Source organism: Mycobacterium sp. IEC1808, from assembly GCF_002101935.1.
In the GTDB taxonomy this organism is placed as follows: domain Bacteria; phylum Actinomycetota; class Actinomycetes; order Mycobacteriales; family Mycobacteriaceae; genus Mycobacterium.
The window spans coordinates 57257-113074 of the sequence record NZ_LQPV01000039.1; the positions used below are offsets into that span (position 1 = coordinate 57257).

A 55818-nucleotide genomic window follows, 5' to 3' on the forward strand; every position below is an offset into this window, starting at 1 on the left:
CGACGTGGAATTTGCCGTGCTCCCTTCGGAATTCGGCGTGCCGGCGGCTGACGGTGATGTCGTCGAGGAAGATGTCGCTGGCGGGATGCCGGCCGGCGGACATCACCGGCCGATCCAGCTGGTACTGCGAGCCGGCGTTGGGACCCCGCTTCACGATGAGCATGCCGACGCCGCTCTGCAGCGTTTGCATGTCCTCCACCACCGCCTCGGCGACCGCGTCAAAATCGTCGGTGCGCAGCGGCGAGGCGAGGTGCCCCGTCGTTTCGTCGGGCGCGGGCTCGGTCACGCGGCGCGCCGAAGATCGGGGTTCGTCGTGGCCCCCTGGAGCTTTGACTTGTCGGCGACCGGGGTCCAGCCGGCGTAGGTCAGATACAGTCCGACCAGTGCTAAGGCCACGCAGGCCGCCACCCACCAGCCTTGCTCGCCGATCATCCGGTTGGCCGCCGCCACGAAAGCCTGGGGAAAGGCGAACAGGAGCAGCCCGCGCAGGGTGATCAGCCATCCCAGCAGGGAGACGGTGATCGCCGCGGCGCCGTGCCAGTAGGGATGCGCGGCGACGACGAAGAGACCGAACAGCAGGATGAACGCGCCGGTCACCCACGTCCACAGCGAATTCGCCTCGAACTGCGACAGCAGGGTCTGCATGTCGGAGGCCCGGGCGACGGCCGTGGCGTCGACGATGACCAGGAACGGACCCAACGCGCGGGCGAACAGCCGCGTCCGAGCCTGCGTTGAAGCATCCATGATCGTGCCTCCGTTCCAGACTCCTGTATCGGACCATCCGGCCGAACGCCGAGATAGGGACCGAAGTCCCGTCCGTCCGGGGCGTTCGTCCCCGCTGCCCCTTCCCCGAAAGCCGGGCGCGGCGCATGATCGGCTCAGAAGCTGACGATCGAGGGGAGTCGATGATGAAAGCCCACGTAGGTGATTGGCTCGTGATGAAGGGCACGACGACTGAGTTGGCAGATCAGTGGGGCGAGATCACGGAGGTGCGCGGGCCCGACGGCGCGCCGCCGTACGTGGTGCGTTGGAAGGCCAATGGCCACGTGGCCACCGTGTTCCCCGGCTCCGACGCGCTGGTCGTCGGCGCGGCCGACCTGAGCCCGGCCGAAAAGGCTTATACCGGCACGAGGAATTCGGACGTATAGAACTCGGCCGGGTTTTGGGAGTTCGGGTTTGCCCGCTCGACAATCACCCACACGCCCGCCGTGCCCGGCCGAATGCTGTCCGCAACCGTCACGGTCGCGTTGCCGGCCGCATCGGTGTCCATTCCGCTAAAGGCGGTGCCCGGGTCGCCGGGACCACAGGTCGCCGACGACGGGCGGGGCTCCCCAATCAGGCCGACGTCGAAATGGGTGCCCGGCTCGTTGGGAATTGTCACGTGCACCTGAGCGACGGCCCTCGACCCCGAGGTGCTTATGACGGCCGAACCGTCACCAAGTATCGCCCGCGGCACCGTCGGCGCCGTGGTCACCAGGCTGAAATCGCAACGCCGCTCGGAGCTGTCCAGCGCGACCCGGGTGCCGCTTTCGGCAGTCGCGGCGGCGATTTCGAATGTCGCCGCCGGGAAGATCGCCACGGTCATAGCCGCGGCACAAGTCCCTAAGCGTGTCAGCGTGTGCATCGGGTCACCTTTTTAACGGTTGTGTTAGTTACCTCACAGGGGAAGTGGTTATTGACCAGCGGCGCGCGAAATTAAACATTTGCTGCGGAATTACTCCAACGTAAATTCTGCGCGGGCTATTTGACTAATGGCGAATTAATGGCGGGCGAGCGTAAAACCGTTTAATTACGGCTTGATTCGGATCGGTCCCGGCGACCACAACCCGCTGCGGGTCGCGGTGCCCAGGTCCAGTTGCGCGGGATGCGCGTCGGCGATGGTGTCGAACTTGCGCAGCGAGCCCCAGTCGCGGCCCCAGTCCCGGGACAGGTAGGTGGACATCACGTGGGCCCGCAGCAGCAGGTCCGTGATGCCCAGCAGGCCGCCGTTCACCCCGTCCTCCCAGGTGTCGGTGTCCTGCTTCTTGGCGTTGTAGTCCGGCGTGATGCGGAACTTCGGGATCTCAGTGACTCCGTAAGCGTGCAGCATCGGATGCTGGCACGGGAACGCCAGGCCCACCGCCCAGTCCATCAGCACCGGCTGCGACGAGCCGACATACTCCTGCAGGGACCGCAGTTCCGGCACCCGCGGCGGGGTGACCGCGATCCAGTCGTCCGGCGTCAGCGAGAGGTCCTCGGCGACCACACGCACCGCGACCGCGTCGGCGGCCATCTTGTCCCGGGCGAAGCGCAGGTTGCGCCACGCCTTAGGCTGCTCGCCGTTCAGGTCGTAGGGCACCAGCCGCCCGGACGGCACGATCTCACCGCCGGGCCCGGGCCGGCCGTATTCGAGCACCACGGTCTGCCCGCTGGTGTGCCCGTGCAACACGCTGTTGCCGGCGATGGTCCCGGCGGCGGTCACCACCAGCAGGGGATGCCCGTCGTCGGGCTTGGGCAGCTGATACCACGCCGAGGTCAGCCTGCTCTGCTGCTGGGCGCCGGTGGTGTAACTGCCGGCCAGCGGAACCTGGTCGGGGTTGAGGCCGTACGGCAGGGGAACCAGGGACCCGTTGATTCCCGGCGCCTTCAGCTTGGTCGGCGCGCGCCAGTCGTAGGCATACCAGTCGTAATCGGTGCCGGGCTGCGGCACCGCCGTCTCCTGAACCGCCTCGGCCACGGTGTGATCGGGCACGCCGTTGGGGGTGAACCCCGTTGGGTTGACGCCGCCGAGCGGGCCGAGCGGACCGTAATCGCCCGGAAGCGGCGCCATGAAGCCGGCGTTGCTGTCCGGCTCGACGAGCACGTCGTCGGCCAGCGCGCAGCCGCCGGCGAATTCACGCAAGTTGTCCCAGCCGTTGGAGTAGGTGGGGTACTGACGCACGATCCCGGCAACCATCGAGGCGATGAACACCACCACCATGAACCCGGCCGCGATCGGCACCGGCGCGGCCGTCACCGCCCGCGCCAGACGACCCTCGCCGTGTTCGCGCGACGCAAAATGCAGCCAGAAAGCCCAGATCGCCGTGATTGCGAACAGGACGAAAAAGACCGTGCTGACGCTGATTCCGGCGAACCTCGGCATGACGTTGTTGAACGGGACGCCGTAACTGGAGACGTACCACCAGCCGTTGGTGGTGGCGAAGCACAGCGCCAGCAGGAACAGCACGGCGGCAGTGAACGCCATCCGGTTGCGCGACCAGCGCAGCACCTTCGGCGAAACCAGCACCGTCGTCAGCGCAGCCACCGCGGCGCCCACCGCGGCGAACAGCCCGAAGTGGTGCACCCACTTGGTGGGCGTGAACATCAGGAAGAACATGGTGGCGAAGATGACGCCCATCAGCCGCCACGCCGGGCCGCGGGCCACCCCCGGGATTCGCTTGCGCCGCAACATGATGAACACGGCGGTGAACAGGCACAGCGCGCTGATCAGGAAGCCGAACCGGCGCGACAGCGAGCCGTCGACGGTCGGCAGGATGAGGTAGTAGTAGCGCAGGTTCTCGGTGTACCAGGCCTGGCTGGGCCCGATCGCCGTGCGAATCCTGGTGGCCTCCAACACCGTTGACAGCGTCTGGTCGGCGAACACCACGGTGAGGATGACTGTGCCGGCCGCCAGCATCGGGGCCACCAGCGGCCAGGTGCCGACCAGGCGGTGCCTGCGCACCAGAATCCGCAGGATCGGCCGGCCGCCGGCGACCAGGGCGGCCACCGCGATCAGGCCGGTGGGCTGCACGCCGAGCGTGAAGGCCGCGGTGATGACCGCCAACGCCGCCGGCGTCAGCCGCGAGGCGCACATCGAGCGCTCGATCAGCACGTAGGTGATCAGCGAACCCAGCGCGATGATCGGCTCGGGACGCAGCCCGTTGTTGAACGGCATCCACCCGGTCAGCAGGACCATGCCGGCCGCCCAGTTGGCGGCGGTGCTCGACGTCACCGCCGGCCCCAGCCGCGGCAGCACCTCACGCGACAGCAGCAGCCAGCACACCAATCCCGCGACCAGGTCGGGCAGCCGCATCCACAGGCTGCCGTCGCTTACGTGGGTCATCAGCGCCAGCAGGTTGTAGTACCAGCCGAACGGGTCCTCCGGGCTGCCGAACCAGCGGAAGTAGTTGGACATGTAGCCGGCGTGGTCGGCGACCCGGGCCATGCCGAGGATGTAGCCGTCGTCGGAGGAATTGGCGCCGATCAGATGCCACAGCAGGAAGACGAAGATCACCGTGGCGTCGACGAGGGTGAACTTGCGCCAGCGCGTCGGGATCAACCGATGCATGCGCCGGCCGTCGAGCTGGTCGAGGCGCCACAGCGCGATCAGCGCCACGATCGTGGACACGATCGCCAGCACCATCGCGGTCAGCTTCAAAGTCGTTGGCGTGGTGGAGAACCGGGTGTCGATGGTCGCCGAGAACCGCAGGCCCGGCGGCGCCGGACCGGTCAGGTCCGTGAACACGCCCACGATCTGCGGGCGCAGGTTGGGATCGGGGAACCCACCGCGCACCGGCTTGCCCGCCGGATCGGTCAACCCGACGAAGGTGGCGAACGTGCCGGCGAGCGTCGACGTGATCTCAATGCGCTGGCACTGCGGCGACGCAGCCTGATCACGGGGCACGCTGGCAATGACCACATTGCGGTCGGTCACGTCGACGCGCTGGCTGCTGACGACCACGAACAGCGCGTTGAGCGCGGCATCCTTACCCTTCTTGGGCGCGGTGCTCAGCACCACCCCACCCTCGGGCGGCAAGCTACGCACCACCGAGCACGGCACGGTCACCGACACGTCGACCGGCGTCAGCGAAATCAGCGGCGCCGTAACGTTGTTCAACTGGCCGTTTTGCGGCCAGTTCAGCATCGCGGTGGTCTGCACGACGGGCAGCAGCGGCGTGGCGACCGAGAGCACGAAACCGATCAGGCCCGCGATCGTCGCGACCCAGCGCGTCACCCGCACGTCCCGAACGGCGTCCGACGCCGGGGTGGCCACCGGGCGTTCGTGGTCGGTCACGCTCATGGCAGCGCCCTGACGGGTCCCGGGCGGCTCCAGCCGCCAACGGTGGTCACGCCCTGGTCAACGACGGCTACCGGCGCCTGATCGGCCGGCACCAGCGCGTGATACTGCTCGACCGATCCCCAGTCGCGATACCAGTCGCCGCGCAGGTAGGTCGAGATCGTCGAGGTGCGCAGCATCGCCTGGGTGATCAAGAACGGACCGCCCGTCTCGCTGGCCTCCCAGCCGTTGGACGACGACGCCGTCTGTTTGTGATCGGGCAGGATGCGGTACTGCGGAAGTTCGGCCACGCCAAGGTGTTCGGAGAACGGCCGCTGGCAGGGGAAGTTGGCGGCGGTCGCGATGTCCATCAGGAGCGGGGCCTGCGACCCGATCAGCTGCTGCAGCGTCTGCAGCACCGGCACGCGCGGGGGCGTGAACGAGAACCACTGCTCGGAACTCAGATTGGGGTCGTAGGCGACGATGCGTGCCACGTTAGCCTCCGGCGGCGCCCAGGCCAGCGGGAACCTCAGGTTGCGCCACGCCGGCTCCGGACCGATGTCGATCGGCTGCACCTCACCGAGCGGCTGGGTGCTGCCGTCGGGGCGACTAACCCCCCATTGCAGTTTGAGCGACTGCCCGTAGGTGAAGGTGCCGTCCTCCTTGTAGGACCAGATGGCGCCGGCGGCCGAGACCACCACCAGCGGCCGGTCGCCCGTTCGCGGCGGCAGTTGGTACCAGGACGACGTGGCGGTGGCGGCCAGCGAGTTCTCGCCGTAGCTGCCCATCACCGGGGTGCGGGCCGGATCCAGGCCGAACGGCAGCGCCGCGTGTGACCCGTTGATTCCGGCCGGGCCCTTCCCGCCGGCGGTGCCGGCGGAGTCACTCATGGCGGCGTTGGGCTTATTCGGCGAGGCGTCGGAATTCACCACCCCCGGCTTGGTGACCACGGGGTTCGACCTCAGGTCCTCGCCCACCCCCTCGGGTTTGAAGCCGACCGGGTTCAGGCCGCCGAGCGGTCCGTCGGGCCCGAACGTCTGCCCCGGAACCGGTTGCAGCAAACCGGCATTGGGATCGGGCTCGGTCAACACGTCGTCGGCCATGGCGCAGCTGGTTTTCGACAGGCCCGAGGTGATCGCGGCGAGGTTGGCCTTGCCGGTGGTGTAGAGCGGGTAGCGGACCACTGCCCCCTTGGCCAGCGAGCCGACCTCGCCCAGCACCATGATTGTGGCCACCACCAGCAGCGGCGTGGAGGCCAGCACGCGGTTGCGCCGGCTGTCCTTGACCTCGGTGTGCCCGGCGTAGTCCATCCGGAAGTGCTGCCAGGCGCCCAGCAGCCCGGTCAGGATCGACAGCGTCAGGAACATCGACGTCACCGGGTGGCTGGCGATGACGGGCTGGATGTCCCACCACGGCACCCCGTAGTTGCCGACGTAGAACCAGCCGTTGACCCCGGATGTCGCGACCGCCAGCACGAACAGCAGCGCCGTCACGTACAGCGTCAGGTTGCGGCGGTTGTGCAGCCCGATGCGGGCGAACGCGAACGCGGTGAGCGCACCGAGCGGGGCGGCCAGCCCGGCGAACGCGCCGAACTGCACGGCCCACTTCGTCGGGGTGAACGTCAGCAGCAGCAGGCCGACCGCGGTGGTGCCGATCAACCGCCATGCCGGTCCGCTGGCCACACCCTGGACCCGCCCGCGGCGCAGCAGCACCACCAGCATGACGAACAGGCAAAGCAGCAGCACCAGCACGGCGAAGCGCCGCGCCATCGACCCGTCGGGGTTGGACTCCACCGTGAGGAAGTAGTAGCGCAGCCAGTCTTGGTACCAGGCGATCGTCGGGCCGACCTTGTACTTGATGCGGGCCGACTCGGCGACCGTGGCCAGCGTCTGGCTGCGGAACACCACGACGGTGATCAGCGACAGCGACGCCGCCAACACCATCAGCGGGGCCAGCAGCCCGTCGGTCGCCCGGCGGCGCCGGATGGTCTGGGCGATGGCCCGGGCCCCGGTCAGCAGCGCGGCGACGGCGATCAGGCCCTGCGGAGCCAGCGTCGCGGTCAGCATCGCGACGATGATCGCGACCGCCGCCGGAGCCAGCCGGCCCAGCGCGATGGCGCGTTCCACCAGCACCCAAGTCACGATCACGCCCAGCGCGATGATCGGCTCCGGTCGCAGGCCGTTGTTGAACGGCAGCCAGGCGGCCAGGAAGACCGCACCGGCGGTCAATACCGCCACCCGGTTGCCCGCCAGGCCGCCGCGGCCTGGCCCCAGCCGCCGCAGCACCCAGTGTCCGATGATCAGCCAGCAGGCGATTCCGGCGAGGGTGGCCGGGAGCCGCATCCACACACCGGCCGTGCTGACCGCGGCCAGCTTGGCCAGCACCGCGAGATACCAGTCGAACGGCGCGTCCGTCGTCCCGAAGTACCGGTAGTAGTCGACGACGTACCCGGCCTGCGGGGCGACCCGCGCGATGGTCAGGTTGTAGCCGTCGTCCGACGACGTCGCGCCGATGACGTGCCAGACCAGCAGCGTTCCGATCACGCCGACGTCGGCGAGCCAGGTCGCGGCCCCGACGCGGGCCCAATGGAACCGCGGGCGATACCGGGATTGCCGGCCGCGCCGATCCAGCACCGCCATCGCGGCGATGGCGGTCAGGACCGCCAGGGTCCCCACGGCCATCACCAGGGTCTTGAGCGTCGTGGGCGCGGTGATGAACCGGGTGTCGACGTCGACGCGGGCCGACAGTCCCGGCTGCGGCTGCACCTTCAGGTCGGTGAAGATGCCGCCGACCTGAGGCTTCTTCTCCGAGGGCAGCGTCCCCGTCGCGCCGGGGATCCCGATGAAGTCGGCTCCGACCGCGCCCGCGTCGGCCCACATGTGCAGGACGCTGCAGGCGCCGGCGGCGACGGCCGCGCGCTTGGCCACCGCGGCCACGGTGTCGCGGAACGCGACGACGACGATGTCCTTGCCGGCACGCACGAAAAGCCCGTTCTTGCCGGTGTCCACGCCACCGACCGGCAGCGTCGACACGACCAGTCCGCCGCTGGGCGGCAGCGTGGCGATCGCCGCACACGGGATCGAGATGTCCAGCGCCCGCGGCGCCCCCGACACCAGCGGGGCGGTGATCTGCGTGACGTGCCCGTCGGCAACGCCCTGAGGCCACAGCACCGTCGCCGTCGTCTGCCTCACCGGAAGCAACGGGACGACGAGGCACAGCAGCAGACCCGCGAGACCCGCGACCACGGCGATCAGCCGCGGGACGCGCAGCGATCGCTCATTCCGGTCGGGGGGCACGAGGCTCGATCGTAAGGGACGCCGCTTAGTGCGATTCGGACGCAGGGCCGCCTTGACGGCGCGCTAATTTGCCGCGCCCGGGCTGCGAAATAGACTCTCGTTTCAAGAACGGCCCCGATAACCCAGGAGGCTGGCAGCGCGATGACGAACACAGGTCTCGGGTTTGGCGTCTTGGGACCGTTGCTGATGACCAGCCACGGGGTGCGGGTGCCGGTGGGGGCGCCCAAGCAACGGGCGGTCCTCGCCATGCTTCTGATCAACCGCAACCGGCCGGTTTCCGTCGATTCCTTGATCAACGCGGTGTGGGACGAGGATCCGGTGCCGGCCGCGCGCACCAGCATCCAGGCCCACATCTCGAACCTGCGCCGGTTGCTGCGCGACGCCGGGGCCGACCCGTACCAGGTGCTGGCGAGCGCCCCGCCGGGATACCAGCTCAGCGTCGCCGACGCCGACTGCGACCTAGGGCGCTTCATGGCCGCGAAGCTCGCGGGAAGTCAGGCCGCCGCGGCGGGACGCTTCGAGGACGCCAGCCGGCAGTTCTCGCTGGCGCTGGGCGAATGGCGCGGGCCGGTGCTCGACGACCTGCGCGACTACGCCTTCGTCGACGCCTTCGCCACCGCCCTGATGGAAGAAAACGTGGCCACCCACACCGCCCGCGCGGAGGCCGAGATCGCCTGCGGACGCGCCGGCGAGGTCATCGGAGAGCTGGAGGCGCTCACCGCCGAGCATCCCTACCGCGAACCGCTGTGGGCGCAGCTGATCACCGCCTACTACGTCACCGAGCGCCAGTCCGACGCGCTCGGCGCCTACCGTCGGCTGAAGACGGCCCTGGCCGAGGGGCTCGGCATCGACCCCGGCCGCACCGTGAGCGCGCTGCACGAGCGGATCCTGCGGCAGGAGCCGTTGGGGTTGCGGCGGGCCGACCTGACCACCCACAAGCGCGGCGCCTACAAGCAGGAGTCGACGACCGCGGGGATCCAACTGGCCGAATCCGCCCTCGCCCGGCTGATCGACCAGACCGGGCGGGCTCACCCGCTGACCGGCGCGACCACCAGGATCGGACGGTTCACCGACAACGACATCGTCCTCGACGACACCGACGTCAGCCGCCACCACGCCGTCATCACCGACGTCGGAACGGGTTTCATGATGACCGACCTGCGGTCCACCAACGGGGTGGAGGTGGGAGGCCAGCGCATCCGCGGCAGCGCCCCCCTGGCCAACGGCGACCGCATCCGCATCGGCGGCCACGAGTTCACCTTCGAAGTCGGCCCGGGCTGACGGTCGGCTACCGGCGCAGCCGGTGGGCCAGCGTGTCCCGGCCGGGACCCTCGAGGTCGGCGAGCGCCGCGGGGCGCCCGGTCATCGCCATGAGCAGCGCCTCCCCGGGTCCGCTGACCTCGGGGCCGTTGCCGTGTGCCCAGTCGACGTCGGTGGCGCGCAGACGCAGCCCGCGGATCCGGCGCCCCGCCCCGAGCCGCGGGTTACCGGGCACCAGCCCGAGTACGCGCTGCAGCCGATCGGCGGGGACGGTGCGGGGCCGGCCGAGCGAGCGGCGGATGTCCTGGTGGTGGACCGTGCCGTCGACGAGCGCGATCATTCCGCCGAAACCCGCTGTCAGGCCGCGGGGTTCGAGGTGGCCGCGGAGGAATTCGAGCAGCTGCTCGGGGCTCAGCCCGGAGAACTCGTCGACGCCGACCTGGTTGGCCCGCACGACCCAGCCCTTGGCGAACCGCTTCAGCAGCCCGGCGGCACCCAGCTCCTCGTAGCTGATCACATGCGCGACAACGTCTTTCACGGTCCATTTCGTGCACAGGCTGGGCGCCTCCCAGTCCTGAGGTGCGAGGGTGGACAGGAAGTCGGCGAGGTCGGCGCGCTCCGCGTGCGCCATGGTCATCAGGGTGGTCGTCATCGATGCGCCTCGACGCTGAGCAGGCGGCCGTAGCGGTCCAGGTACAGCGGCCAGCCGGCGTCGCCGTCGACGCCGTCGGCGACGGACTCCCACCCCGGGCCGTGCCGATCGAGGTGGCGGTGTTCGAGCTCGACGCGCGTGCGGTCGTCGGACTCGGCGGTGAATCGGACCTCGACCTCGCTGGTCTCGGCCGGATCGGACTCCACCTGCCAGGTCGGGCCGATGTCCCAACTGAACGTCACCCGATGCGGCGGCTCGTAGGCCAGGATGCGCGCCCATCGGCAGACGCTGCCGTCGACGCCGCGGTCGAAAATGTGCCCACCCACGCGGGGCTCGAACACGGTCTCGGCGATTGGGACGGCGAGCAGGTTGTGCTCGCGGGGCTTGAAGTCGCCGAACCGTTCGGTGAAGACGGCGAACGCGCGCTCGATCGGCGCGTTGACGACTACCTGGTGGGCGACGTTCGGCGTTCGGGTCATGACAATTCCCCCTCGCTTTCATCGATTGTTTTCGCGTAGGCGGCGAGCGCCTGGGACCAGAACCGGTCGAGCTCGGCGCGCAGCGCCTCGAGACCGGTCGGGTCGAGCTGGTAGACGCGACGCGTCCCCGCGGCGCGGTCGCGAACCAGGCCCGCGGACTTCAGCACCTTCAGGTGCTGCGACACGGCGGGCCTGCTGACGGGCAGGTCGCGGGCCAATTCGCCGACCGCCGCCGGGCCGTGGGCAAGGCGTTCCACGATGGAGCGCCGTGTTCCGTCGGCCAGCGCCAGCCAGGCGTCACCGTCGCGGACGGCTCGGTAAGTGGCCACGAACCGTAAGTCTAGGCTTACCGATGGGCGGCTTCAAGGGTCTGCGCCCTGGCGCTAGGTCTTTCGCAAGGGCGCCGGGTTCCACAGGCCGCTGCGCGTGGCGATCCCCAGCTGCAACTGGGCGGGCTGCGCGTCGGGGTAGTACGGCGTCAACCGTTGCAGGGAGCCCCAGTCGCGCGACCAGTCATCCTTCAGATACGTCGCCATCGTGGTCGCCTTCACCAGCAACTCGGTGACGCCCAACGGACCGCCGCCGTTGTTGTCCATCACCGGTGAGTTGGCCTCGGCGCCGAAGCGGTCCGGCAGGATGCGCCACTTCGGCGTCTCGTCGACGCCGTTTTGGTGGCCGAACGGGCGCTGACACGGAAACGCCAGTCCGACAAGCCAATCCAGGAACACCGGGTCCTTGGACCCCACGACGTCCTGCAGCGTGCGCAGTTGCGGAATCCGCGGGGGCGTCAGCGCGATCCAGTGCTGCGGCGCCAGGTCTTCGTCGTCGGCGACCAGGCGGATCTGGGTGGCGGCGCTGGGGATGGCCGACAGCGGCAGCCGCAGGTTGCGCCAGGCCGGGGAGGCGCCGACGTCCGACAGCTGGAACGACCCGCCCGGGTGCCCGGCGGCCGCTTCGTCGTCGGTGGCCCACTGCACCTGAACCTCGCGCGGGTCGAAGCGGCCCGCCGCACTGACCACCAGCAGCGGGCGCGCCTGCTCGCGGGCGGGGAGCCGGTACCAGCCCGAGCGCAGGTGCGCCGGAACCTGGATGCCCGCGCGCCAACTGCCGAGCACCGGGGTGCGGGTCGGGTCGAGGCTATAGGGCAGCTGGGCGACCGAACCGTTGATCCCGGGTGCCGGGTTGGTGCCGCCCTCGGTGCCGGGCTCGGCGCCGGTGGTCGACCTGTCCTCGTTGATGAAGCTGCGGTCACCGGGACGTTCCATCACCGGGTCGGCGCGCACGTCGGCGGGAATGCCGTTGGGGGTAAAGGCCTCCGAGAGGCCCGCGCCCAGCGCGTCGGCGGCCGGCCCGGTAACCGGCGTCAGCATGCCGGCGTTGGGGTCCGGCTCAACGAGCACATCCTCGGCCAGCCCGCAGGACTTTCCGGTCAGCGCCTCGAGGTTGGAGCGACCGACCGACCACGCCGGGTACTGGTCGGTCATCGCCAGCGTCAGAGATGCGACCTCGAACACCACCAGGATCCACGCCGCAATTGCCAAGGGGGACTGGACGATTCCGGCCACCCGTGCGCCGTAGCGGGTCCTGGGTGGCCCGTTATCCGGGTTGACGAAGTGGAACCACGAGGCCAGCAGCAGCACCAACAGCGTCAGCCCGAGTAGGGCCGTGGCGAAGGCGTAGTGCCACGCGGGGAACGAATTCGACCACGGCACACCGAAGTTCGACACGTACCACCAGCCGTTGACGCTGGCGAACGACAGCGCCAGCAGGAACACCACGACGGCGGCGTATACGGTGCGGTTGCGCCGGGACCGCATGGCGACGGAGGTCACGGCGACCGCGGCCAGCGCGCCCAGCGGCCCGGCCAGCCCGGCGAACACCCCGAAGTGGTGGGTCCATTTGGTGGGGGTGAACATCATCGCGACGAACGAGATGATGGTGATCCCGACGATCCGGCGGCTCGGCCCGGCGGCCGTGCCGGGAATCCGGCCCTTGCGCAACGACATTGCGACCGTGATCGCCAGCGCCAACACCAGAGCCAGTACGGCGAATCGGCGGGCGACCGACCCGTCGGGGCTGGCCATGAACAGCCGCTCGTAGCGGAGGTGTTCGTCGAACCAGCTCAGGCTGGGTCCGAGCGCGCGCTTGAGCGCGGTCGCCTGCATTTCGCCGGCCAGGGTCTGGTCACGGAAAATCAGGATCACGGTGACGGTGGCCGCGGCCAGCAGGGGCGCCACCAGCGGCAGCACCCCGAACTGTCTGGATCGCCGGTGGATGATGGTGCGCAGCGGACCGATCGCGACCAGCAGCGCACCGATCGAGGCGATGCCGGTCGGACCGGAGAACAAGGTCAGCGCGCCGATGATGCACGCGATCGCCACCGGCAGCAACCGGTTGGTTGCCACCGCCCGCTCCACCGAGCACCAGGTGAGCAGGATGCCCAGGGCGATGATCGGTTCGGGGCGAAGCCCGTTGTCCAACGGCAACCAGGTCGCCAGGAACAGCCCCGCGGCCGTCCACGCCGCAGCCCGGTTGGTCTTCACGGCGTGGCCCAGGCGGGGCATGACCTCGCGGCTGATCACCCACCAGCACGTCAGCGCCATGGCCAGGGTGGGCAGCCGCATCCAGATGCTGGTGGTGCTGACATGGGCCCACACCGCCAGCAGGTCGTAGTACCAGCCGAACGGGGCCTCGGGCGTGCCCAACCAGCGGTAGTAGTTGGCCATGTAGCCGGCGTGCTCGGACACCCGCGCCATGGTCAGGATGTAGCCGTCGTCGGAGGTGTTGGCGCCGACGAAATGCCACCACGTCAGCACCGCGATGACCAGCGCGTCCAGGCCGCCGATCGACCACCATCGGGCCGGCAGGAAGCGCCGGTGCCGGGTGCCGTCAGCGGTGTCCAAGACATGCAGCGCCACCAGGGCGGCGGCGGTCAGTACCACCCCGAGGATCATCGCCGCCATCTTCAGCTGGGTGGGGCTGCTGCTGTAGCGGGTGTCGACCGTGGCCGAGAAGCTCAGGCCCGACGGCGCCGGCCCGGCGAGATCGGTGAACACGCCCACGATCTGCGGCCGGAAGTCGTAACCGCTTTTCTCACCGCGCAGCGGCGCGCCGGGATGCTCGGCGTTGGGTCCTTGGGTCAGGCCGACGAACTCGGCGGTGACGCGGTCGGCGTGTGCGGTGAACGTCAGCCGCTGGCAGGCCGGGCTGAGCACCTGGCTCAACGGGGCCGTGACCACCGCGACGTTGCGCACCACCAGCACCAGATAGTCGTTGGCGCGCTGGATCAGCAGCCCGCGGTCGACGGCCTTGGGCGCCTGTTTGGGCACGGTCGACAGCAGCACCGTCTTGCCGGCGTTTTGCGGGCCGGCCAGCCCGGCGGCGGCCTGACACGGCACGCTGACGTTCAAATCGGTTGCCACGTAACCGATCAGCGGCGCGTCGACGCTCTCGAACGTACCGTTCTGTGGCCAGTTCAGTTGGGCGGTGGTCTGGTTGACCGGCAGCACCGGGGTGGCGATCGCCAGCAGGGCGCCCAGCAGACCGGCGACTGTCGCAACGAGCCGGGCGATCCGGTGGTTACCTCCCGCGTCGTCCACGGGGCTTGATGGTAGTTGTGCGGCCAAGTCAGCCGTGGTTTCGGTGGCCATCAGCTGTTGCCCGCCGGCTTGCGGACGGCCAGCACGAACGGCCCGACGGTGTCGACGGCGAAACGGGGATCGGCGAACAGGGCCGCCGGCAACTCCACGGTGTAGCGGCGCACGTTGGGCTGGTTCGGGTACACGTCCTGGGCCAACCGCAACGTGTAGTTGCTGTTCGCGCCGCGGCGCATGAGGAACACGGTCGGCGGCGGCCACGGCGACGTGTCCAGCGCGTGGATGAACTCGTCGGGCGTCTTGAGCTTGGACCACTTCTCGATCTGCGCGGCCCGCAGGTCGAACTGCGCCAGCGGGTTGGCGTAATGCGACGTCAGCCCCTGGAACCCCCAGTAGGGGTAATAGGACAGGAAGCTGTAGTCGGCGGTCATGACCACGGTCTGGTCGCGCGGCTTGCCGGTGACCTTGAGGATGGCCGCGTCGATCGCCGGGTAGAACTTCTCGGAACTCGGTGGCCGGCGGTCGCCGCGCTGGCCGTAGCCGTCGGTGTCCGTGTAGGCGATGGTCAGGTCCGGCCGCAGCACGTCGGGGATGTCCTGGCTGAAAGCGATCGCGGCGGCCAGGCCGAGGGCGCCCGCGACCGGGGCGATCGCGCGGCTGCGTGGGGCGAGAGCCGCGACGGTCTCCACGAAGCCGAACGCCCCGGCCGCGACCAGCAGCACGCTCAGCGTGGGCTGCAGCCGGAACGACAGCAGCGTGGTGCGCGCCAGCGTGGTCAGCATCGACAGCAGCGACCACAGGTAGACGGCCAGCACGCCGATGGCCAGGGCGCCCGCTCGCATCGACGACCGCGCACGCACCACCAGCCACAGGGCGCCCAGCAGGCAGACCGCGCCAAGCAGCGAGAACTGCAGCATCGGGAAGGTCAGCACGGCGCCGTCGGCCGGCAGGTAGTGGAAGGCGCTGCCGCTGTTGCTGACCGGGCTGCTCGCCACGCGCACCAGAAAAGGTAGCCAGGTGATGCTGGCGATGGCCGCCGCGATGGCGGCGATCACGGCCAGCCGGCGCAGCGGGTCGAGCGCGGCGCCGAAGCCCCCGCGCCGCCAGCGCGCGCCGGCCAGCAGCATCGCCATGAAGAACACCGTGAACGCGCTGAACCCGAACAGCAGCGTGTACCAGGTGGCCGCCCAGCCGAGGAACAGCCCGGCGCCGACGACCGCGGCCCACCCGCCCCGCTCGCCGGCGCGCAACCCCGACCACGTCAGCACGAGGACGGGCGGCAACAGCACCGTGATCATCGCGGCGTAGGGCTCCGGCGAGCCGTAGGCCAGCGTCACCGCGGCGGTGGCGGTGGTGACGATCAGTGCGTACTCGAAGCGGATCATCCGCCACCACAGCACCAGCGCGACCGCGACCGCGATGGTGATCGAGGTGATGGCCCACGGCTTGTACATTTCCCAGGCCGGCGTCCCGGTGAGCGCCGCGACGCGGCCGCCGATCCAGAACCAGCCCGGCGGATAGAACGTCGGCAGCCCGACGTAGGTCATGTCGTGCAGGGCCGGGCCGTCAGCGAGCCGCGTGAGGTATTCGGTGCGGAACTGCTGGTCCACCGAGATGCCGAACAGATAAAGCTTGGTGGCACCCAGCGGCATGCCCAGTGTCACGACCGTGAAAGCGGAGACGAACACCAGCCCGCCCGCCTGTGCAAGCCGTCGGTTTCGCGGACGCGTCGAAAGGCGCCACAGCCAGCCGACGGCGACCAGGCCGGCCAGGCAGCCGACCTGCCCGACGGTGGTCAGCGCGTGCAGCTGGTTCGACGACGGATAGGCCGGCCATTGCACGCCGGCGATCGCGATCAGCGACGGCACCGCCACGGCGACGGCGACCGCCACTGCGGCGGCCATCTGGCCGAGGCTGGCCAGCGCGTTGCGCATCGTCAGATTGGCAGCTTGCGGAAGATCCTCCGCGGGACGTGTCGCAACACCATCATCACGTAACGGAATGCTGCTGGTGCCCAAACCAATTCCTTACCTTGTGCCGCCGCGGTCACCGCGAGGTTGGCGACGTACTCCTTGTCGACGGTGAGCGGGGCCTCCTTGGCGCCAGTCGCCTTCCAGTGCGCGATCGTCGTTGACGTGCGAACCTGGCCGGGCCTGATCACCAGAACCCGAACGCCGAACTCGCGCAGTGCTTCCCCGAGGCCCAGGTAGAAACCATCGAGGCCGGCCTTGGTGGAGCCGTACACGAAGTTGGACCGCCGCACCCGCTCACCTGCCGCGCTGCTCATTGCAATGATCTGTCCGAAGCCCTGGGCGCGCATCTTCTGGCCCAGCAGCACACCCACGGAAACGGCTGCGGTGTAGTTGATCTCGGCGGCCAGCACCGCCTTGCGCTGGTTCTGCCACAACTCTTCGGCATCCCCTAATACGCCGAATGCCACGATTGCGACGTCCACATCGCCGTCGGCGAAGGCCCGGTCGATGACCGTTGGATGGGTGTCGCTCTTGGTGCCGTCGAAGTCGATCCATTCGACAGACTTGGCGCCGGCCGCCGTCATCGCCGCGATGGCGTCAGCCTTGCGCGGATGGTCGGGTAAGTCCGCCAACACGATTCGCGCGTGTGCGTTCTGCAGGTAGCGTTCGCAGATGGCCAGCCCGATCTCGGAGGTGCCACCGAGCAGCAGGATGGTCTGCGGATTTCCCACGGCATCTAAAACCATTGGCGCACCATCTACAACAACTCCAAGCGTCGGGCCATGTCGGAGGCGAACACCCGCAGGGGATCGACCTTGCGGCGCAAGGCGATCCACTCGTCGATGCGCGGATACATGGCGTGGAAGGTTTCGGCGTTCACTCGCGAATCTTTGGCCGTATAAACCCGGCCGCCGAATTCCAGGACTCTGCGGTCGAGTTCGTTGAGGAACTCGTTCAGCCCCGGCTTGATGGGAAAGTCGACGCACACGTTCCAGCCCGGAATGGGAAAGCTCAGCGGGGCCTGATTGCCCGGTCCGAACAGCTTGAACACATTGAGAAATGAATAGTGCCCGGACTTCTGGATGTCCCGGATGATGCCCTTGAACTCCTCCACGGCGGTGGTGGGCACCACGAATTGGTACTGAGTGAAGCCGGCAGGGCCGTACGCCCGGTTCCATTCGCCGAACATGTCCAGCGGGTGGTAGAACTGCGTCAGGTTCTGAACCTTGCCGCGGTAGGTCCCGGACTTGCGGTACCACAACTCGCCGATCGGCCCGAACGTGTATTTGTTGGCCAATCCGTTCGGGAATGCGTCGGGAAACGTAAGCAGTTGCGGCGCATCGAATTTCAGAGGATTGCGCCGGAGCTTTGGCGGCAACTGGTCGAGCTTGGCCAGCGAGCCGCGCGAAATCGCCGCGCGACCGAGTTTCGGCGGCGCGCTGATCGCGTCGAACCAGGCGCTGGAATAGGTGTAGTCGGCCTCGCTGCCGTCGCTGTGAAATGCGATGGTTTCGTCCAGGCTGGCGGTGACGTCGCCGTCGGCGATGAAATAAGCGGTCTCCGTCGGCGTCATCTCGATGGTGGCCCGCAGGATGATCCCGGTTAGACCGTTGCCCCCGACCGTGGCCCAGAACAGCTCGGAGTCCTGACCGGTTCCAGTGAGGTGGCGGACCTGGCCGTCGGCGGTCAGCAGGTCCATCGAACGCACGTGGTTGCCGAAGCTGCCCGCGCTGTGATGGTTCTTGCCGTGAATGTCGCAGGCGATCGCGCCGCCGATGGTGACCTGCCGGGTGCCGGGCAGCACCGGCACCCAAAGGCCGAACGGCAGCGCGGCCTTCATCAACTGATCGAGGTTGACCCCGGCGTCGAGGTCGGCCAGCTTGGTGTCGGCGCTGATCGAGTGAATGGTGTTCAGCTCGGTCAGGTCGATCACCAGGCCGCCGCCATTTTGCGCGTTGTCGCCGTAGGAACGGCCCAGCCCGCGGGCGATTACGCCCCGCCCGCCGGCGTCGGCCGTGTTGGCCACGGCTTTCGCGATCTCCTCCGGGTCCGGCGTGGAAAGCACCGTCGCCAAAGAGGGCGCGGTACGCCCCCAGCCCGCGAGCCGCTTGGTGGTGAACATCGTCAAAGAGGGTACCGCTTGGCCAGGTCGGTCAGCGGAGGCGGAAGATAACGGCTCGCTGCACGATGAAGTTGATCACCGTGGCCGTGCCCTGCGCGATCACGAACGCGACGGGTATCGCCCAGCTGCGATAGTGCAAAAGCGACAGGCAGACGTGGTTGAGGCCGACCTGCACCGAGAACGTGATCGCGTAGAGGACCATGACCGCGACGAATCGCGCGGTGCTGGGCGCCGCCTGAAACGTCCATCGGCGGTTGATCAGGTAGGCGGTGACGGTGCCGACGATAAAGCTCGTCGCCTTGGACAGGTCGACCTGCAGTCCCACCAGCTTGTAGAGCACCAGGTAGAGGCCGAAGTCGACGATTCCGGCCATGCCGCCGGTGACGACGAAGCGCACTACCTGCGTCGTCAAACCCAGGTGTGGGCGCGCGGGGGCGGCTTCAGGGTCCGGCGGGATCATTGCGGCGAGTCTATCGGGACCGGCGCCACCCGCAGCGGGCTAACGGGGCAGCTTCACCGCGATGAGCTCGACCTGGTTTTCCCCTTGCGGCGTCGTGTAAGTCACTGTGTCGCCGGCTTTGCGGCCCGCCAGGGCCTGCCCCAACGGGCTGCGGGCGGTCAACGTCTCGGCCTCGCGGCCGATGGGGGTCTCTTCGACGATGGAAATCACGTGCATGGTGACGACTTCACCGTCTGGGAACCGCAGCGTGACCTCGGTGCCGCCGGGCAGCGTTTCGGAGTCGTCCGAGACCGACGGTCCGCTGCGCAAGCGGCGGTCCAGTTCGTTGATCCGGTCGCCGAGCACGACGAGCTCGTCCGCGCGTTGTATCGCCTCGGCCGCGTCTCCGTGGTCGCCGACCATGCCGCGGTCGTTTTTGACCTCGACCTCGAGGCGATCACGCCGCTGCTTGAGGCGGTCCAGCTCCGCGGCGAGGTTTTCCCGCGCCTCATCCACCGCCGACTTGGCCTTTTTGCTCACGTCAGTCGACCCGATCCTGTCTGCCGTCACTTGCTGACCTGTAGCGCTACAGTGTTGCACCACCGCCAGGCAGCCGCCACCTTACGCGCAGGGAAACTTGGTTGTTATACACATACCCAGTAGTGCGGCGAATCTATCCCCGTTTGCTGGTGGGCGCTCATTTCGCGCGGTCACGCCCAGCCTGCGGCCCGTATCGGTCCTGCCGTGAGGGTGACCACGTTGTTGCGGCTTTCCCGCGCTTGGATCCGTGATACCCACACCCGGCCGCCGGTCGCCAGCGCGACGATCCGTTCGGCGGTCTCGAACACCCAGGCCGCCGAACCTTCCATGCCGGTGTTTTCCATGATCCGCAGGTCGACGACGCCCCGCTCTGCCAGCAGTTCGAACAGGTCGCGCTGCGGGTCGTCCTGTGCGATCAGGGTGGTGTGGTCGAACTGGTATCGCAGTGCCGACCGGACTTCGGCGATCGCGCGCCCGTCCACCACCAGGCCGGTACCGCGTTCGGTCTCGGCGCAAGCGAATTCGATTTCGAAGGCCCGCTCGTAGCCATGCAGGAAGAAACGCTTGCCCCGATTGGCCCACGAGCGATGGCAGCACGGGAATTCGTCGAACAGCTTGCGCATGTGGAACCGCGCCGCCCGTCCGATCGGTGTGTCGGCGCGATGGATGGTGGCGACGTAAACGTCGTCGTCGAAAGCGATGTGATTCATGAGTGCAGCGTCGGGTCGGCGCCTCGACGGATTCTTAAAAAATCCTTGGCGCGTGAGAAGGGGCGTGGCTAGGGGTTAAGGACCCGGGTCGCCCTCGATGAGCATCGGGGCCACTTGCCGGTTGACTCCGCCGTTGCTGACCCAGGGTTGGGAATTCGGGCTCATGATGCCGAACATGAAGTGGTGGCACGCGTTCATGTCCCAATCCGGCGTCCCGCCGCTGGGCTGCGGCAAGGGCATGTCAGGGCACCAGATATAGCTGCACGCGTGGTGATTGCATATCGATTTCGGATAGGTGAAGGCGTGCGCCGTCCCCGTGCTGAGCCCAAGGGCGGCGAGCGCGGCACCACCCGACAGCAGGGTGCCGGCGGCTGCCCGCCTGATGCGGTGAGCGTTGGTTTTCATGCCGCCATCAAACGGCGACGGCGTGTCTACCGATCGCAAAAAGACTAAACCCAGTACGGCACCCGGGCGCGGTACTGCCGCATTCCGAAGGCAGCCAGCAGCCAGCCGATGACGGTCAGCGCCAACACAACCACCCAATGGCGCAGTTCCTGGTGGGCGCCCAGCAGCGGGGCGCGAACGATGTCGAGGTAATGCAGCAGCGGGTTGAGTTCGACGATGCTTGCCCAGTGTCCGGCGCCCTGCTGCCGCAGCGTGTCGTCATTCCAGATGATCGGCGTCATGAAGAACAGCAACTGCACGACCGAGAACAACAACGGACCGATGTCGCGGTAGCGGGTGGCCAGGATGCCGAAACACAGTGACACCCAAATGGAATTGAGCACGATCAGCGCCAAAGCCGGGATGACCGACAGGTCGGCCCACGACCACGGCTTGGGAAAGATGATGGCGACGACGACGTAGATCACGATGTTGTGTGCGAACAACAGCATCTGCCGCCACACCAGCCGGTAGACGTGCACGGACAGCGGCGTGGGCAGCTGCTTGATCAGCCCCTCGTTGGCGACGAACACGTCGGCGCCTTCGAGGATCGAGGCGTTGATCAGGTTCCAGATGATCAGCCCGAGCGTGACGTAGGGCAGGTGGACCGCCAGGTCGAGGTGGAACAGCTTCGAATACAGGCCCCCCATCGCGACCGCCGTCGTCCCGGTGGCGATGGTGATCCAGAACGGTCCCAGCACCGAGCGGCGGTAGCGCTGTTTGATGTCCTGCCAGCCCAGGTGCAGCCACAGCTCGTGCCGACGGAAACCGTCGACCAGGTCGTTGCGGGCGCGGGTGAAGGTCCGCGACTGTGCGGCGGCGTCAATGAAGGTCATGGCGTCCCTCCCGGCTTGCCGAAGCGCTCGCGACGCCCCAAGCGGCGCAACCGAATCCAGTCGGCCAGGCCCTTGGGGTCGCGGCGGGTCACCAGGAAGAACCAGACGAATCGGACCCACTCCTGGAACAGCAACTTGCGCAGGCCCGGCTGCGCCATCAGGTAGCCGCGGTTGCGGTAGGTGAAGAACCGCTTGGTGGCGTCGTCGGGATACTGCGTGTGCATCCGGCCGCCCAGGATCGGCTTGAACTCATCCGATCCGCACGGATGCAGGTAGACCGCGTTCAGGCAGGTGCCGAACGGCAGGCCTGAGCGAACCAGCCGGCGATGCATCTCCACCTCGTCGCCGCGCACGAACAGCCGCAGGTCCGGCACGCCGATCGACTCCAGCGTCGACGCCTTGAACAGCGCCCCGTTGAACAACGACGCGATCCCGCGCAGCAGATCCTGCCCTTCCTCCGTGCGCAATTCGCTTGTCCGCCTGCGCCATACCAGGCCGCGCCGCAGCGGAAACGCCAGCCGCTCCGGATCTTCCATGTTGCACACCATCGGCGACACCTCGGCCAGGCCGTACTTCTCGGCGCAGGCCAGCAGCGTCGCCAACACGTGCGAGTCCTGGGGCCGCCCGTCGTCGTCGGCGACCCATACCCAGTCGGCGCCCTGCGCCAACGCGTGCAGCATGCCCAGCGCGAAACCGCCCGCGCCGCCGAGGTTCCGCCGCGAGCTCAGGTAGGTCGTCGAAATAGGTTGGCCGGCAACCAGATCCCGGACGCGGCCGGACGCGGCGCCTTCGCCGGAAAAATCATTGTCGACCACGATCAGGTGATCGGGCAACCGGGTCTGGCTGCTGAGCGCGTCCAGCGATTTGGCGAGCTCGTCGGGGCGCCGGTGGGTGACCACGACGGCGAAGACGCTGTCGCTCATGGCTGCCCGGCGGTTTCGGCCAGCACCTCGCGCACGTGCCGGGCCGCGTCCTCGCCCTCGTACGCGCGCACCACGTCCTCGATGCCGCCCGACATGCGGATGACGCCGTGGTCGATCCACATCGCCGTCTTGCACAGCCGGGCCAAGAACTCGTTGGAATGGCTTGCGAACACCAGGATTCCGGAGCGCTCGACCAGGCGCTGCAGCCGGGTCTGGGCCTTCTTCAGGAAGTCGGCGTCCACCGCACCGATGCCCTCGTCGAGTAGCAGGATCTCGGGGTCGATGCTCGTCACCACGCCCATCGCCAGCCGGACCCGCATCCCGGTCGAGTAGGTGCGCAGCGGCATCGACAGGTAGTCGCCGAGCTCGGTGAACTCGGCGATCTCGTCGACCTTGGACATCATCTGCTTTCGGGTCTGCCCGAGAAACAGGCCGCGAATGATGATGTTCTCGTAGCCCGAAATCTCCGGGTCCATGCCGACCCCGAGGTCGAACACCGGCGCGACCCGGCCGGTCACCTTCGCCCACCCGCGCGTGGGCTCGTAGATCCCCGAAAGTAGGCGCAGCAGAGTCGATTTCCCGGCCCCGTTGTGGCCGACGAGACCGACCCGGTCGCCGAGCTCGAGCTTCATCGTGATGTCGCGCAACGCCTCGACGACGACGACGTTGGAACTGTTACGACCGATCGTGCCGCCCGCCTTGCCCAGGAACGCCTTCTTCAACGACCGCGATTTGGCGTCGAAGATGGGAAATTCCACCCATGCGTCGCGCGTCTCGATGTGCGGACCCGGCCCAGGCAGCGTCATATGCTTTAGAGGTATTGGCCGGTGCCCGAACCCGGGCCGTGGCCCGACCTGATGCCCGGCGGGAGCGCCCCCTGGCGCATCTGCTCCAGTTGCGCGCGGGCGGCCATCTGCTGGGCGAACAGCGCGGTCTGGATGCCGTGGAACAGACCCTCCAGCCACCCGACCAGCTGCGCCTGCGCGATGCGTAACTCGGCGTCCGACGGCGCGGCGTCCTCGTTGAACGGCAGGGTGAGCCGGTCGAGCTCCTCACGCAGTTCCGGTGCCAGGCCGTCCTCGAGCTCGCGGATGCTGGTGGCGTGAATGTCGCGCAGCCGGTTGCGGCTGGCCTCGTCCAGCGGTGCGGCGCGCACCTCCTCCAGCAGTTGCTTGATCATCGTGCCGATCCGCATCACCTTGGCGGGCTGCTCGACCAGGTCGGTCAGGGAGCGCTCGTCGGAGTCAGCGTCACTGTCGGCGTCGTGGAGCGCCATGATCCGGGGGTCGACGCCGCCGATCACCTCGATGCCGTCGGCGTCCGGGCCGTCGTTGCCGTTCGTCAATCCGTTCACCATCCTCTTATGCGTCTACTGGGGCGGCGCCGCGCTGTCGTCGCGCCATTCGAAGATTCGAGCCCCGCCATTGTCGTAGATCATCGTCCACGACTTCGACTTATCCAGAGACACTAGTCCTTCGGGTGTGGCAAACCCTCTGACGTTGGGCGCACTGGTCAGGATGTACCTGATATTGAGCGCTTTAATCGCCTCGACCACCTTGGGATCGGATTCACCCCTGCGTGCCGCAATCCAGAAGATGTAGCGGTAGTAGCCCGGACCCGTCTGCTGCGGGAAGTCGTAGTGGGTCCACAGCGGGTGCAGGTCGGCCACCGCGTACATCCACGCGGTGCCGTCGACGTTGGAGTTGCCGATCAGGGTGTTGCGGGCGCCGGGCAGCTTGGCCAGATACGCCATCGCCATCAGGTCTCGCTGGTCGATGATCACCGAGTCGTACTTGTCGCCGAACAACACCAGGTGCCGGTAGAGGTATTGCCGGCCGGCGACCAGGACGGCCGCCACCAGCAGGAACGCCGTCGCCGCGGTCCAGACCGGGGCGGGAAGGCGGGTGAACCGCTCAGTGAGCCGCTTCGCGAGGGCGACGAAGCCCACGACGATCGCGAACAGCGCGATCCCCGCCATCGGCGTCACCAGCATCGTCACCACCGCCGAGAGCCGGCGCGGATCGTTGTAAAAGAACTGGCTGAACACCTCGATCGCCCGGCCGAGCGGATTGCGAAACGGCGCCCCGGAATAGATGGTCGCCACTGTCAGCACCACCCAGACGGCGGGTGGCCACCAGATCCTCTTGTACAGCAGTATCCCCATGCCGATGAATGCCAGAAACACCAGGCTGTATTGGGTCGGGAAGTCGTTGAGGTGGCGGGTGTGCAGCAGCAGCGCGTCGATCACCCCCTGCTTCACGCTCTTGAAGCTGGGGAACGCGTGCCCGGCGATGATGTCGGCCTGCCGCAGCACGCCGAGGAATTGCGGCGCCAGGATCGCGGCGGTGGGCACGGCCACGGCGGCCAGGGTCAGCGCGTCGGTGAGGCGCCCGCGCACCGGATGCCACAGCGCGTCCAGCAGCCACCAGGCGAGCAGGAAGAGGATGACGATGAACCCCCCGGTCAGGTGCACCGAGAGGACACCCACCAGCGCCAGCACGGCCGCCGGGATGCGGTCGCGGTGCCGCAGCGTCGAGGCGATCAGCACGAACGTCGGGATCGCGACGCCGTACGCGGCCAGGTTGGGCATCGCCGCGACGCCGAACTCGACGTAGGGCACCGACGTGAACGACGCCGACAGCGCGGCGGCGGTGGCGGACACGCTCGCGGCGCGCCACTGGCTGCTGATGGGGCGCAGCAGGAACCAGGTGAAGGTAGCCGCGCTGGAGGGAAACAGCCAGACCGACGCGGCCAACGAATTCAGGGTGTAGCCGGTGGTGGGCGCCGCGCCGGTGAGCTGACAGTAGACGGCGGTCAGCGCGTGGAACACCGACGGGTAGTAGAGCGGTTGATGGGTCTCGACGTTGCGAAGCTCGCCCATGTGGGTCGAGGACGCCTGACCGGTGTCGAGCATGAAGCGCACCTCGTTGGCGTGCCAGACGGCGTCCCAGGTGCTCGGGATGGACTGCCAGTGGGTGAGGCCGCGATAGCCGGCCCACATGATCAGCGCCGCGCCCAACAGCACACCGGCGGCCACCGTCACCGCGGGCCATCGGCTGACCCCGCGAGCCTCGGCCTCTGGGTCGCGGTAGCGGGCCAGCGCCAGCTGCAAACCCGTCGCCACCACACACACCACCGCCAGCGCGGCGAGCGCGGTCCATCCGTTCCACGGGATGGCGAGCGCACCGAGCGGGATAATCGCCAGCGCCACAACGCCGTACGTCAGCGCAGGGCCAACCGCGATGGCCACCGGCCATGTCAGCTGGGTGATGCGCGCGACTATCACACCCGGCGCGATCAGCAAGAACAGTGCGATCAGCGTTCCGGTCCACAGGCCCACTGGACTAGTATGGCTGCCCGGGTGACTCGGCTCGCCAAGCCACCATGCGGCTTGGATCGCCGAGGGGGCACCCGCTACCGTCACAATTTTCGCGAAATTGCGGAAGCCTTAAGGTGGCTGTCATGGCTTACGACGTCGCCCGGGTGCGCGGACTGCATCCGTCGCTGGGTGACGGGTGGGTGCACTTCGACGCGCCGGTCGGCATGCTCATCCCGGACTCCGTGGCGACGACGGTGTCGACGGCGTTCCGCCGGTCCGCCGCCACCATGGTCGGGGCGCACCCGTCGGCGCGGCGCAGCGCCGCCGTGCTGGAGGCCGCGCGCGCGGCCGTTGCCGACCTGTTCAACGCGGACCCGGCGGGGGTCGTGCTCGGCGCCGATCGCGCCATCCTCCTGTCGTCGTTGGCTGAGGCGTCGTCTTCGCGGGCCGGCCTGGGCTACGAGGTGATCGTCAGCCGGCTCGACGACGAGGCCAACATCGCGCCGTGGCTGCGCGCGGCACACCGCTACGGCGCCAAGGTGAAATGGGCCGAGATCGACATCGAGACCGGTGAGCTGCCGACCTGGCAGTGGGAGAGCCTGATTGGGAAGTCGACGCGGCTGGTCGCGGTCGCGTCGGCGTCAGCGACGCTGGGCACCGTCACCGATCTGCGGGCGATGACCAAGCTGGTGCACGAAGTGGGCGGGCTGGTGGTGGTCGACCATTCCGCCGCGGCGCCGTACCGACTGCTCGACGTCAAGGAGACCGACGCCGACGTCGTCGCGGTCAACGCCCTGGCGTGGGGCGGTCCCCCGATCGGCGCGATGGTCTTTCGCGATCCGGCGCTGATCAACTCGTTCAGCGCCGTCTCGTCCGACCCCCAGGCCGTCGGCCCGGCGCGCCTCGAGGTCGGCGCCCATCAGTTCGGCCTGCTGGCCGGGTTGGTCGCCAGCATCGAGTACCTCGCGTCGCTCGACGAGTCGGCCCGCGGCAGCCGGCGCGAACGCCTGTCGGTTTCGACGCAGTCGGCCACCGCGTATCTGAACCGGGTGTTCGACTACCTGATGGTGTCGTTGCGGTCGCTGCCGCTGGTGATGGTGATCGGCCGGCCCGAGGCGCAGATCCCGGTCGTCAGCTTCGCGTTGCAGGACGTCCCCGCCGAGCGTGTGGTGCAACGCTTGGCGGACAACGGCATTCTCGCCGTCACCAACGAGAGCTCCCGCGCTCTGGACGTGCTGGGCGTCAACGACGTCGGCGGCGCCGTCACCGTCGGCCTGGCGCATTACTCGACGACGGCCGAGGTCGACCAACTGGTGCGGGCGCTGGCGTCGCTGGGCTGAGCGGCTTTTTCGTGGGCGCTCAGGGCTTTTCCGTGTGCACACTGGGCGGCCCTCGTCGGCGTGTCGTCGCCGTGAACGCACACGCGACGCCCTGGATTCACTCGCAATGCCGTGACTAGACGGTCAGCACGATCTTTCCGGTGATCTTGCCCGCCACCAGTTGCTGGTGCGCCTCACCGGCCTGCTGGATGGGCATGCGCGCGCCGATGATCTCCCGGACCCTGCCCTCGGCGATCATCGGCCACACCGCGGCCGTCACGGCCTGCACGATCTCGGTTTTGCTGTTTGGTCCGGTCACCGGGCGGGCGCGCAGCGTGGTTCCGATCACCCGCGCCCGCTTCGCCAGCAGCTTGGCGATGTTGAGCTCGCCCTTGATGCCGCCCTGCATGCCGATGATGACGAGCTGGCCGTCGGTGGCCAGCGCGTCGATGTTGCGGTCCAGGTACGCGGCGCCCATGATGTCGAAAATCACGTCAGCTCCGCCGTTTTCCTGCAGGCGCGCGACGAAGTCCTCGTCGCGGTAGTTGATGGTGATCTCGGCGCCCAGCTGCCGGCAGAACTCCAGCTTCTCCGCCGACCCGGCGGTGACGGCCACCCGGGCGCCCAGCGCCCGCGCGACCTGGATCGCGTGGGTGCCGATGCCGCTGGCTCCGCCGTGCATCAGCAGCAGCTGCCCCTTGCCCAGGTGCGCGACCATAACCAGGTTCGACCACACCGTGCACGCCACTTCCGGCAACCCCGCGGCGTCGACCAGGTCGACCCCGTCGGGGACGGGCATCACCTGCCCGGCTGGGACGGCGACGTATTCGGCGTAGCCGCCGCCCGCCAGCAGCGCGCAAACCTCTTGTCCGACGGGCCATTCCGTCACGCCCGAGCCGGCATCGGCGACGACGCCGGACACCTCCATGCCGATAATCTCGCTGGCCCCCGGCGGGGGCGGGTACTTGCCGGCCGCCTGCAGCACGTCGGCGCGGTTGACGCCGGCTGCGGTGACCTTGATCAGCACCTCACCTGTGCCGGCGGTGACGTCTGGCACCTCTTGCCAGGACAGTTGGTCGGGGGATTCGGCGACAATCGCGCGCATGACGGCGAGGTTACTAGTCCCCGTTACCCTTATGGGCGGTGGCGTGGCAGAGCGGCCTAATGCACTCGCCTTGAAAGCGAGAGACGGCTAAAACCGTCCGGGGGTTCAAATCCCTCCGCCACCGCCAATCAGTGCAGGGTCGGCGCGTAGCGCAGCACGGCGCCGACGCCGTCGGCCGGGGTGATCCGTTCGTCGGTGCGCACCAGCGACGCCCCGACCGAAACCGCGAACATGGGCAGCGCCTCGTCAGCGCGCAAGGTTTTGTCGGGAGCCGCGCCCTGCTCGGACAACACGTTCTCGTTGGGGGCGACGGTCGTCAGGCCCTCGTCGGCGACGACGGTGGCGTCCCCGATTTCGCCGATGATCAGGGTCTCGACCGCGCCCTGGCGCAGCGCGGAACAGACCGGGCCCAATCCCTCGGCGGCCAGGCCGGATTCGCGGCCGATCTCGGCGCTGAAGCGCTGCGCGGCGGCGTCGATCGTGCGCAACTGGCGGTTGACGAATTCGTCCTCGATGGCCTGCTCGATCTCGCCGAAGTCGTGACCGCTGTGCCGCGCCCCGACCTCGAGCGGGACCGCCCTGTCGCGCAACCGCTCCGGCAACGCAGCGAGCAGGTCCGAGCGCGACCGCACCTCGCCGACGACGAAGATCACGTCAATGCCCTTGTCGTCGACGAGTTCGCCGACGCGGTCGGCGACCGCGCGCATGTTCTTGCGGGCGGCCTCTTCGGTGCGCAACTGCGGGTCGCCGTAGCCCGCCGTCTCGGCGCCGGCGGCCTTGTGCACGGGGTGGCCACCGCCGTCGACGGTTTCCGAATGCAGCGTGCCGCCTAGTTGGGTGGTGATGTCGGCGCCGCTGTGGTCGACGACCACCAGCACGTAGTCCGGATGATCGAAGCTCTGCTCGAGAATCGGTACCAGATAAGGCAATTCGGACACCCGGACGACGGTCGTCGCGGTGGGCCGCGCCAGATGCTCGTTGATCACCACGCCGTCGGCGCTGGCGACCACCGCGCGCCCGCTGCGGCCGATCGGCGGCCGCAGGTCCATGACGGCGGTTTCGATCTCGTCGATCACCGCTTGGGCGGCACCCTTCCGCTCGAGCTCCTCGCGCGCCGCCCGCCACTTGAGCTCGAGCTGGGCCTCGGCGTCATGGGTGTCGTGCGAGTCCTCGAAGTAGACCGAGGCGAACGGCCCCGGTGCGTCCAGCAGCTTGCGGAAGCGTTCAGATTGCATACGTAGTTGGTTGCCCCGCCCGTCGGGAGGCAAAACTAGTAGCTTCGATCACCCTCGCTGTCGTCGAAGAAGTGCCATTCGCCGTCGCGCTCGACCTCCATGCGCCAGCCGAGTTCGTTGCCCTCGACTTTGTTGTCGGCGAACCACGCGTGCGCCTTGTCGGCGCTTTCGATGTCCTCGGTCGCGACGACGTCGCCCTTCGGATTGAGCACTCGATATGTAGCCATGCGTGGCAGTGTTCCCACCGCCGCGCGGCCTCAACCGGTGCGAATCTCCGCGGCGATGGTGTCCATCAGTGCGGTGTATCGGCGGACTTCCGGGTCACGGCCTGGCTTGCCGCTGCTTATCACGCCGGCGGCCATGTCGCGCTCCGGGTCGGCCCAGACGGCGATGTTCGTCAGGCCGAGGTGACCGAACGCCGCCGTCGCGTTGCGGCCGAAAGGTCCGAACCGCTTGGTTCCCAGGATGAATCCGGTGCCCCAGCGGGCCGGCATCAGGCCGATCGCGAAATCCGGTCGCAAGCGCCGGCATTCGGCGGCCGCGCCCCGCATCGTCTCCGGGCTCATCACCCGCACGCCGTCGAGTTCGCCTCCGCGGCGCCAGATTTCGGCGAACCGGGACAGCTCGTCGGCGGTCGAAATGGTGTTGGACGACGGGACGATCGTGGTGAGGAACATCGGGGTGTTCGTGTACGGGATGATCTCGTGCACGGTTCCGCCGATCGCCTTGCGGAAGATCTGGGCGATCACCGGCGGCAGGGTCCGGCCGGTGGGGTGACTGGGTGCGACCAGCGGAACGTCTTGCTTGGCGACGCCGAAGTTGGTCCACCGGAAGCCCAACGGGTCAAGGATCCCCGCGGCGAGGATTTCGCGAATCTCCTTGCCGGTGGCCGCGTAGATGATCTCGCGCATCAGCGGACCCCACGTCAGCGCGTGATACATGTGCACCAGCCCGGGGCGGTATAGGGGCCGCAGCTCGCCGAGCTTCTGCTGCGCGTATTCGTGGTCGTCGGCGCGCTTGACGTCCGGCCTGGGTCCGGTGGGGAAGGGCAGGCCCGCGCTGTGGGTCATAACGTGCCGGATCGTGATGCGGTCCTTGCCGTGGCTGGTGAAGGTGGGCAGGTATTCGCAGACCCGGTCGTCCAGCGAGAAGACGCCCCGCTCGGCGAGCATGTGCACGACGGTCGCGGTGATGCCCTTGGCCGCCGAGTACACGCAGAAGGGTGTGTCCGTGGTGACGGGGACCTTCTCGGCGTCGGGCGGGTCGGTGGGCGCGTTGCCCCAGCCATGGCCGATCGCGCGGTTGAGCACGACGCGCCCGTGCTGGCGGATGCACACCTGGATCGCCGGGTGCAGGCCGGCCTCATACCAGTGCCGCGCGGCCCGCCAGATCCGTTCGACCGCCGCGCTGTCGATCTCGGAGTGATCCTCTGCGCCGATGGCCGTCACGGAGTCCAGGTCGGCCGGGACGCGGATTCTTCCGTCGGTGGTGGTCACCTCAGCGAGAGTAGCCAAGGGCGCGCTACTCCCCGGTGAACTGCGGCGGACGCTTCTCGAACGTCGCGGCGATGCCTTCGGTCAAGTCCTTGGACGGCAGGAAGGCGGCGTTCCAGGCGGCGACGTATCGCAGGCTGTCCGAGACAGCGGCGATGCGCTGCTGGTCGAGGACGTCCTTGACGCCGTGGACGGTCAGCGGCGGGTTGGCGGCGATCTCGGCCGCGGTGGCGTGGGCGGCCGCCAGCGTGGCGTCGGCGTCGTCGTACACGTCGTTGACCAGGCCGATCTTCTCGGCCCGGGCCGCGTCGATGTCCTTGCCGGTCAACGCGAGCTCGCGCAGGTGCCCGTCGTTGAGGATCAGCGGCAGCCGGGCGAGGCTGCCGACGTCGGCCACGATCGCGAGCTTGACCTCCCGCACCGAGAACTTGGCGTCGGCGCTGGCGTAGCGGATGTCGACCGCGGAGATCAGGTCGACCCCGCCGCCGATGCACCAGCCGTGTACCGACGCGATGGTGGGGGTGCGGCAGTCGGCGACGGCGCTGATCGCGCCCTGCATGCGCTTGACCTCGCGGTGGAACACCGCGCGGGGGCCGGCCAGCGCGTCGCCCGACAGCAGCGGGGCGAACGAACCGCCCATCGCGGGCACGTCCAGGCCATAGCTGAAGTTCTTGCCCGATCCGGTGATCACGATGGCCCGCACGTCGGGGTCGGCGTCCAGCGCCGCGAACACCTCGGGCATCTCCGACCAGAACGCCGGCCCCATGGCGTTGCCCTTGCCCGGGCCGATCAGCGTGACCTGTGCGACGTTGTCTTTGGTCTCGATGGTGACGGATTCGTATGTCTCGCCCATATCGAGACCGTAGCGTGGCAAATATGGCTCCTGACTTGCGACCCGGCCCCGATTCGCCACCCACCGACGAGCTGCGCAGCGCCGAGAACACGCTGGCGGTCTTGCAGCGAGTCCTGCATCCCATCGCGACCGACGACCTGACCCGGCAGACGCCGTGCCGCGAGTTCGACGTGACACGGCTGACCGACCACCTGCTGAACTCGATCACGGGTCTTGGGCGCATGGTGGGCGCGGAACTTCCGGAGCGCGACGCCAGCGATTCGGTGGAGCGGCAGGTCGTCGCCGCCGCGCGCCCGGCCCTGGATGCGTGGCACCGCCACGGCGTGGACGGCACCGTGCCGTTCGGCAAGGGGGAGATGCCGGCCAGGGGCGCGTGCGGCATCCTGTCGCTCGAATTCCTGGTTCACGCCTGGGATTACGCCAAGGCCGTGGGACACGATATCGACGCCCCGGAGCCGTTGGCCGAATACGTGCTGGGCCTGGCACACCAGATCATCCGCCCGGAGCAACGCAGCCGCGCCGGGTTCGACGAGCCCGTCGACGTGCCGGCCGACGCCGGCGCCCTCGAGCAGCTGATCGCGTTCACGGGCCGCGACCCGGCGCAGTAGCTTTGCCGCCATATCGCCGAGCGTGCGGCCAGCCGCACACTGGACGCCGAGCGTGCGGCCAGGCGCACGCTCGAGGCTGTAGGAGCTACACCCGCTCGAGGTAGAAGTAGTAGTACCGGCCGGCGTCCAGCACGCCCTTGCCGTTCATGATGCCCATCACCGCGTCGTCGTCGATCTTCTTGAAGTGGTCGTGGACGGGCTGGCCGTCGTAGACCATCGTCGCGGTGACTTCGCCGCGGAACTCCTCCAGCCACAGGCTGGCCTCGCCCTTGCCCATCTCCTTGTTGGAGAACTTGTTCCCGTCGGCGTCCAGGCACACCAGCGGCTGCACGTCGCTGGCCGACTTGAAGGTCTTGCCGTACCAGCCCGCCTTTTCCAACTGGCCGTTCATCTTGTGGCCGGTGACGAACTCGCCGCCCTTCCACTCGCCCATCATCTCGTCGATGGCGGCCGGCTCCAGCGCCGCCCAGAAGTCGTCGAGTTCGGCATCGGCGATGTCGCCGGCGCGTTCCTTGAATTCGGTGAACTTCTTGCGGGCCAGGCTCATTGGTTCTCCTTGATCCAGTCGCGGGCAAACCGCAGCAGCGCGTCGTTTTCCTCCGGCGCCCCAATGGTGACCCGCACCCCGTCCGGCGCGAACGGGCGGACGACGATGCGCGCCTCGGCCGCCCGCGCCACGAAGTCCTGTGTCCGTGTCCCCAGGGGCAGCCAGACGAAGTTGGCCTGCGACGGCGGCAGGGCGAACCCGGCGTCCCGCAACGCGGCGCTGACGCGGGCGCGCTCGGCGACCACGGCGTCGGTGCGGGCCAGCAGCTCGTCGGCGGCGTCCAGCGAGGCGATGGCGGCGGCCTGAGAGATGCTCGTCACCGCGAACGGCACGTAGACCTGGTCCAGCGCGGTGATCAGGTCGGGATGCCCGACGGCGTAGCCGACGCGCAGGCCCGCCAACCCGTAGGCCTTCGAAAAGGTCCGCAGCACAACCACATTGCTGTGGGTGCGGGCCAGCTGAAGGCTGTCGGGCTGCATGCCGTCGCGGATGTACTCGACGTAGGCCTCGTCGATGGCGATCAGGATGTGCGGCGGCACGGCCTCGACGAAACGGGCCAACGCGTCCGGGTCGACGACCGTCGAGGTCGGATTGTTGGGGTTGCACACGAAGATCAGGCGGGTGCGCTCGGTGACCGCGGCAAGCATCGCGTACAGGTCGTGGGTGTGGTCGGTCAAGGGCACCTTGACGGCGGCGGCGCCGGCCACCTGAACCATGGGCGGATACAGCTCGAAGCTGTGCCACCCCATCACCACCTCGTCGCCCGCGGCGGCGGTGATCTGGATGACCTGCTGGCACAGGCTGACCGAACCGCAGCTCACCGCGACCTGCTCCGGCGCGAAGTCCGCGGCGCTTGCCGAGCTGAGGTGCTTGGCCAGCGCCGCCTTGAGCTGCAGGTTCGCGCTGTCCGGGTAGCGGTGGATCGTGTCGGTGGCCCGTTCGATCGCCGCGCGGACGCTCGGCAGCGGCCCGTGCACCGTTTCGTTGCTGGCCAGTTTGATCGAACCCGGCACCGTCTTGCCGGGAACGTAGACGGGAAGCCCCGCCAGCTCGGGTCGCAGGCGGGCGGTCACTTCGACAGCATATGTCGGCGCTGTGTACGCTATGCCTCCGGCGGTTCAGGGACGGCTGTAAGGGTTCGGGTACCCTCAGGAAGTCCGATGGAGGCGTGCCAGAGCGGCCGAATGGGGCTCACTGCTAATGAGTTGTCCCCCTCAAAGGGGACCGGAGGTTCAAATCCTCTCGCCTCCGCCACGTCCTTTCGGGGGCGAGACAACTGAAGACAGGCGCCCGTAGCTCAACGGATAGAGCATCTGACTACGGATCAGAAGGTTAGGGGTTCGAATCCCTTCGGGCGCGCACATTTCCGCATCGGATGCCGGTGAAAGCGGCGCGCGGCCTTGACATTCGGTCACAATTCAGCGCTGTGCCACGGCCGGTCAGTAGTAGGCCTTTAGAGCCTGCTTGACCTCAGCGGGCAGATTCAGCTGCCCTTGCAGGCCGTCGCCATACGCGGCGTCCACCGCCACGCATACGGGGTCGAGGCTGAGCGACTTGGGCGGGAGTGGCGCTGCCGCCAACGCCGGCAACCGCGCGTCCGGCCCCGTCTGCTGCCCGGCAAGGGGCAGGCTGGGACGGAGGGCAAACCCGCTCAAGTGCTCCTCATCGAGTGCCAGGCGCATCTCGGGTTCCGCCGCGGCCGTCAGGCTTCGCCCGGCGACACCCTGCCCGCGGTTTTCGTCCGCGAGCAGGGTCGGCAACCGCTGCAACGCGTCGGTCAATGCGGCCCGGGCGTCGGCAAAAGTGATGGGCGGGACCTTCGGGTCAGGCGGCCCGTAGTGCACCACGCGCGTATCGGTCCCGAGCGCCAGCGCCTCGCCGGTGACGCCGAAGCCGGACATGAGGTCCTTGGTTCCGATGACCGGGCGCCCGTCGACCAGCACCAGCACGACGTCGGTTTCCTTGGCATCGATCAAGGCCGCATAAGGATCGGCCGAGGACGCCGCCGCAATCACGGTGACGTCGGCGCGCTTGGAGGGCTCGATGCTGCCGATCAGTGCGCCCCATTTCACGATCGCCGCCGGCGCGCTCGTCGCCATCGCGACAATGTCGCGGTCGGAGAGTCCTATCTGACCGATCTCATTGACGATCTTGGCAACCTTGAGCTCGTTCAGCAGGTTCTTGCTGCCCGAGGGCGACCAGTCCGAGCCGAGGGCGACGGGCACTCCGGCGGCGCGGGCGGACTTGACGTCCGCGGTGCCGCCGTAGAGCAGAAGGTTGCTCAATGGCGACCACACCATCGACGCCCCGTTCTGGGCCAGCACGGCGAAGTCCTGTGGTTTGAGTGCGGCGCAATGGATGCCGGCCAGTGCCGGACCGATCGCCCATTGCGTGCCGTTGTTCAGCGCGAGGAAGGCGTTGCGCGCTTCGTCGTCCAGGCCCTCGCTCAGGTGGAGCAGCAGACAGGACGCCTTGTCGACCTCCTTCTTGAATTGCGCCCATTGCGACGCTTCCACATCGGGAATGTGCGTCGTGGCTCGATGGAATGCGGCGTCGTTGGGATCGTCGACCGCCCGCAGGGCACCGTGGTAGTACGCCTGCAGCTGGTCGGACTTGAGCGAGATGCCCTCGCTGGTCGTCACACCCCCGAGGAGGCACTTGGTTTCGGCGTAGCGCGCGACCGCCGCAAGCAGGTGTGGGTCCTTGGAATTCGCGATTGTCGTCATCGGGGCGGACACCGAGCGGACATAGTCCGTGTCGTTCTGCCATTGGCCACGGTTCGTGTAGAGCTTCGGGACCTGCCACATCGGCAAGGCGTCGTAGCTCAGGTGATTGTGCAGCTCGATCAGTCCCGGGAAGATGAACCCGCCCGTCTCGACGACCGGGGCTCCGGCGAACCCCGGGGGCGCCGCGGCGCCACGGTCGCCGGCCCAAACGATCTGGTTGCCGTCGATGTAGACCGCACCGTTCGGCCAGGTATCGAAGGCGGCGTTCATCGTGACCACAGAGCCATGCAGCACGAATTTCATGGGTCTACTCCGTCCGGGAGGGTCGCCTTAAGGGGTGGCCGGGACGATGCCGTCGGGGACCTCGACGGTGATGGTGCGCCGCTTCAGCGCCGCCGTCGTGCCGGTACGCGTCGCCCATCCGCTATCGCCCTGCATCCAGGCCGGCGTTCCCGCCGGCAGATCGAATGCCGGAATGGGCGGCAGTTCGGCCGGAAGGAATGTGGCGCCATAGGGAACGAACTGGCGTGCCGCGTCGGGCTGGGTGACGGCGCTGCGGAGAACCTGCAGCGCCGCGTTCCATTGGACCAGCATGGCCGTGGTCGCGGCGGCGATCTGTGCCGGCGTCCCGCCCGTGCCCTCCGGCGAGGTCGGGTGCGGCACATGCTGATACGCGAGTGCCTTGTAGGCCGCATTGGCGGGATCCTGAAGAAATTCACGCCAGGCTTGATCCGCGAGGGAGCCGAACGCCACGACCGCCTCGATCGCCCCCTGGGCCAGCAGCGCGGAGAGCCACCGGTTGCGGTACTGGACGATTGGCGGGTCGCTGACATGCTGGTTACCCCCGCTCTGACCGTAGACGCTGTAGAGGAAGGTATTGACCATCACGTAGCTTCGATCGAGGCCGAGCTTCGCCAGAAAGCCCTGGACGCGATGTCCCGCCGTCCCGACCAGGATCCGGCGGACCACCGCCTCGTGCTGGGCTGGATCCTGGCCGATGCAGAGGAGACGCGCCGTACCGTCGAGGCGGCCGCGATGGAAGATCGGGCCCCATTCGACGCGGAATGCGTCGTAGGGATACACCGGCGCCGCCGGCGCCTGATCGCAGAGGGTCAGGAACGGCTCGCCGACGTAACCGGGATCAAAGGTCTGGGGCATCAGGCTGAGCGTCACTGGTTGCCCCGTTCTTGCCGGGTTTTGTGCGATGTCGCGGGCGTCTGGGAAGCAGTGACCGGGACAGTGACGTCGCCGCTCTCGGCGAGGAGTTGTTCCCAGGTGCCAAACGACATGCAGAACCGTCCGCTGCGACCGAAGTTGGTCCCCCAGCTATTCCATAACCAGATCAATTGGTTGTCGGCGTCGATGCCGTCGACCACCACCTCGTGGCCGCCGCGCACGGTGGCATCGTCAGTGATCGTGACCAGGCCGGTGTCCGGGTCGGGCTCGTCGAAGCTGGTGTACCAGTTGAAGCCGGTGATCACCGGCTGAATCACCAGCGCAGTCAAAGCGTGTTGCAGCCCAAATGCGTGCCGGTAGGAGGAGATCCAGCCAAGCTGTTGGGCGGCCTTGCACACCATGAGCCCCGAGCCGCCGGGGTCGTTGGGCGGATAGGGCTGGCCCTCGAGTTTGGTTTCCAATTCGTAGAGCATGACCGCATCGGATTCGGTGTAGGACTTAGCGCCGGTGTAGTCGGGCGCGGAATTTAGCGCCCCGCACAATGCATTTGCGGTGCAGGAGCCGATCTGGCCCTGGTCGAGTGGCAAGCCGGTCGCACGATGGTCGACCGAGACTATGGCCTGCGCCCTCTCGGCTGGGAAGTCACGCGACCGCGGGTCGTGTTCGATGTGTCGTCCCAGGCGCCGAGTTTGCACGACGGTCTCGGCGAGTCGCTTGCGGACGATGTGAGTCTGGCTTGCCATCAGTTTCTCCTTGGAATTGAAAAGCAAACGGCGCGACCGCTAAGTCGTCCACGTCGTGGTCCGTCGAACGGACCGAGACACCATCGAACGATTTGCTCGTTTCGGTTGCACCGATGCGGTGTCAGAACTATTACGCGGGGTCACGCGGAGCACATGCGTAGTGCGCTACCCCACTTCCGTCGGCGTCCCGGCGGCGCGGTCGCCGGGGTGCGCTCAACCTTCCAAAACGATTTGAATCGTTAACACTCAGTTCCTTGTGGGTGCGCGGTTTCGGCGCTAACTTGCGCACATGACTAACAGCATTGCGCGAATCGGTGGTGGCGGCGGCGGCTTCGTGGGTGGCGGCGCCGGTGGACGCGTCGGGGGTGGTGCCGGTGGACGCCTCGGCGGTGGCGCGGGTGGCCGCGTGGGCGGTGGCGCGGGAGGTCGCCTCGGCGGCGGCGCGGGTGGCCGCGTGGGCGGTGGCGCTGGCGGTCGCCTCGGCGGCGGCGCCGGCGGTCGCTAGCCCCTAACTCTTTTCATTCGGTAAAGGCGCCCCCGGCTCAGACGATCGAGCCGGGCGGCGCTTCCGTGTCGGCCGAACCGGCCAGATCGAGCTGCATCCACGCGACGTCGTGCCAGCGGCCGTGTTTCCATTCGACGCGCCGGTACAGCCCGGCCTCTTCGAACCCAAAGGATCGATGGAAACGGTTGCTCGCCTCGTTGGGTTGGGTGATGCCGGCGAGGGCCTGCCGGTAGCCGCGTTCCGTGAGCCGGTGCAGTAGCCGGGTATAGAGCGCGCGGCCGACGCCGGCGCGGTGGTGGTCCGGATGGACATAGAGTCCGGTCTCGGCCGTCCACCGGTAGGAGGGCAGGCGATTGAGCGTGTGTCCGAAGGCGAATCCGACAACCCGATCGTCGCGTTCGAGGACGAGCCACTCGTGGGTCTCGCGGGCGGCCGTGATCCGTGCGGCCATCTCGGCTTCGCTCGGGACCTCGAGCTCCCAGCTGATCGCCGTCTCCAGCACATATGGGCGGTAGATCGCGACGCAAGCGGCCGCGTCGTGCGCGGAAGCGGGACGCACCAGGCCGATGCTCGTTTGCATGTAAGCAGTCTGTCACTGCTTGCAGGCGAGCGACTTTGGCCGCTACACCGGCGACCAGTCGTCCCAGGACTCGGCGAAGTCGAGAGTCGTCCGCGGGATCTGGGCGGTGGCGATGATCTCGCGAAAGTGGTCCTGCCAACCCCACCACATGCAGACGTGAAAGACGTACTGGTACCAGCTGAGCTGGTACCCATCGGGGATGTCCTCGCCCTTGTTCTCGGGGGAGAACACCGCGACGGCCAACAATCCGATCACCGTCGAGGCGGGAAGCTGGATCCTCCCGGTTCGCCAGATCTGCACTCCCGCGGGGCGGGGCCCATGCGGGGTCAGTTCGAAACCCTCGGGCAGTTCGTCCTCGTGGCCGTGGTTCCAGCGGTGCACGCCGTACAGGACGTCGGCGATGTCGGGACGGCCGTCGGGCAGGTCCGATTTCACCGCGATGGGAAAGCGGCTCTGATCGAAATCGATGCTGGGAGCGGCCATCACCTGAAAGATGTCCAGCGAGTCCCGGATCGTGCGCTTGAACCGGGTCGCGACGCCCTGCTGCGCATAGCGCTTCTTCGAGGTGCCGTCGACCGCGTTGCCGGCGTGCAGCATTGCCGCGTCCCAATCGCGGTGCTCCCAATGGTCAAGCGAGCGCCTGACCGATTCCCCGACGTCCACGCATGGAGGCTAGCCCCGTGGCCCCCAACGTGTCCCGGTTATGGGCGCGGTTGAAACGGCCGACGCGGCGGGATGGTCACGGTCTGGGTCACCGTGCTGGTTTCGGTGCTCGGCGAAACGGTGACCGTGCTCGGCGGAACCGTCGTCGTCGGAGTGTCGGTGCTTGGGGTTCCCGTGTCGGTGCTCGCCGGCGGGGCGGTCTCGGTGACGGTCTGGGTCGGCGCGCCACCGCCGCCGCCGTGGTGGTGCGGCGGCTCCGTCGTGGTGGTCGCCGCCGAAGCGGTGGTGGTGGGAGCCGGTGTCGTCGTGGTGGTGGTCGGGGCCGGCGACGGCGAACCGGCCACCAGCTTGACCACCGCGTACGCCGCGAGGCCGAGCACGATCACCCCGAGAGCACCGGCCGCGACCAGCGCCGCCGGGCGGCGGTACCAGGGAGTCGGCGGCTCGGGCGGCTGAGCAGCCGGTTCGTCGTAATAGCCGCCGTAGGCGGCCTGCGTCGGCTCGGAGTAGAAGTCGGGGTTCTCGGGGTAGGGCGGCACGAAGGGAGATGTTAGTGGGTCAGGATTCGTCGCCGATAAGCGTCAGCGCCCGCTCGAACAGGTGCACCGTGGCGGCGTGCAGCTGATCGCCGACCGCTTTTTCGGCCTTGCCCGCGCAGGCCCGGGCCAGCGTCCCCTCGATCACGATGCCGAGCTTGAAGCAGGCCAGCACGGTGTACCAGGTGATGTTTGACAGGTCGCGGGTGGTGTTGGCGGCGTACCGCTGGAAAAGGTCGTCGGTGCTGGCCAGCCCGTCCTGGCCGCCGAGGGCGTGGCTGAACACGCTGGATCCGTCGGGCTGGCGCCAGGTCGCCAGCAGCCAGCCCAGGTCCAGCAGCGGGTCACCGATCGTGCACATCTCCCAGTCGACGATGGCGACGACCTCGGGCCCGGTGCGGGAAAACATCACGTTGGCGGCGTGGTAGTCGCCGTGCATGATGCCGGGGGTCCAGGTCGTCGGTCGCCGGCGTTCCAGCCAGGCCGAAACTTCCTCGATCCCCGGGATGTCGGGCCCGGGGTAGCCGTCGTACTCGCTGTAGGAGTCCAGCTCGGAAAGCCAGCGCGGCACCTGCCGCTCCAGGAACCCGTCCGGCTTGCCGAAGTCGGCGAGCCCGACGGCCACGTGGTCGACGGCGCCGAGCTTCGCCAGCGCGTCGGCCATCGACAGGCCCATCCCGAACCGCACGCTGGCGTCGCCCGCGTGCAAAGGCGGTAGCCCCTCGCCGGCGTTGAACCCGTCGACCGGCTCCATCAGGTAGAAGACCGCGTCGCCGAGCACGCTGGTGTCGTCGCAGGTCGCGATCAGGTGCGGGTGCGGCACATCGGAACCGGCCAGCGCCGCAAGGACTTTCGTCTCGCGCAGGATCACGCTGTTGCTGCGCGGGCGCAGATGCCGCGGCCCGCGCCGCAACACGTACGGGCGCCCGGCCCGGGTGAATCGCAGCATGACGTTCTGGGTGCCCCCGGTGACGGTGGCGACGTCCTCCAGCGGACCCTCACCGAGCCCCTGCCCGGACATCCATTCCGCTACGGCCTCGAGGTTGACGGGCTCCACGGTCAGCCCTTGGGCCGCGGGGTATAGCGAATGGTCTGTGCCCAGATCATGCCGTCGCGAAACACGAACGTATCGACGCCGTCGTCGACCCGGTTGAGCGGTGAATCGGCCGCCCACTCCAGGAACAGCACCTCGCCCTCGAAGACCTGATTCTTGAGATCCCATGCCGCGTCGGGCAGGTCGTCGAGCAATTTCGCGAAGACACCGCGAATCCCGTCCCGGCCGCGCGCGACGCCGGCCGGGGTGATGACCACGGGATCCTCGGTGTAGTCGGCGACGATCCCGTCCAGGTTGCCTGCGCCGAGCGCCTGCCCGTGGTGGGCAAATATCTCCTGCGGCATACGCGTCATGGGATGAAGCGTAGGTCACCGGCGGTGGGCTGCCGGCGGTGCCGGAGTCCTGGAACAATAGTGTGGGCAACTAACGAACTTGAGGCTGGGAAGGGAAACCGCGATGCCGCGTACCGACAACGATTCCTGGGACATCACCCAAAGTGTGGGAGCCACCGCGCTGGGCGTCGCGGCGGCGCGTGCCGCCGAGACCGAGAGCGAGAACCCCCTCATCAAGGACCCGTTCGCGCGGGTGTTCGTCGATGCGGCGGGCGAGGGGATGTGGAGCATCTACGCCGACCCCGAGCGGCTCGCCAAGGCGGTCGAGCTCGAACCGGAGGTGCGGTCGCGGATTCAGCTGATGATCGACTTCATGGCCACGCGCACAGCGTTTTTCGACGAGTTCTTCATGGGCGCGGCCGACGCCGGCGTTCGCCAGGTGGTGATCCTGGCTGCCGGCCTGGACGCGCGCACTTGGCGGCTGCCCTGGCCCGACGGCACCGTCGTGTACGAGCTGGATCAGCCCAAGGTGCTGGAGTTCAAGTCCAACACGTTGCGCGAGCACGGCGCGCAGCCGAACGCGCGGCTGGTGAACGTGGCGATCGATCTGCGCCAGGATTGGCCAAAGGCGTTGCAGGAAGCCGGGTTCGACACATCACGCCCGGCGGTGTGGTCGGCCGAGGGTCTCGTCCGTTATCTACCGGCGCAGGCCCAGGACCTGCTGTTCGAGCGCATCCATGCGCTCAGCGCGCCGGGTAGTTGGCTCGCCTCCAACGTCCCCGGCGAGGGCTTCACCGACCCCGAGCTGGTTCGGCGACAGCGCGAGGACATGCAGCGGATGCGGGCCGCGGCGGCCAGGCTGGTCGACACCGAGATCACCGACTTCGACGACCTCTGGTACCCCGAGGAGCGCACGCCCGTCGACGGCTGGCTGCGCGAGCACGGCTGGGACGTGTCCACGGCGACCTTCGCGGAGCTGATGGCCCGCTACGGCCGCACCATTCCGCAGGACGGGGGCAACGTTATGCCGCCCACCCTCTACGTGTCCGCGCAGCGGCGAGCGGGCTGACCGCGATCCCCGTTGAGCGCCAACGGCTTTCATGGTCGAGTGCCTAGGGGGACATGCCGGAGTCGATCCAGCGCTGAAAGACGTCGATTTTTTGGGCCGGCCAGGCCCCGTCGCATGGCATCGAGCCATCGCGAAGGCGTTGGACGATGGCCGTCGCGTGAGCCTTGACGTCGTTATAGGACCATAGGTCGAACGCCCACTTCATCGAGTCGCGGTCGTCCGCGCGGAAGAGCGGTTTGATGTTGCGCTCAAACAGGACTTCCTCGCCGGCGCCAGGCATGGGCTGACTCGTGGTGGCTTCCGAACCGACGGTGCTCGACGGTGGGCGTTGGGCCGTTGAATCGGTGTTGGAGCAGCCGGAGGCCAACGCGACGGCCGCAGCCGTCGCGGCGACGGCCGGCAGCGCAGCGAGCGAGCGATGAGGCTGGCGCATAACGGTGTTAACCCTCCTGGTCGGTGACGAACCCTTGGGTGGGAACGACTCTCCGTGGGATAGGACCCCGGGTTACTCGTAAGCGCCGTGTAGCGAGGGGCGGCTATTGCGAAGCCTGCAGGCCCGCCGAGCTTTCCACGTCGCGCTTGATCGCCGCGATCGCGTCGACGGGTGTCAGGTCCTGACCTTCGCTGTTCTGACCGAGTTGCGGCCAGCCCGCGCCGCCGGGCCCTCGCAGCTGGTCCCAGATGTCGCGGACTTTGCTCAGCAGTTCGGCTTGTTCGTCGTCGGTGAGCGCCATCAACCATCCTCCGTTCGTACTGATGCCGCACGCGGCGGCGAAATCCTGCGGTGTCAACCCGTCGGCGGAATTCATGTCGCAATGGCCGAACGGTGGGCACCCCTGCGGCAGGTTGGGGCTGTAGCCCGTGCCGTCGGTGTACTGGTGCGCGACTTGACCCGGAAGGTCCGGGTTGGACCCGTAGCCGGCCGCGATGACGCGCAGGCCCGCGGGCCGCGTGCGCCACATGTTGTAGAAGTCATAGGCGTTGGCGTACCCAATGATTCGCGCCGGAGACCCGGCGTAGTCGGCCAGGTTCCAGTACAGGCTGTTGATCCAGCTCGAGCCGTCACCGGGTGAGTTGCCGCCGGCTTCCACGTCGAGCATCAGCGCCACCCGCGGGTGCAATCCGCCCGCCGCATCGATCATGGAGCGCACGGTGTTGGCATTGTCCAACCAGTTCGGCCGCACATAGGTGTAGACGATCCCGAAGGTCAGGCGCCCGCTGTCCAAGGCCGCGCGCATCCACGCGTAATTCGCCGCGAAGTTGTGATCTCGATATGTGCCGTCGCACACGCGGATGGAAAGCACCGGGTACGGATAGGAATCGTCCACGGGCACTTGGAATTCGGAGACGTCGGCGAACAGGGTGTCGGTCACGGCGCATCGCCCCGAGAGCTCAGCCGAGCGCGATCCATCTCAATCCCCCTTCACCGCAACCCCACTCGCCATGCTACCGACCGCGGTAATCTCGCGGTTATGGCTGAGCGGCCGGCCCGGGTCAGTGACGTGCATCGGATCGCCATGTCGATGCCACACGTCAAGCGCTTGGAGGGCCCGAAGGGCAACCCCATCTATCAGGTCGGCGGGAAGTCGTTCGTGTTCTTCCGCACCCCGCAGCCCGACGCGACGGATCCGGACACCGGTGAACGCTACGCCGACGTGATCATGCTGTGGGTGGAGTCGGAGAGCGACAAGCTCGCGCTCGTCCAGGACCCCGCGTCGCCGTTCTTCACCACAAGCCATTTCGACGGGCATCCCTCGGTCCTGGTGCGGGCCTGCCGACTGGCCGAGATCACCAGGACCGAACTCGCGGAGCTGATTCAGGACGCGTGGCTCTCACGCGCCTCCAGGCGACGCGCCGAGGCCTGGCTCGCGGACCATTCCTGATAACGGGCGCGTTAAGGCCTCGGCGCGGACCACGTTTAGACGCAAGTCCAACGGGTAACGCTAGGTCCACGAGATTTTTTCTCGAACACAATGGAGGTCACCATGGGTGGTCGCGGAGTGATCGGCGGGATTGTCCTGATCTGGTTGCTCATCGGAGTCTTCGCGGCTTTTCAGCGCGACTACTTCAAGGGCGGCGCAACGAATTGTGTCACCGCGGGAAACATTGCGTTGACGGTTATCGCCGGTCCCCTGAATTATGCGGGCGTCAATCCCAAAGTTAAGGATTGCCATGTCCCGCAGCCCAGTTCAATGCCCAGTGGTCTAGCGGTGGTCTAGAAACGGCCACGAAATAACGTAGACCCCTCACAAAAAGGAAGTTGTCATGATCATCCTCGGCGTAGTGCTACTCATTCTCGGGTTTGTGTTTAGCCTCCCGCTGTTGTGGGAGATCGGCATCGTCGTGCTCGTCATCGGCGCGGTGCTGTGGATCATGGGCTCTGTCGGCCGGCCCGTCGCCGGCAGGCGGTATTGGTACTAGGCACCCCGTGAAACCGGATCGCGTGACTGCCCGACAGTCACGCGATCTTTTCACAGGTGACGCATAGGAACGCCATAGCGTTGCCTCAGCCCGGCGCGGATACTGGAACTTGTGACGCAGTCCCGGGCCTCGGTAGAGCGGGTTGTCATGTGCCGCGCGGACGGCAACCCGATCAATGTCCTCGTCGTTGACGACGAAGCAGTGCTGGCCGAAATGGTCTCCATGGCGCTGCGATACGAGGGCTGGACCATCTCCACCGCGGGCGACGGCGCATCGGCGATCGCCGCGGCCAGGGCCCAGCGACCCGACGTCGTCGTGCTCGACGTGATGCTGCCCGACATGAGCGGGCTGGATGTGCTGCACAAGCTGCGCGAGGACAATCCGCAGCTGCCGGTGCTGCTGCTGACGGCCAAGGACGCCGTCGAGGACCGCATCGCGGGCCTGACCGCCGGCGGCGACGACTATGTGACCAAGCCCTTCAGCATCGAAGAGGTCGTGCTGCGGCTCCGGGCGCTGCTTCGTCGCACCGGGGTGACGACCGTGGACAGCGGGGCGCAGCTGGTGGTCGGGGACCTGGTGCTGGACGAGGACAGCCACGAGGTGACCCGCGCGGGCGAACCAATCTCGTTGACCTCCACCGAGTTCGAGCTGCTGCGGTTCATGATGCGCAACTCCAAGCGGGTGCTGAGTAAGGCCCAAATCCTGGACCGGGTGTGGAGTTATGACTTCGGCGGGCGGTCGAACATCGTCGAGCTCTACATTTCCTACCTGCGCAAGAAGATCGACAACGGTCGTGAACCCATGATCCACACGCTGCGCGGCGCGGGCTATGTCCTCAAGCCGGCCCGCTAGGACGCGGCGGGTCTGGTCACTTCGGCTCCGGCTGCTGGTCGGCCAGATTGTCGTGCTCGCCGTCGTCTGCATCGGCATCACCGCGGCGACCGAGCTGGCGTTGCTGCACCACTTGGTTGCGCAGCTCGACGGGCAGCTCGCGGGGACCTCGTACCGCTCCGCGCTGATGTACCCCGAACCGAAACGCCCGGGTTGGCGCCACGAATCGCACTTCTATCCGAGACCGGGTCCCGGCCCACGGTTCCTCGATGCCCCCGGCCAGCCCGCCGGCATGGTCGCCGCGGTTATCACCGACGGCAAGATCGTCGACGCCGGATACCTGACCAGCGACGGCGCGCGGGCCGCGTTGACCCAGGCCGCGCAGACACAACTTGAACACATCGCCGGCAGCCGCAAGCCGGTGACGCTCGAACTGGACGGACTCGGTCGATACCGCGTCGTCGCCGCCCCGAGCCGCAGCGGCGGGGACGTCATCGTCACCGGCCTGTCGATGTCGAACATCGACGCCACCATGATCCGGATGCTGGTCATCCTCGGGATCGTCACCGTGATCGCGCTGGTCGCAGCGACCACTGCCGGCGTCGTCATCATCCGGCGGGCGCTGGCCCCGCTGCGTCGCGTCGCACAAACCGCTAGCGAGGTCGTCGAACTGCCGTTGGACCGCGGCGAGGTCGAGTTGCCGGTGCGGGTGGCCGAGTCCGACGCGAATCCGTCCACCGAGGTGGGTCAGCTCGGGTCGGCGCTGAACCGGATGCTCGACCACATCGCGGCGGCGCTGTCGGCCCGGCAGGCCAGTGAAACCCGGGTACGCCAGTTCGTCGCCGACGCCAGCCACGAACTGCGCACGCCGCTGGCCGCGATCCGCGGCTACACCGAGCTCACCCAGCGCATGGGTGACGACCGCGAGGCCGTCGCGCACGCGATGAGCCGGGTGGCGTCCGAGACCGAGCGGATCACGCGCCTCGTCGAGGACCTGCTGTTGCTCGCCCGCCTCGACTCCGGCCGGCCACTGGAACGCCAACCGGTGGATTTGTCGCGGCTGGCGGTCGACGCCGTCAGCGACGCGCACGTCGCCGGGCCGGATCACCAGTGGGAGCTGGACCTGCCGGAGGAGCCGGTGGTCGTCACCGGCGATGCGGCGCGGCTGCAGCAGGTGCTGACCAACCTGCTGGCCAACGCCCGGGTCCACACCGCGCCCGGCACCGTCGTGACGACCCGGTTGAGCACCGAGCCGACGCAGACCGTGCTGTCGGTCATCGACAACGGCCCCGGCATTCCGGCGGGGCTGCAGTCCGAGGTGTTCGAGCGGTTCGCCCGCGGTGATTCCTCGCGCTCGCGCAAAGGCGGCAGCACCGGGCTCGGATTAGCGATCGTCTCCGCGGTGGTCAAGGCGCACCACGGGACGATCACGGTTGATAGCGCACCCGGTCACACCGAGTTCACGGTGCGGTTGCCACTCAACGGGTGGCAACCGCCCGCATCACGAAGCTGAGGCTAAGAGCAAGTCACGTCGATTTCGAAGGGCTTGCTCACCGGTGCCGTGGGGTTGGCCATGTCGACCCCGGTGGCTGTGCCGGTGACCTTGTAGCTGTTGCCGTTCTTGGTCGCCGAGGCGTTGCCCTGCCCGGAACCCTGCGCGTACGCGAGGGTCACACCGTTGACGTTGCCGAGCCCGACGGACTTCACGGTGTTGTCACCGGCGAGCACGACGGAGATGCCGGTCGCCGCACCACCGACCGCGATGGTCGTGTTGCCGCCGACCGTCGTGCACACGACGGATCCGGTTACGTTCTGGTTCTTGCCGTCGATGGTCACCGTCGGCGCTGCCGCGCCGCTTCCGGGGGTGGCAACCGCAACGGACGTGCCGTTCGCACTACCGCTCGTGCTCGACTTGTTGCTCGAACACCCGGAAATGCCTGCGGCCAGAATCGCCGCTCCGGCTACCGCGACAGTCAGTCCACGCTTCACCTGTTCTCCTTTGCCCGATTGTTGCGGTCCTCGGCATTGAGAACCGTCAAGGCAGTATGCAAGTTTGCCGTGCCGCAGGAAAGAGGTACGGCGAAATTGTTTCGCATCGGTTAACCCACCAGCTCTGCACACGTCCTTCCACCAAAGGACGCATTAATGGCACTGTGTTGCCGTGAACCACAAACCCCCCGCCGCCGTCATCGAGTCGGCCCATCGGGACCATGCCCTGCCGTTCGACGACACCAGGGACTTCGAGAGCGCCGATCGCGGCTTCATCGCGGCCCTGTCCCCGTGCGTCATCACCGCGGGCGACGGGCGCGTGGTTTGGGACAACGACGCCTACTCCTTCCTCACGGGTGACGCGCCGACGTCCGTGCATCCGAGCCTTTGGCGCCAATCGACGCTGGCCGCCAAGCAGGGGCTGTACGAGGTGGTCCCGGGCATCTACCAGGTCCGCGGCCTGGACATCTCGAACGTCACCTTCGTCGAGGGTGACACCGGCGTCATCGTCATCGACCCGCTGATATCCACCGAGGTCGCGGCGGCGGCGCTGAACCTGTATCGCACCCACCGTGGCGGGGACCGTCCCGTCGTCGCAGTGATCTACACCCATAGCCACGTCGATCACTTCGGCGGCGTTCTCGGTGTCACCACGCAAGCCGACGTGGACAGCGGCGCGGTCGCGGTGCTGGCCCCGGAGGGCTTCACCGCGCACGCCGTCCAGGAGAACGTCTATGCCGGCCCGGCGATGACGCGGCGCGCGACCTACATGTACGGCTCCATGCTGGCGCGCGGACCGCAGGCCCACGTGGGTTGCGGGCTGGGTCAGGCCGCGTCCACCGGCGAGATCGGCATCATCGTCCCAACCGTCGACATCCGGGAGACCGGTGAGAAACACACCATCGACGGTGTGGAGATCGAGTTCCAGATGGCGCCCGGCACCGAGGCGCCGGCCGAAATGCACTTCTACTTCCCGCGGTTCCGCGCGCTGTGCATGGCCGAGAACGCCACCCACAACCTGCACAACCTGTTGACCCTGCGCGGCGCGCTGGTGCGCGACCCGCACGCCTGGTCGGGCTACCTGACCGAGGCCATCGACACCTTCGCCGATCGCGCCGACGTGGTGTTCGCCTCCCACCACTGGCCCACCTGGGGCCGGGAGAGCATCGTCGAATTCCTTTCGCTGCAACGCGATCTGTACGCCTACCTGCACGACCAGACGCTGCGCCTGCTCAACCAGGGGCACACCGGCGCCGAGATCGCCGAGGCGTTTCAAATGCCGCCCGCGCTGGAGCGGGCCTGGCACACCCACGGGTACTACGGCTCGGTCAGCCACAACGTCAAGGCGATCTACCAGCGCTACATGGGTTGGTTCGACGGGAACCCGGCGCGGCTGTGGCCCCATCCGCCGGAGGCGATCGCCCCTCGCTACGTCGACGCGATGGGCGGCATCGACCGGGTCGTCGAGCTCGCCCACGCGGCGTTCGATGCCGGTGACTTCCGTTGGGCGGCAACGCTGCTCGATCATGCCGTCTTCACCGACAGCGGCCACGCGGCCGCCCGCTCGCTGTACTCCGATGTGCTGGAACAGCTGGCCTACGGCGCGGAGAACGCCACGTGGCGCAACTTCTTCCTGAGCGGCGCCGCCGAACTGCGCGACGGCAACTTCGGCACCGCGGCCCAAGTCGCTTCTCCCACAATGCTTTCTCAACTAACACCCGAGCAGATCTTCGACAGCCTCGCCATCCGGGTCAACGGGCCGCGCAGTTGGGACCTCGACATCGCCGTCGACATCGCGTTCGCCGACGCGGCCGCCAACTACCGGCTCAGCCTGCGCAACGGGGTCCTCGTGCACCGCAGGGCGGCACCCGACCCGGCGACGGCGACGGTTACGGTGAACGCCGACAGCAAGTTTCGGCTGCTGGCCGCGGCGATGGGCGACTTCGTCTCGCCCGGTCTGGACGTTTCGGGCGACCACGAGGCGCTGCAGGCCTTCCTCGGCGCGCTCGACGAGCCCGACCCGGCCTTCAACATCGTCACGCCGTAATCGGTACTGCGAGCAGTCCCCGCAAGCGGGAGGTGCCCCCAGCAAAAGCCCCTCAAATGGCGCTGAATTGGGTGCTTTTGCGTCTGCTCGCGCTACGGCGTGTCCACGTCGATGACCACCTTGCCCAGCACCTTTCGCTCGGCCACGTGCCGCAGTGCGGCCGGGGCCTCGGAAAGCGGGAAGCGCGCGCCGATGTAGGGCCGGATGGTGCCGGCGGCGAACATCTGCTCCAACTCGCGCATGTCGCGCGCGGCGTCGTCGGGCCGGTCGCCCATGAAGGTGCGGATCTCCATGCCGCGGATCGTGATTCCCTTGAGCAGGACCAGGTTCAGCGGGATGGACGGGATGGTGCCCGACGCGTAGCCGAGGGTGATGAAGCTGCCGCCGCGGGCCAGGCCGCGCAGCGCGGGCTCCGCGTACGGCCCGCCGACGGGGTCCAGGACTACCCGGGCGGAGTCGCCGGTGAGCTCGCGGATGCGGGTCTTGAGGTCTTCATGGTCGTAGTCGACGGTGGCCTCGGCGCCGCGCTGCCGGCACAGCTCGAGTTTTTCGGGACTCGATGCGGCTGCCAACACCCGCGCGCCCATCGCGACCGCCAGGTCCACGGCCGCCAGCCCCACGCCGCCGGCGGCGCCGAGCACCACTACCCAATCACCCTGTGCCACTTCGGCAATCGACCGCAGCGCGTGATACGCGGTGCGATAGGTGACACCGAACGCCGCGGCCGACGCGAAGTCCGCGCCGTCGGGTATGGGCGCGGCCGCTCTCGAATCGAGCAGCGCGCGCTCGGCGAACGCGCCGGTCGGGGTGGTCGCGGAGACCCGCTGCCCCAAGCGAAACGGGGTGCCGTCGCCGACCGCCACCACCTCGCCGGCCAGCTCGCTGCCTGGCACGAACGGAACCGGAATCTTGACCTGGTACTTGCCCGCGATCAGCAGCACGTCGGGGAAGTTGACCGCGGCGGCGTGCACCCGCACCACCAGCTGGCCGGGCCCGGGGACCGGATCGGGGAGGTCCTCGACGACCAGGTCCTCCGGCGTGCCATACGAACGGCAGACGACGGCGCGCATCACCCGATCCCCAGCCCGCGCAGGCAGAAGCCCACCAGGTGTGCGATGTCGTCGGTCTGGGGGCGATCGGCGGATCCCACGTATCGGCGCATGGTCGCCGCGGTGCAAGAGAACACCGCCTCGACGTCGCGGTCGATGTCGGTGCTGCCCAGCGCCGTGATGGGCTCGATGAGGAGATCCCGTAGCGGCCGCAGCATTTCCGTGTCGGCCACTCGCCAATTCGGGCCCGACATCTGCCCGGCCGCCGCGCGGCTCATGCTGATCAGGTGCGGGTCGGCCACCTGGGCCAGCGTGCCCTCGATCCAGCATGCGACCTGGTCTTCCGGCCTGGATTCCTTGGCCATCTGGTGCTGCAGGTAGGACACGACGATGGCCACGCCGCGTTCCATGACCGCCAGGATGAGGTCGTCCTTGCCGGCGAAATACCGGTAGAACGCCTTGTTCGACGAGCCGGCCTCGGCGACGATGTCGCTGACCCGCGGCTCCTCGGGCGCGACGCGTTCCATCACCCGCACCGCCGCGGCCAGGATGCGTTCGACCTCCTCGGTCGCCTCGCGCTGGCGGTCGTCCAGGGCGCGCTCGACCGCCGCGGTGACCCTGCTAGAAGTCAACGAGCTCACCGTATTTGGCGCGGGCCGCCTCGCGCCGGACGTCCAGCATCTCGCTCGGCCAGTCGCCCTCCTCGGCCTCGTAGCCCTTGAGCAGCATCCGCGCCAGGTTGACCTTGTGCGCCTCGGTCGGACCGTCGGCCAGCCCGAGCGCGATGCCGCCGAGCAGCACGTTGACCAGCGGCAGCTGGTCGGTGAGGCCGAGGGCGCCGTGGACCTGAATCGCGCGCAGCGCAATCGATTTGAGCACCTGCGATGCCAGGATCTTGCAGGCGGCGATCTCGGCGCGGGCGGCGCGCTCGTCGCCGTTGTCGATCAGCCAGGCGGCGTGCAGCACGGTCAGCCGAAACGGGATCAGCTCCGTGTAGGAGTCGGCGACGAACTCCTGCACCAACTGCTTGTCGGCCAGTGAGCTGCCCTGGGTGAAGCGGCTTTTCGCGCGCCGCGACATCATCTCGACGGCCCGCTGCGCCATCCCGATCGAGCGCATCGCGTGGTGCAGCCGGCCGCCGGCCAGGCGGGTCTGCAGGATCAGGAAGCCTTGACCGGGTTCGCCGAGCAGCGCCTCCGACGGCACCCGAACCCCGTCGTATCGAACCAGGGAATGCCCCGGCTCGTGGGGGTCGGCGCCGACGAGGTGGTGGGTTGCCTCCACATTCAGGCCGGGGGCGCCGGCCGGGATGAGGAACGTCGAGGCGCCCTGGTGGACGGGCACGTCGGGGTTGGTGATCGCGACGACGATGAAGAACGACGCGACGGATGCGTTGGAGGAGAAGTACTTTCGCCCGGTGATGATCCAGTCGTCCCCGTCGCGGACCGCGCGGGTGGTGAAGACGCGCGGGTCGGCGCCGCCCTGCGGTTCGGTCATCGAGAAGCAGGAAAAGATCTCCCCGGACAGCAGCCCGGACAGATAGCGGTCCTTTTGGTCCTGGGTTCCGAAGCGGGCGATGATCTCCGCGTTGCCGGTGTCGGGCGCCTGGGTCCCGAACACGATCGGCGCCCACGGGCTGCGCCCGAGGATCTCGTTGATCAGCGTCAGCTTGACCGCGCCGAACCCCTGCCCACCGAGCTCCGGCCCCAAATGCGGTGCCCACAGGCCGTTGTCGCGGACCTGCTGCTTGAGCGGATCGACGATCCGGCGCCGCTCGTCGTTGAGCGGCAGGAATTCGCAGCCGGGGAACAGCACCTCGAGGGGTTCGACCTCCTCGCGCACGAACTCGCGGATCCAGCTCAGCTTCTTTTCGAACTCCGGTTCGGTGGAGAAGTCCCAAGACATTCGAATGCTCCTATTCGTTCATAGGTCAGGGGATACCGCCGTCGGCGCGCAGGATCGAGCCGGTGGTGAAACTGGAGGCGTCGGACGCCAGAAACAGCGCGGCGCCGACGATTTCGCGGGGGTCGCCCGCGCGCTGCAACGCCAGATGCCCGAACGGCTCGCCCTTGGCCCCCTCGAGGTTCCAGGCCTTGCTGACGTCGGTCAGGAACGGCCCGGCCATCAGCGTGTTGACCCGGACGTCTGGTCCGAACGCCTTCGCCAGTGCCTCGGTCATGGCATTCAGGCCCGCCTTGGCCGAGGCGTACGGCACGATGTCGGGGGCCGGCCGCAGCGATCCGGCCGTGCTCACGTTGATGATCGATCCGCGCCCGGCCGCGACCATCCGCTCGCCCACCAACGCCGATAACCGGAAGGGCCCCTTGAGGTTCAGGTTGAGCACCGCGTCGAATAGCTTCTCGGTGACGTCGGTCAGCTTGTCGTACAAGGGCGACATGCCCGCGTTGTTGATCAGCGTGTCGACCTTGCCGAACCGCTCGTACGTGGCCTCGACCAGGCCGTCGAGTTGGTCCCAGCGCCCCACGTGCACCTGGTAGGGCATCGCGGAGCGGCCGGTCTCGGCCTCGATCTCCTTGGCGGTGCTCACGCAGTTGTCCACGTTGCGGCTGGCGATCACGACGTCGGCGCCGCAATGTGCGACCGCGAACGCCATCTCGCGTCCCAGCCCGCGGCTGCCGCCGGTGATCAGCACCACCCGGTCGGTGAGGTCGAAAAGCTGCTCCGCATAGCCCATTTCAGTGCGCCCCGGCCAGATCGGCCGCGGTGGCGATGAGCCGCGGGATCATCGCCCCGAAGGTGTCCTGGATGTTCGGGTCGACTTTTCCGGTCTTGACCCCCGCCGCGTAGGTCTTCTCCAGCACGATGCCGAGCTTCCAGTTGGCCAGCACCAGGTAATAGTCGATGTTCTCGGTGGACAGCCCGCTGATCTTCTCGTAGTGCTCGAGCAATTCGCTGCGCGTCGGCATCCCGCGCATGTCCAGATAGAACCCGTCGGTGCTGGGCTCCTCGCCGTCGTAGCCCAGCAGCGCCCAGGCGAGATCGAGCAGAGGATCGCCGACCGTCGTCATCTCCCAGTCCACGATCGCGGCCAACCGCGCGGGCGCACCGTGCGCGAACATCACGTTGGCGAACTGGTAATCGCCGTGCATGATCCCGGGCTTGTAATGGTCGGGCCGGTGGTTGCGCAACCAGTCGGCGGCCTCGTGCAGCCCGGGCAGCTCGCGCACCTTGTAGGCGTCGAGGAACGTCAGCCAGCGATCGACCTGTCGCTCGTGGAAGCCGTCCGGGCGCCCGAAGCCCTCGAGGCCTTGCGCGCGCCAATCCACCCGGCCCAGCTTGGCGGCGCCCTCGACCAGTTGGAACGCCAGCCCGCGACGGGCCTCCAGATCGGTGTCGAACGGCGCCTGCCATCCGCCGTCCATCGGGCTCCACCCGTCGATCGCCTGCATGACGTAGAACGGCATGCCCAGCACGGTGCCGGTGTCGTCGGCGGCGATCAGCGCCGCGTGTGGCACGTCGGTGCCCGACAGCGCACGGACCAGCCGGATCTCGCGGAGCAGGCCGTCGATGCGGGCCGCGTCGGCGCGCGCGCCCGGCATCCGCAGCACCATGCGTTCGCCGCCGCGTTCGATCAGGTACAGGGTGTTCTGGGAACCCCCCTTGAGCTGGTTCAGCACCGGTTGCTCGCCGGCGCCGGGTGCCCCGCTCGCATCCAGCCAACGGGCAAGGACACGCGGGTCCAGTTGGGTTTCGCTGACACTCGTCATAGGCTGCACACCCCGCTCTCCGTGCGGAGAATAGCATTCTCCAAGGGGTGCGGAAAGGCCTCGACTGTTATCCGGGCTTGTGCGCGCTCAACAGGAAGCCCGGCGCCATGAAGTGGCCGTCGGTGTCGAATTCGACCTCGGGCAGCGGATCACCGGAAGCCGCGAGCGCGCCGGCGTTGCCGTAGAGCTTGGCGGGGCGCAGATCGTCGACTTGCCAGAGCTCTGCGACGGCATCGTGCAGCTCCGTCTCGGTGAAGCCGCGCGGGCCGGGTCGGTCGGCGCTCTGAGGGCCCAGGGCTCCCGCGGCGAACGCCAGGATGTACAGCGCCGCCCCCGGCGCGGCGGCCCGAAAGATCGACTGCAGGTAGTCCTGGCGGCTCTCGGGCGGCAGCGCGTGGAACAGTCCGCTGTCCAGGATCGTGGAGAAGCGACCGTCATAGCCCCGGAAGTTGGTGACATCGGCCTGCGCGAAAGTCGCTGTCGTCAGGCCTCGTTCGGCGGCCGTGGCGGTCGCTGCCTCGACCGCCGTCGCGCTGGCGTCCAGTCCGACAACCGTGTACCCGCGCGCAGCGAGGGCGAGCGACAGCTCGGCGTGGCCGCAGCCGGAGTCCAGGACATCGCTGCGGATCTTGCCCTCGTCGATCAGCGCCGCCAGCTCGGGCTGCGGCCTGCCGATGCTCCACGGCGGCGGCGTTTCCTGCCGGTATGCGGCGTCCCAATCCATCTGCGGCTGGGTCATCTCTCCTCCTCGGGATCGTTGTCGCGGGGCGCGATGAGAAACTGGGCGCTGCCCACCATCCGACGACGGGAACAAACATGCAAGTGCTCTTGGTCCGGCATGCGCTACCGCTGCGCAGCGAACACGGCGAGGGTTCGGACCCGGACCTGTCGGAGCAGGGGTGGGCGCAGGTCGAGCGCCTGCCCGACGCGCTCGCCCGGTTTCCCATCGCGCGGGTGGTGAGCAGCCCGCAGCGGCGCGCGATTCAGACCGCCGAACCCGTCGCGGCCGCGCGCCGGCTGCGAGTCGAAATCGACGAGCGATTCGCCGAATACGACCGCGACCTTCCCGTCTACATCCCCGTCGAGCAGATCAAAGCCGAACGACCGGAGGAATGGGCCCGCCTGGCCGAGGGGCATCTGCCCAGCGCGGTGGACGAGGACGCGTTTCGTGCGCGCGTCCGCGCGGGGGTCGACGACCTCGTCGCCGCCGCCGATCCCGAGGACACGGTCGCGGTGTTCAGCCACGGCGGGGTGATCAATGTGTTGCTGCACGAAATCCTGGGCACGAGGCGGCTGTTGTCCTTCCCAGTCGACTACGCGTCGGTGACCCGGCTGCTGTTCTCGCGGACGGGTCAGGCGACGGTGGCGGGGGTCAACACCGTCGAGCATGTGTGGGATCTGTTGCCGCGAAACCAGCGGCTGCCCGGCGACGATGCAGGCCGTGGAACGGCCTGAGGTCGAGTCGGGCAAATCGGTGGTGGTGAAGTTGACCGACATCAGCGGTGGTAAACAAGTTCGAGTGACTTCAGTTGACCGACTCGACGGGCTCGACCTGGCCTCGCTGGACCGGTACCTGCGTTCGCTCGGGATAGGCCGCGACGGCGAA

The 55818-nt window shown here is 68.1% G+C and carries 59 protein-coding genes and 3 tRNA genes (2 of these 62 only partly in view); 17 read left to right on the top strand and 45 right to left on the bottom strand.

All coding sequences use genetic code 11. From position 1 onward, the window contains the following. Together AWB92_RS30190 and AWB92_RS30195 are read right to left on the bottom strand one after the other, a co-directional pair. Positions 1–238 carry the 5' portion of an FHA domain-containing protein gene (locus AWB92_RS30190; protein WP_277622314.1) on the bottom strand. The gene continues 131 nt to the left of window position 1, outside the view, so only the first 238 of its 369 coding nucleotides appear in the window; the start codon lies at positions 236–238; its stop codon lies off the left edge, out of view. Between the two features lie 44 nt (positions 239–282). Further along, positions 283–744 carry a hypothetical protein gene (locus AWB92_RS30195; RefSeq protein WP_085188965.1) on the bottom strand — a complete coding sequence of 154 codons (462 nt, stop codon included), beginning with the start codon at positions 742–744 and terminating at the stop codon, positions 283–285. Between the two features lie 164 nt (positions 745–908). Here AWB92_RS30195 and AWB92_RS20700 point away from each other — a divergent pair, with 164 nt between their 5' ends. Next, positions 909–1148, top strand: coding sequence for a DUF1918 domain-containing protein (locus AWB92_RS20700; protein WP_085189063.1), 240 nt, complete (start codon positions 909–911; stop codon positions 1146–1148). On the opposite strand, the gene AWB92_RS20705 is transcribed toward AWB92_RS20700, so the two are convergent. The 3 genes from AWB92_RS20705 to AWB92_RS20715 all read right to left on the bottom strand — a co-directional run bounded on the left by AWB92_RS20705 (position 1118) and on the right by AWB92_RS20715 (position 8310). Beyond that, positions 1118–1624 (bottom strand): hypothetical protein, encoded by a 507-nt coding sequence (locus tag AWB92_RS20705; protein WP_085188967.1) that lies wholly within the window; start codon positions 1622–1624, stop codon positions 1118–1120. The genes AWB92_RS20700 and AWB92_RS20705 overlap by 31 nt on opposite strands. Before the next feature lie 165 nt (positions 1625–1789). Continuing rightward, positions 1790–5038 carry an arabinosyltransferase domain-containing protein gene (locus AWB92_RS20710; RefSeq protein WP_085188969.1) on the bottom strand — a complete coding sequence of 1083 codons (3249 nt, stop codon included), beginning with the start codon at positions 5036–5038 and terminating at the stop codon, positions 1790–1792. Further along, the gene (locus AWB92_RS20715; protein ID WP_085188971.1) at positions 5035–8310 is read right to left on the bottom strand and encodes an arabinosyltransferase domain-containing protein; all 3276 of its coding nucleotides are present in this window, start codon (positions 8308–8310) and stop codon (positions 5035–5037) included. Before AWB92_RS20715 ends, AWB92_RS20710 begins: the two co-directional genes overlap by 4 nt. 141 nt (positions 8311–8451) lie before the next feature. Here AWB92_RS20715 and AWB92_RS20720 point away from each other — a divergent pair, with 141 nt between their 5' ends. Then, positions 8452–9591, top strand: a complete 1140-nt coding sequence (locus tag AWB92_RS20720) for a BTAD domain-containing putative transcriptional regulator (protein ID WP_085188973.1) — start codon at positions 8452–8454, stop codon at positions 9589–9591. A gap of 7 nt (positions 9592–9598) precedes the next feature. On the opposite strand, the gene AWB92_RS20725 is transcribed toward AWB92_RS20720, so the two are convergent. The 16 genes from AWB92_RS20725 to AWB92_RS20800 all read right to left on the bottom strand — a co-directional run bounded on the left by AWB92_RS20725 (position 9599) and on the right by AWB92_RS20800 (position 25624). Beyond that, the gene (locus AWB92_RS20725) at positions 9599–10222 is read right to left on the bottom strand and encodes a maleylpyruvate isomerase family mycothiol-dependent enzyme (RefSeq protein WP_085188975.1); all 624 of its coding nucleotides are present in this window, start codon (positions 10220–10222) and stop codon (positions 9599–9601) included. Then, the gene (locus AWB92_RS20730) at positions 10219–10701 is read right to left on the bottom strand and encodes an SRPBCC family protein (RefSeq protein WP_085188977.1); all 483 of its coding nucleotides are present in this window, start codon (positions 10699–10701) and stop codon (positions 10219–10221) included. The genes AWB92_RS20725 and AWB92_RS20730 overlap by 4 nt, the downstream gene beginning before the upstream one ends. Further along, positions 10698–11030, bottom strand: coding sequence for a metalloregulator ArsR/SmtB family transcription factor (locus AWB92_RS20735; protein ID WP_085188979.1), 333 nt, complete (start codon positions 11028–11030; stop codon positions 10698–10700). The genes AWB92_RS20730 and AWB92_RS20735 overlap by 4 nt, the downstream gene beginning before the upstream one ends. Before the next feature lie 54 nt (positions 11031–11084). Further along, the gene (locus AWB92_RS20740) at positions 11085–14351 is read right to left on the bottom strand and encodes an arabinosyltransferase domain-containing protein (protein ID WP_085188981.1); all 3267 of its coding nucleotides are present in this window, start codon (positions 14349–14351) and stop codon (positions 11085–11087) included. Next, complete coding sequence (locus tag AWB92_RS20745) at positions 14351–16231, bottom strand: galactan 5-O-arabinofuranosyltransferase (protein ID WP_085188983.1); 1881 nt, start codon at positions 16229–16231, stop codon at positions 14351–14353. Before AWB92_RS20745 ends, AWB92_RS20740 begins: the two co-directional genes overlap by 1 nt. Positions 16232–16233: 2 nt before the next feature. Continuing rightward, on the bottom strand, positions 16234–17016 hold the full coding sequence (locus tag AWB92_RS20750; RefSeq protein ID WP_085188985.1) for a decaprenylphospho-beta-D-erythro-pentofuranosid-2-ulose 2-reductase: 783 nt from the start codon (positions 17014–17016) through the stop codon (positions 16234–16236). Between the two features lie 11 nt (positions 17017–17027). Next, a complete protein-coding gene (locus tag AWB92_RS20755; RefSeq protein ID WP_085188987.1) occupies positions 17028–18392 on the bottom strand; it encodes an FAD-binding oxidoreductase in 1365 nt (454 codons plus the stop codon). 31 nt (positions 18393–18423) lie between these two features. Then, positions 18424–18789 carry a GtrA family protein gene (locus AWB92_RS20760; RefSeq protein WP_142282222.1) on the bottom strand — a complete coding sequence of 122 codons (366 nt, stop codon included), beginning with the start codon at positions 18787–18789 and terminating at the stop codon, positions 18424–18426. Between the two features lie 102 nt (positions 18790–18891). Further along, positions 18892–19371: a GreA/GreB family elongation factor gene (locus AWB92_RS20765; RefSeq protein ID WP_085188990.1), complete on the bottom strand. Its 480-nt coding sequence runs from the start codon at positions 19369–19371 to the stop codon at positions 18892–18894. 170 nt (positions 19372–19541) lie between these two features. After that, positions 19542–20081, bottom strand: a complete 540-nt coding sequence (locus tag AWB92_RS20770; RefSeq protein ID WP_085188992.1) for a 6-carboxytetrahydropterin synthase — start codon at positions 20079–20081, stop codon at positions 19542–19544. Between the two features lie 75 nt (positions 20082–20156). Beyond that, on the bottom strand, positions 20157–20486 hold the full coding sequence (locus AWB92_RS20775; protein WP_085188994.1) for a hypothetical protein: 330 nt from the start codon (positions 20484–20486) through the stop codon (positions 20157–20159). Positions 20487–20530: 44 nt separating this feature from the next. Then, complete coding sequence (locus tag AWB92_RS20780) at positions 20531–21361, bottom strand: ABC transporter permease (protein WP_068182417.1); 831 nt, start codon at positions 21359–21361, stop codon at positions 20531–20533. Further along, complete coding sequence (locus AWB92_RS20785; protein ID WP_085188996.1) at positions 21358–22284, bottom strand: glycosyltransferase family 2 protein; 927 nt, start codon at positions 22282–22284, stop codon at positions 21358–21360. Before AWB92_RS20785 ends, AWB92_RS20780 begins: the two co-directional genes overlap by 4 nt. After that, a complete protein-coding gene (locus AWB92_RS20790; RefSeq protein ID WP_068102519.1) occupies positions 22281–23090 on the bottom strand; it encodes an ABC transporter ATP-binding protein in 810 nt (269 codons plus the stop codon). Before AWB92_RS20790 ends, AWB92_RS20785 begins: the two co-directional genes overlap by 4 nt. A 5-nt stretch (positions 23091–23095) precedes the next feature. Further along, positions 23096–23641 carry a bacterial proteasome activator family protein gene (locus tag AWB92_RS20795; protein WP_142282217.1) on the bottom strand — a complete coding sequence of 182 codons (546 nt, stop codon included), beginning with the start codon at positions 23639–23641 and terminating at the stop codon, positions 23096–23098. Between the two features lie 12 nt (positions 23642–23653). Next, positions 23654–25624: a DUF6541 family protein gene (locus AWB92_RS20800; RefSeq protein ID WP_085188998.1), complete on the bottom strand. Its 1971-nt coding sequence runs from the start codon at positions 25622–25624 to the stop codon at positions 23654–23656. Positions 25625–25746: 122 nt separating this feature from the next. Here AWB92_RS20800 and AWB92_RS20805 point away from each other — a divergent pair, with 122 nt between their 5' ends. Beyond that, positions 25747–26943: a cysteine desulfurase-like protein gene (locus AWB92_RS20805; RefSeq protein WP_068102523.1), complete on the top strand. Its 1197-nt coding sequence runs from the start codon at positions 25747–25749 to the stop codon at positions 26941–26943. A gap of 115 nt (positions 26944–27058) precedes the next feature. Here the strand turns inward: AWB92_RS20805 and AWB92_RS20810 are convergent, their stop codons facing one another. Further along, positions 27059–28027, bottom strand: coding sequence for an NAD(P)H-quinone oxidoreductase (locus tag AWB92_RS20810; RefSeq protein ID WP_085189000.1), 969 nt, complete (start codon positions 28025–28027; stop codon positions 27059–27061). Positions 28028–28064: 37 nt separating this feature from the next. Between AWB92_RS20810 and AWB92_RS20815 the strand changes: the two genes are divergently transcribed. Beyond that, positions 28065–28154, top strand: a tRNA-Ser gene (locus AWB92_RS20815). Position 28155: 1 nt separating this feature from the next. On the opposite strand, the gene AWB92_RS20820 is transcribed toward AWB92_RS20815, so the two are convergent. From AWB92_RS20820 to AWB92_RS20835, 4 genes are read right to left on the bottom strand one after another with little or no spacing between them, the layout of a single operon-like run. After that, a complete protein-coding gene (locus AWB92_RS20820; protein WP_085189002.1) occupies positions 28156–29262 on the bottom strand; it encodes a hypothetical protein in 1107 nt (368 codons plus the stop codon). A gap of 35 nt (positions 29263–29297) precedes the next feature. After that, entirely contained in the window at positions 29298–29489 is a 192-nt protein-coding gene (locus AWB92_RS20825; RefSeq protein ID WP_066941663.1) for a hypothetical protein, read from the bottom strand. Positions 29490–29519: 30 nt separating this feature from the next. Beyond that, complete coding sequence (gene lipE / locus AWB92_RS20830) at positions 29520–30758, bottom strand: lipase LipE (RefSeq protein WP_085189004.1); 1239 nt, start codon at positions 30756–30758, stop codon at positions 29520–29522. A gap of 25 nt (positions 30759–30783) precedes the next feature. Next, positions 30784–31608 (bottom strand): crotonase/enoyl-CoA hydratase family protein, encoded by an 825-nt coding sequence (locus tag AWB92_RS20835; protein WP_085189006.1) that lies wholly within the window; start codon positions 31606–31608, stop codon positions 30784–30786. Between the two features lie 23 nt (positions 31609–31631). Between AWB92_RS20835 and AWB92_RS20840 the strand changes: the two genes are divergently transcribed. Further along, a complete protein-coding gene (locus AWB92_RS20840; RefSeq protein WP_173817458.1) occupies positions 31632–32216 on the top strand; it encodes a TIGR03086 family metal-binding protein in 585 nt (194 codons plus the stop codon). Positions 32217–32301: 85 nt separating this feature from the next. Here the strand turns inward: AWB92_RS20840 and AWB92_RS20845 are convergent, their stop codons facing one another. Both AWB92_RS20845 and hisC read right to left on the bottom strand, forming a co-directional pair. Then, entirely contained in the window at positions 32302–32763 is a 462-nt protein-coding gene (locus AWB92_RS20845) for a DUF4334 domain-containing protein (RefSeq protein ID WP_085189010.1), read from the bottom strand. After that, on the bottom strand, positions 32760–33836 hold the full coding sequence (gene hisC / locus AWB92_RS20850) for a histidinol-phosphate transaminase (protein ID WP_085189012.1): 1077 nt from the start codon (positions 33834–33836) through the stop codon (positions 32760–32762). The genes AWB92_RS20845 and hisC overlap by 4 nt, the downstream gene beginning before the upstream one ends. 89 nt (positions 33837–33925) lie before the next feature. On the opposite strand from hisC, the gene AWB92_RS20855 reads away from it, so the two are divergent. After that, positions 33926–34017, top strand: a tRNA-Ser gene (locus AWB92_RS20855). A gap of 32 nt (positions 34018–34049) precedes the next feature. Continuing rightward, positions 34050–34122, top strand: a tRNA-Arg gene (locus AWB92_RS20860). An 80-nt stretch (positions 34123–34202) separates the two neighbouring features. Here AWB92_RS20860 and AWB92_RS20865 read toward each other — a convergent pair. The 3 genes from AWB92_RS20865 to AWB92_RS20875 are packed head-to-tail and all read right to left on the bottom strand — an operon-like array spanning position 34203 to position 37408. After that, positions 34203–35792: an amidohydrolase family protein gene (locus tag AWB92_RS20865; protein WP_085189014.1), complete on the bottom strand. Its 1590-nt coding sequence runs from the start codon at positions 35790–35792 to the stop codon at positions 34203–34205. A 27-nt stretch (positions 35793–35819) separates the two neighbouring features. Beyond that, the gene (locus AWB92_RS20870; protein WP_206601307.1) at positions 35820–36662 is read right to left on the bottom strand and encodes a uracil-DNA glycosylase family protein; all 843 of its coding nucleotides are present in this window, start codon (positions 36660–36662) and stop codon (positions 35820–35822) included. Further along, positions 36659–37408: a hypothetical protein gene (locus tag AWB92_RS20875; RefSeq protein WP_142282218.1), complete on the bottom strand. Its 750-nt coding sequence runs from the start codon at positions 37406–37408 to the stop codon at positions 36659–36661. Before AWB92_RS20875 ends, AWB92_RS20870 begins: the two co-directional genes overlap by 4 nt. A gap of 302 nt (positions 37409–37710) precedes the next feature. On the opposite strand from AWB92_RS20875, the gene AWB92_RS20880 reads away from it, so the two are divergent. After that, positions 37711–37920 (top strand): hypothetical protein, encoded by a 210-nt coding sequence (locus AWB92_RS20880; protein WP_085189018.1) that lies wholly within the window; start codon positions 37711–37713, stop codon positions 37918–37920. A gap of 30 nt (positions 37921–37950) precedes the next feature. Here AWB92_RS20880 and AWB92_RS20885 read toward each other — a convergent pair whose 3' ends face one another. The 5 genes from AWB92_RS20885 to AWB92_RS20905 are packed head-to-tail and all read right to left on the bottom strand — an operon-like array spanning position 37951 to position 41099. Continuing rightward, entirely contained in the window at positions 37951–38493 is a 543-nt protein-coding gene (locus tag AWB92_RS20885; protein ID WP_085189020.1) for a GNAT family N-acetyltransferase, read from the bottom strand. A 42-nt stretch (positions 38494–38535) separates the two neighbouring features. After that, positions 38536–39156 carry a hypothetical protein gene (locus tag AWB92_RS20890; RefSeq protein WP_085189022.1) on the bottom strand — a complete coding sequence of 207 codons (621 nt, stop codon included), beginning with the start codon at positions 39154–39156 and terminating at the stop codon, positions 38536–38538. A 38-nt stretch (positions 39157–39194) separates the two neighbouring features. Beyond that, a complete protein-coding gene (locus AWB92_RS20895; RefSeq protein WP_068102550.1) occupies positions 39195–39695 on the bottom strand; it encodes a hypothetical protein in 501 nt (166 codons plus the stop codon). Between the two features lie 19 nt (positions 39696–39714). Next, positions 39715–40749: a phosphotransferase family protein gene (locus AWB92_RS20900; protein WP_085189023.1), complete on the bottom strand. Its 1035-nt coding sequence runs from the start codon at positions 40747–40749 to the stop codon at positions 39715–39717. 2 nt (positions 40750–40751) lie between these two features. Next, the gene (locus AWB92_RS20905) at positions 40752–41099 is read right to left on the bottom strand and encodes a nuclear transport factor 2 family protein (RefSeq protein ID WP_085189025.1); all 348 of its coding nucleotides are present in this window, start codon (positions 41097–41099) and stop codon (positions 40752–40754) included. 103 nt (positions 41100–41202) lie between these two features. Here AWB92_RS20905 and AWB92_RS20910 point away from each other — a divergent pair, with 103 nt between their 5' ends. Further along, a complete protein-coding gene (locus tag AWB92_RS20910) occupies positions 41203–42147 on the top strand; it encodes a class I SAM-dependent methyltransferase (protein ID WP_085189027.1) in 945 nt (314 codons plus the stop codon). Between the two features lie 43 nt (positions 42148–42190). On the opposite strand, the gene AWB92_RS29530 is transcribed toward AWB92_RS20910, so the two are convergent. Beyond that, on the bottom strand, positions 42191–42580 hold the full coding sequence (locus tag AWB92_RS29530) for a hypothetical protein (protein WP_142282219.1): 390 nt from the start codon (positions 42578–42580) through the stop codon (positions 42191–42193). A 103-nt stretch (positions 42581–42683) separates the two neighbouring features. Continuing rightward, positions 42684–43520, bottom strand: coding sequence for a hypothetical protein (locus tag AWB92_RS20920; protein WP_085189029.1), 837 nt, complete (start codon positions 43518–43520; stop codon positions 42684–42686). Positions 43521–43619: 99 nt separating this feature from the next. On the opposite strand from AWB92_RS20920, the gene AWB92_RS20925 reads away from it, so the two are divergent. From AWB92_RS20925 to AWB92_RS20940, 5 genes are all read left to right on the top strand, one after another. Continuing rightward, positions 43620–44030, top strand: coding sequence for an MmcQ/YjbR family DNA-binding protein (locus AWB92_RS20925; RefSeq protein ID WP_085189031.1), 411 nt, complete (start codon positions 43620–43622; stop codon positions 44028–44030). 90 nt (positions 44031–44120) lie between these two features. Continuing rightward, entirely contained in the window at positions 44121–44366 is a 246-nt protein-coding gene (locus tag AWB92_RS20930) for a hypothetical protein (protein ID WP_068179979.1), read from the top strand. Positions 44367–44412: 46 nt separating this feature from the next. Then, entirely contained in the window at positions 44413–44568 is a 156-nt protein-coding gene (locus AWB92_RS30100; RefSeq protein WP_173817459.1) for a hypothetical protein, read from the top strand. A gap of 147 nt (positions 44569–44715) precedes the next feature. Beyond that, complete coding sequence (locus AWB92_RS20935) at positions 44716–45420, top strand: response regulator transcription factor (RefSeq protein WP_067154759.1); 705 nt, start codon at positions 44716–44718, stop codon at positions 45418–45420. Then, entirely contained in the window at positions 45398–46912 is a 1515-nt protein-coding gene (locus AWB92_RS20940; RefSeq protein ID WP_085189033.1) for a HAMP domain-containing sensor histidine kinase, read from the top strand. Before AWB92_RS20935 ends, AWB92_RS20940 begins: the two co-directional genes overlap by 23 nt. 2 nt (positions 46913–46914) lie before the next feature. Here AWB92_RS20940 and AWB92_RS20945 read toward each other — a convergent pair whose 3' ends face one another. Beyond that, the gene (locus AWB92_RS20945) at positions 46915–47388 is read right to left on the bottom strand and encodes a lipoprotein LpqH (RefSeq protein WP_085189035.1); all 474 of its coding nucleotides are present in this window, start codon (positions 47386–47388) and stop codon (positions 46915–46917) included. 172 nt (positions 47389–47560) lie between these two features. On the opposite strand from AWB92_RS20945, the gene AWB92_RS20950 reads away from it, so the two are divergent. Further along, on the top strand, positions 47561–49435 hold the full coding sequence (locus AWB92_RS20950; RefSeq protein ID WP_085189037.1) for an alkyl sulfatase dimerization domain-containing protein: 1875 nt from the start codon (positions 47561–47563) through the stop codon (positions 49433–49435). Between the two features lie 92 nt (positions 49436–49527). On the opposite strand, the gene AWB92_RS20955 is transcribed toward AWB92_RS20950, so the two are convergent. The 6 genes from AWB92_RS20955 to AWB92_RS20980 all read right to left on the bottom strand — a co-directional run bounded on the left by AWB92_RS20955 (position 49528) and on the right by AWB92_RS20980 (position 54951). Then, entirely contained in the window at positions 49528–50505 is a 978-nt protein-coding gene (locus AWB92_RS20955) for an NADPH:quinone oxidoreductase family protein (RefSeq protein WP_085189039.1), read from the bottom strand. Beyond that, positions 50505–51125 carry a TetR/AcrR family transcriptional regulator gene (locus tag AWB92_RS20960; RefSeq protein ID WP_085189041.1) on the bottom strand — a complete coding sequence of 207 codons (621 nt, stop codon included), beginning with the start codon at positions 51123–51125 and terminating at the stop codon, positions 50505–50507. Before AWB92_RS20960 ends, AWB92_RS20955 begins: the two co-directional genes overlap by 1 nt. Next, positions 51106–52389 (bottom strand): acyl-CoA dehydrogenase family protein, encoded by a 1284-nt coding sequence (locus AWB92_RS20965; protein WP_085189044.1) that lies wholly within the window; start codon positions 52387–52389, stop codon positions 51106–51108. Before AWB92_RS20965 ends, AWB92_RS20960 begins: the two co-directional genes overlap by 20 nt. Before the next feature lie 25 nt (positions 52390–52414). Further along, entirely contained in the window at positions 52415–53179 is a 765-nt protein-coding gene (locus AWB92_RS20970; protein ID WP_085189046.1) for an SDR family oxidoreductase, read from the bottom strand. 1 nt (position 53180) lies between these two features. Continuing rightward, positions 53181–54212: a phosphotransferase family protein gene (locus AWB92_RS20975; protein WP_085189049.1), complete on the bottom strand. Its 1032-nt coding sequence runs from the start codon at positions 54210–54212 to the stop codon at positions 53181–53183. Positions 54213–54279: 67 nt separating this feature from the next. Next, entirely contained in the window at positions 54280–54951 is a 672-nt protein-coding gene (locus AWB92_RS20980; RefSeq protein WP_085189051.1) for a class I SAM-dependent methyltransferase, read from the bottom strand. Between the two features lie 77 nt (positions 54952–55028). On the opposite strand from AWB92_RS20980, the gene AWB92_RS20985 reads away from it, so the two are divergent. Together AWB92_RS20985 and AWB92_RS20990 are read left to right on the top strand one after the other, a co-directional pair. Next, positions 55029–55667: a histidine phosphatase family protein gene (locus AWB92_RS20985; protein ID WP_085189054.1), complete on the top strand. Its 639-nt coding sequence runs from the start codon at positions 55029–55031 to the stop codon at positions 55665–55667. Positions 55668–55731: 64 nt separating this feature from the next. Next, on the top strand, positions 55732–55818 hold the 5' end (the start) of the coding sequence (locus AWB92_RS20990) for a phosphotransferase family protein (RefSeq protein ID WP_085189071.1). The gene runs 960 nt beyond the window's last position; only the first 87 of its 1047 coding nucleotides appear in the window; it begins with the start codon at positions 55732–55734; its stop codon lies beyond the right edge, outside the window.

Coding starts and splice junctions, on each gene's coding strand:
- AWB92_RS30195 (WP_085188965.1), bottom strand. CDS start 744: ATGGATGCTTCAACGCAGGCTCGGACGCGGCTGTTCGCCCGCGCGTTG.
- AWB92_RS20700 (WP_085189063.1), top strand. CDS start 909: ATGAAAGCCCACGTAGGTGATTGGCTCGTGATGAAGGGCACGACGACT.
- AWB92_RS20705 (WP_085188967.1), bottom strand. CDS start 1,624: ATGCACACGCTGACACGCTTAGGGACTTGTGCCGCGGCTATGACCGTG.
- AWB92_RS20710 (WP_085188969.1), bottom strand. CDS start 5,038: ATGAGCGTGACCGACCACGAACGCCCGGTGGCCACCCCGGCGTCGGAC.
- AWB92_RS20720 (WP_085188973.1), top strand. CDS start 8,452: ATGACGAACACAGGTCTCGGGTTTGGCGTCTTGGGACCGTTGCTGATG.
- AWB92_RS20725 (WP_085188975.1), bottom strand. CDS start 10,222: ATGACGACCACCCTGATGACCATGGCGCACGCGGAGCGCGCCGACCTC.
- AWB92_RS20730 (WP_085188977.1), bottom strand. CDS start 10,701: ATGACCCGAACGCCGAACGTCGCCCACCAGGTAGTCGTCAACGCGCCG.
- AWB92_RS20740 (WP_085188981.1), bottom strand. CDS start 14,351: ATGGCCACCGAAACCACGGCTGACTTGGCCGCACAACTACCATCAAGC.
- AWB92_RS20745 (WP_085188983.1), bottom strand. CDS start 16,231: ATGCGCAACGCGCTGGCCAGCCTCGGCCAGATGGCCGCCGCAGTGGCG.
- AWB92_RS20750 (WP_085188985.1), bottom strand. CDS start 17,016: ATGGTTTTAGATGCCGTGGGAAATCCGCAGACCATCCTGCTGCTCGGT.
- AWB92_RS20755 (WP_085188987.1), bottom strand. CDS start 18,392: ATGTTCACCACCAAGCGGCTCGCGGGCTGGGGGCGTACCGCGCCCTCT.
- AWB92_RS20770 (WP_085188992.1), bottom strand. CDS start 20,081: ATGAATCACATCGCTTTCGACGACGACGTTTACGTCGCCACCATCCAT.
- AWB92_RS20775 (WP_085188994.1), bottom strand. CDS start 20,486: ATGAAAACCAACGCTCACCGCATCAGGCGGGCAGCCGCCGGCACCCTG.
- AWB92_RS20780 (WP_068182417.1), bottom strand. CDS start 21,361: ATGACCTTCATTGACGCCGCCGCACAGTCGCGGACCTTCACCCGCGCC.
- AWB92_RS20785 (WP_085188996.1), bottom strand. CDS start 22,284: ATGAGCGACAGCGTCTTCGCCGTCGTGGTCACCCACCGGCGCCCCGAC.
- AWB92_RS20790 (WP_068102519.1), bottom strand. CDS start 23,090: ATGACGCTGCCTGGGCCGGGTCCGCACATCGAGACGCGCGACGCATGG.
- AWB92_RS20795 (WP_142282217.1), bottom strand. CDS start 23,641: ATGGTGAACGGATTGACGAACGGCAACGACGGCCCGGACGCCGACGGC.
- AWB92_RS20805 (WP_068102523.1), top strand. CDS start 25,747: ATGGCTTACGACGTCGCCCGGGTGCGCGGACTGCATCCGTCGCTGGGT.
- AWB92_RS20810 (WP_085189000.1), bottom strand. CDS start 28,027: ATGCGCGCGATTGTCGCCGAATCCCCCGACCAACTGTCCTGGCAAGAG.
- AWB92_RS20820 (WP_085189002.1), bottom strand. CDS start 29,262: ATGCAATCTGAACGCTTCCGCAAGCTGCTGGACGCACCGGGGCCGTTC.
- AWB92_RS20825 (WP_066941663.1), bottom strand. CDS start 29,489: ATGGCTACATATCGAGTGCTCAATCCGAAGGGCGACGTCGTCGCGACC.
- AWB92_RS20835 (WP_085189006.1), bottom strand. CDS start 31,608: ATGGGCGAGACATACGAATCCGTCACCATCGAGACCAAAGACAACGTC.
- AWB92_RS20840 (WP_173817458.1), top strand. CDS start 31,632: ATGGCTCCTGACTTGCGACCCGGCCCCGATTCGCCACCCACCGACGAG.
- AWB92_RS20845 (WP_085189010.1), bottom strand. CDS start 32,763: ATGAGCCTGGCCCGCAAGAAGTTCACCGAATTCAAGGAACGCGCCGGC.
- AWB92_RS20865 (WP_085189014.1), bottom strand. CDS start 35,792: ATGAAATTCGTGCTGCATGGCTCTGTGGTCACGATGAACGCCGCCTTC.
- AWB92_RS20875 (WP_142282218.1), bottom strand. CDS start 37,408: ATGGCAAGCCAGACTCACATCGTCCGCAAGCGACTCGCCGAGACCGTC.
- AWB92_RS20885 (WP_085189020.1), bottom strand. CDS start 38,493: ATGCAAACGAGCATCGGCCTGGTGCGTCCCGCTTCCGCGCACGACGCG.
- AWB92_RS20905 (WP_085189025.1), bottom strand. CDS start 41,099: ATGACGCGTATGCCGCAGGAGATATTTGCCCACCACGGGCAGGCGCTC.
- AWB92_RS20910 (WP_085189027.1), top strand. CDS start 41,203: ATGCCGCGTACCGACAACGATTCCTGGGACATCACCCAAAGTGTGGGA.
- AWB92_RS29530 (WP_142282219.1), bottom strand. CDS start 42,580: ATGCGCCAGCCTCATCGCTCGCTCGCTGCGCTGCCGGCCGTCGCCGCG.
- AWB92_RS20925 (WP_085189031.1), top strand. CDS start 43,620: ATGGCTGAGCGGCCGGCCCGGGTCAGTGACGTGCATCGGATCGCCATG.
- AWB92_RS20930 (WP_068179979.1), top strand. CDS start 44,121: ATGGAGGTCACCATGGGTGGTCGCGGAGTGATCGGCGGGATTGTCCTG.
- AWB92_RS30100 (WP_173817459.1), top strand. CDS start 44,413: ATGATCATCCTCGGCGTAGTGCTACTCATTCTCGGGTTTGTGTTTAGC.
- AWB92_RS20935 (WP_067154759.1), top strand. CDS start 44,716: ATGTGCCGCGCGGACGGCAACCCGATCAATGTCCTCGTCGTTGACGAC.
- AWB92_RS20940 (WP_085189033.1), top strand. CDS start 45,398: ATGTCCTCAAGCCGGCCCGCTAGGACGCGGCGGGTCTGGTCACTTCGG.
- AWB92_RS20955 (WP_085189039.1), bottom strand. CDS start 50,505: ATGCGCGCCGTCGTCTGCCGTTCGTATGGCACGCCGGAGGACCTGGTC.
- AWB92_RS20965 (WP_085189044.1), bottom strand. CDS start 52,389: ATGTCTTGGGACTTCTCCACCGAACCGGAGTTCGAAAAGAAGCTGAGC.
- AWB92_RS20970 (WP_085189046.1), bottom strand. CDS start 53,179: ATGGGCTATGCGGAGCAGCTTTTCGACCTCACCGACCGGGTGGTGCTG.
- AWB92_RS20975 (WP_085189049.1), bottom strand. CDS start 54,212: ATGACGAGTGTCAGCGAAACCCAACTGGACCCGCGTGTCCTTGCCCGT.
- AWB92_RS20980 (WP_085189051.1), bottom strand. CDS start 54,951: ATGACCCAGCCGCAGATGGATTGGGACGCCGCATACCGGCAGGAAACG.
- AWB92_RS20985 (WP_085189054.1), top strand. CDS start 55,029: ATGCAAGTGCTCTTGGTCCGGCATGCGCTACCGCTGCGCAGCGAACAC.